Consider the following 57,671-nt stretch of genomic DNA (forward strand, 5'->3'; position numbering starts at 1 on the left):
GGCATCCACGATGTCTACTGGAGTAGACATCGTATCGCCCGAATCGACTTGAACTTGCAGATCGTGACGGCAGGTAAGAAGATCTAAAACCGTCCACCATGTCTCCGAACATGTGTCCACCATGTCTCCGGTACATACACTCCCAGGGGGAGAGGGAGCTGACCGAAGTGTCTGGCGTTGTGCATCGACCTGAAAAAAACAGTCGATTATGGATTCAAAGCAGCACGTTCAAGTCGGCGTATTTCCTAAACATCCCCCATTCGGTCCCCTCTCCCTCTGGGAGAGGGTTAGGGTGAGGGGCTTTTCTGGCGGCCAAACAAAAACCCGCACAAGGCGGGTTTTGTTGATCGTTCCCACGCTCCGCGTGGGAATGCAGCCTGGGACGCTCCGCGTTCCTGATCTCAGTCAGCCAGACGCCAGGTAGTCCCACCCTTGCCGTCTTCCAGCACAACACCCATCGCCGTCAGCTGATCACGAATCCGATCCGACTCAGCCCAATCCTTCCCGGCCCGCGCCGCCAGACGCGCCGCAATCAGTGCATCAACCTCTGCCGCATCGACACGCCCTTCAGCGCCCGCCTGCAGGAAGTCATCCGCCTCCAACTGCAACACACCCAACACGCTCGCCAGCTCTTTCAGACGCGCCGCCAGACCTGCCGCTGCATCAAGATCGCTCTCACGCAGACGGTTGATCTCACGCACCATCTCAAACAGCACGGCGCAGGCTTCCGGCGTGCCGAAGTCGTCGTTCATCACCGTGGTGAAACGCTCGACGAAGGCTTCGCCGCCCGCCGGCGCCACAGTCGGCAGGCCTTTCAACGCGTGGTAGAAACGCTCGAGGGCGCCTTTGGCGTCCTTGAGGTTGTCTTCCGAATAGTTGATCGCGCTACGGTAGTGGCTCGACACCAGCAGGTAACGCACGACTTCCGGGTGATACTTTTCCAGCACGTCGCGAATGGTGAAGAAGTTGTTCAAGGACTTGGACATCTTCTCGCCATTGATGCGAATCATGCCGCAATGCATCCACGCGTTGGCGTAGGTCTTGCCGGTGGCCGCTTCGCTCTGGGCGATTTCGTTTTCGTGGTGCGGGAACTCGAGGTCGCTGCCGCCGCCATGAATGTCGAACGTCTCGCCGAGGCAGCAGGTGGACATCACCGAGCACTCGATGTGCCAGCCCGGACGCCCGGCGCCCCACGGCGATTCCCAGCTTGGCTCGCCCGGCTTGGCGGCTTTCCACAGCACGAAATCCAGCGGGTCCTGTTTCGACTCGTCGACTTCGATGCGCGCGCCGATGCGCAGGTCTTCGATTTTCTTGCGCGACAGCTTGCCGTAGCCCATGAACTTGGCGACGCGGTAGTACACGTCACCGTTGCCCGGGGCGTAGGCGTAACCCTTGTCGATCAAGGTCTGGATCATCGCGTGCATGCCCGGAATGTGATCCGTGGCGCGCGGTTCCATGTCCGGCTTCTTGATGTTCAGGCGCGCTTCGTCTTCGTGCATCGCCGCGATCATGCGCTCGGTCAACGCTTCGAACGATTCACCGTTCTCGTTGGCCCGGTTGATGATCTTGTCGTCGATGTCGGTGATGTTGCGCACGTAGGTCAGGTCGTAACCGCTGAACCGCAACCAGCGGGTCACCAGGTCGAACGCGACCATGCTGCGGCCGTGGCCAAGGTGGCAGTAGTCGTACACGGTCATCCCGCAGACGTACATGCGCACCTTGTTGCCATCCAGCGGCTTGAAGACTTCTTTGCTCTTGGTGAGCGTGTTGTAGATCGTTAGCACGTTATTTCCCTTGACGCTGAATCACTGGCCCCACGAATCACGCAGGGTCACGGTACGGTTGAATACCGGCTGACCTGGTTTCGAGTCCTTCAAATCCGCAACGAAGTAACCTTCGCGCTCGAACTGGAAACGGTCTTCCGGCTGTGCATTGCCAAGCGATGGCTCAGCACGACAACCGGTGAGTACCTGCAGCGAATCAGGGTTGATGTTGTCGAGGAAACTCGCGCTGTCTTCAGCCTTCTCAGGGTTGGCCGAACGGAACAGACGATCGTACAGACGCACTTCGCACTCGACGCTGGCCGCGGCCGGCACCCAGTGGATCACGCCTTTGACCTTGCGGCCTTCAGGGTTCTTGCCGAGGGTTTCCGGGTCGTACGAGCAACGCAGTTCGACGATGTTGCCATCGGCGTCCTTGATCGCTTCGTCGGCACGGATCACGTAGCTGCCGCGCAGACGCACTTCACCGGCCGGTTCCAGGCGCTTGTAGCCCTTCGGCGGCTCTTCCATGAAGTCGTCACGGTCGATGTAGATTTCCCGGGCGAATGGCAGCGCGCGTACGCCCATGTCTTCTTTCGGGTGGCGCGGCAGTTCGAGGTTCTCGACCTGGCCTTCCGGGTAATTGGTGATGACGACTTTCAGCGGACGCAGTACGCACATGGCGCGTGGCGCGGTCTGGTCGAGGTCGTCACGGATGCTGAATTCGAGCATGCCGAAGTCGACCACGCCGTCGGAACGGTTGGTGCCGATCATTTCGCAGAAGTTGCGGATCGATTTCGGCGTGTAGCCACGGCGGCGGAAGCCCGACAGCGTGGACATGCGCGGATCGTCCCAGCCATTGACGTGCTTTTCATCGACCAGTTGCTTGAGCTTGCGCTTGCTGGTGATGGTGTAGTTGAGGTTCAGACGGCTGAACTCGTACTGACGCGGGTGCGCCGGCACTGGCAGTGCGTCGAGGAACCACTCGTACAGCGGACGATGGCTTTCGAATTCCAGGGTGCAGATCGAGTGGGTGATGCCTTCGATGGCGTCCGACTGACCGTGGGTGAAGTCGTAGTTCGGGTAGATGCACCACTTGTCGCCAGTCTGGTGGTGATGCGCGTGACGGATGCGATACATGATCGGGTCGCGCAGGTTCATGTTCGGCGAGGCCATGTCGATCTTCGCGCGCAGCACGCGGGCGCCGTCCGGGAACTCACCGGCACGCATACGCGCAAACCAGTCGAGGTTCTCTTCTACCGAACGGTCGCGGAACGGGCTGTTCTTGCCCGGCTCGGTCAGGCTGCCACGGTATTCCTTGGCCTGCTCAGGGGTCAGGTCGTCGACGTAAGCCTTGCCGGCCTTGATCAGCTCGACGGCCCAATCGTGCAACTGGTCAAAATACTGCGAGGCGTAGCGCACTTCACCGGACCACTCGAAGCCCAGCCATTTGACGTCGCTTTCGATCGCGTCGATGTATTCCTGGTCTTCCTTGGCCGGGTTGGTGTCGTCGAAACGCAGGTGCGTGACGCCGCCGAACTCCTGGGCCAGGCCGAAGTTCACGCAGATCGACTTGGCGTGGCCGATGTGCAGGTAGCCGTTGGGCTCCGGCGGGAAACGGGTGACGATCTGGGTGTGCTTGCCCGAGTCCAGGTCTGCCTGGATGATCGGCCGCAGGAAATTGACCGGCACGGCAGGGCCGGACTTGGCATTCGAGGTAGGGTCGACAGTGGGCTTGCTCATAGGATCCTTGACTTACATGTGCGCGGCCGCAGAGGGGGCCAGACAAAACAAAGCCGCTATCATAGCCGATGCTGTCAAGGGGCTGACAGAGCACGGCCTATAAAGGAGCGCATTTAATCGCAGGGATTTGGAAAAACAGCCTCGAAATTCGCGCCTGTCACGCTAAACTGCGCACCTTGGCCCACGGGCTGAACCGGTAACGGGGCGAAATGTCCCATTACCCACGAATTCCTTATAAAACGCTTCATTGAAAAAGAGCACCGATCATGACTCAAGTCAAACTGACCACCAACTTCGGCGACATCGTCATCGAACTGGACGCGGAAAAAGCGCCAATCACCGTTGCCAACTTTCTCGAATATGTTAAAGCCGGTCACTACGAGAACGTGGTTTTCCACCGTGTGATCAAGGGTTTCATGATCCAGGGCGGTGGTTTCCAGCCTGGCATGCAGGAAAAGAAAGACAAGCGTCCAAGCATCCAGAACGAAGCCGACAACGGCCTGAAGAACGAGAAGTACACCCTGGCCATGGCTCGCACCATGGACCCGCATTCGGCATCGGCGCAATTCTTCATCAACGCCACCAACAACAGTTTCCTCAACCACACCGCCAAAACCGCTCAGGGCTGGGGTTATGCAGTGTTCGGTAAAGTCGTTGCAGGCACTGACGTTGTCGACAAGATCGAAGGCGTGGCGACTACCTCCAAGGCCGGCCATCAGGACGTACCAGCAGACGACGTGATCATCGAGAAAGCCGAGATCATCGAAGCGTGATATTGCTGATTTCAGACTTGCATCTGGAAGAGGAGCGCCCGGACATTACCCGGGCGTTTCTGGATTTACTCGCCGGACGCGCCCGCTCGGCGAGTGCGCTGTACATCCTCGGCGACTTCTTCGAGGCGTGGATTGGCGACGACGCCATGACGCCCTTCCAGCGTTCCATCTGCCAGGCCCTGCGCGAACTGAGCGACAGCGGCACGGCAATTTTTCTGATGCACGGCAATCGCGACTTCATGCTCGGCAAGGCCTTCTGCAAGCAGGCCGGCTGTACGTTGTTGAAGGACCCGAGTGTCGTGCAGTTTTACGGCGAGCCGGTGCTGTTGATGCACGGCGATAGCCTCTGCACCCGCGACGTCGGCTACATGAAGCTGCGGCGTTATCTGCGTAATCCGATCACGCTGTTCATCCTGCGTAACCTGCCCTTGAGCAGCCGCCATAAACTGGCGCGCAAGCTGCGCAGTGAAAGCCGTGCACAGACGCGGATGAAGGCCAATGACATTGTCGATGTCACGCCTGAAGAGATTCCGCGGATCATGCAGGCGTTTGGCGTGAAAACCTTGATTCATGGCCACACCCACCGCCCGGCGATTCACAAGTTGCAGCTTGGTGAACAAGCGGCGAAGCGGATTGTGTTGGGGGATTGGGATCGTCAGGGGTGGGCGTTGCAGGTGGATGAAAGCGGTTACGCCTTGGCGCCGTTCGACTTCGCCCCGCCGCTGGCTTTGCCGCACGGCTGAAGATCGCTTCCCCCTCACCCCAGCCCTCTCCCCCAGGGGGCGAGGGGGAAAGGGAGCCGACCGAGTGCAGCTCAAAACCCGCGCTCGACTCCCGATCTCAAATCACGCTTTCCCCAAACCGGAGTTCAAATCGGTGACTCAGGTCGGCGTACCTCGAAAGCACACCACGGTCAGTCCCCTCTCCCCCCGGGAGAGGGTTAGGGTGAGGGGCTTTTGACCTTAGTGCCCTGAAGCCGCAGGCCCCGCCTTCGCAGCAAACGGCGGCTTCGCCAGCCACACAATCAGAATCAACCCCATAAACCCCCAGCCCAGCAGCGTGAAGTAATCCACGGTGGAGAGCATGTACGCCTGGCTCGTCAAAATCTGATCCATCTGCGCATAAGCCGACTGGCTCGCCCCGCCCAAATGATTCAAGGTCTCGCGAGTCGCCGGTTCGAAAGTGCTGATGCTCTCACTCATATACGCATGATGCTGATCCGCGCGGCGAATCCAGATCCACGTGGTCAGCGACGCCGCAAAGCTACCGCCCAACGTCCGCAGAAAAGTCGCAAGACCAGCACCATCGGCAATCTGGCTCGGCGGCAGGTCCGACATCAGAATGCTCAAGGTCGGCATAAAGAACAGCGCCACACCAATGCCCATGAACAACTGCACCAGCGCAATGTGCTGGAAATCCACTTCATTGGTAAATCCGGCGCGCATAAAGCAACTCAAGCCAATCGCCAGAAACGCCAGTCCGGCCAGCAAACGCAGGTCGAACTTGTTAGCGTACTTGCCGACAAATGGCGACAGCAGCACCGGCAGAATGCCGATCGGCGCTACGGCCAGACCGGCCCAGGTCGCGGTGTAGCCCATTTGTGTCTGCAACCACTGCGGCAGGATCAGGTTGATGCCGAAGAACCCGGCGTAACCGAGCACCAACACTAGCGTGCCGATGCGGAAGTTGCGGTAGGCGAACAGCCGCAGGTTGACCACCGGATGCTGGTCGGTCATTTCCCAGATAACGAACACCGCCAGCGCGATCACCGAAATCGCCGCGCCGATGATGATGAAGTTCGACTCGAACCAATCCAGGTCATTGCCCTTGTCGAGGATCACCTGCAACGCGCCAACACCAATGATCAGCGTGATCAGGCCGACGTAATCCATCGGCTGACGGCTGGTTTCCACCGGACGTTTGGCCAGTTGCGAGCGCACTACCATCACCGCAAAGATGCCGATCGGCACGTTGATGAAGAAGATCCACGGCCAGCTGTAACTGTCGGTAATCCAGCCACCGAGGATCGGCCCGGCAATTGGCGCAACCACCGTGACCATCGCCAGTAACGCCAGGGCCATGCCTCGCTTCGCGGGCGGATAGACCGCGATCAGCAGGGTTTGCGTCATCGGGTACAGCGGCCCGGCGACCAGACCTTGCAGCACGCGGAAGCCGATCAGTTCCGGCATCGATGTTGAGATACCGCAGAGAAACGAGGCCAGCACAAACAGAATGGTGGCCCAGAGAAACAGCTTCACCTCGCCGAAACGGCGGCTGAGCCAACCGGTCAGCGGCAGCGCAATCGCGTTGCTCACGGCGAACGAGGTGATCACCCAAGTGCCCTGCTCCGAACTCACCCCGAGGTTGCCGGATATGGTCGGCAGCGCCACGTTGGCGATGGTGGTGTCGAGCACTTGCATGAACGTCGCCAGCGACAGACCGATGGTGCTGAGCAACAGGCTGGGCGGCGTGAAAGAGGCGTTATTGCTCATTGTGAATCCTATGAAACCTGATTAGCGCCGGGCTCTCTGTAGGAGTGAGCCTGCTCGCGAAGGCGGCCTTTCAGACAAATAAATGCTGAATGACCCACCGCTTTCGCGAGCAGGCTCGCTCCCACAAGGAAAAGATTCAGCGTTGCGCGGTTTTGCTGACCGCGGCGCTGTTGTCGTGGATCAGTTGCGCAATCATCGCGTCGGCTTCGGCCAGCTGGCGATCGTAGACGTTGGTGCTGAACGAAGCCTTTTGTGGAGGCTGCTGTGCCAATACCGGGCCGCTCTGGTCGTGCAGGTTCACTTCAACATTGGTCGACAGGCCAACGCGCAGCGGATGCTTGGCCAGTTCTTCAGCGTTGATGTGAATCCGCACCGGCACACGCTGAACGATCTTGATCCAGTTACCGGTAGCGTTCTGCGCCGGCAGCAGAGCAAACGCGCTACCGGTACCGGCGCCAAGGCTGTCGACGGTGCCGCTGTATTTCACGTCGCTGCCGTAGATATCGGATTCGATGTCGACCGGCTGGCCGATGCGCATGTCACGCAGTTGGGTTTCTTTGAAGTTGGCGTCAATCCACAGCTGATCCAGCGGAATCACCGCCATCAACGCCGTGCCCGGCTGCACACGCTGACCGAGTTGCACGGTGCGCTTGGCGACGTAACCGGTGACCGGCGCGATCAACGTGCTGCGGGCATTGGTCAGGTAGGCCTGACGCAGATCGGCAGCGGCCGACATCACGTCCGGATGCGACGACACCACGGTGTCATCAACCAGCGCGCTGGTGGTTTTCAATTGCTGTTTGGCGTTGGCCAGGGCGTTTTGCGCCGAGGTCAGGTCGTCGCGAGCGTGGGACAGTTCTTCCTGGGAAATCGCCCCGCCCTGCGCGAGGTTCTTCCGGCGGTTGTAGTTGTCCTGGGCTTTCTGCACTTCGGCCTGTTGCGCGTTGACCTGGGCTTTCATGCCATCAACGTTGCTATACAGACCGCGCACCTGACGCACGGTGCGCGCCAGTTTCGCCTGGGCACTTTGCAGGCCGACTTCAGCGTCGTTCGGGTCGAAGTTGATCAACACCTGACCTTCGTGAACCAGATCACCGTCATCCGCGCCAATGCTGACCACGGTGCCGGTCACCAGCGGCGTGATTTCGACAACGTTGCCGTTGACGTAGGCGTCGTCAGTGCTTTCGTTAAAGCGCCCGATGAATTCGTGATACGCCCAGACGCCGGCGCAGGCGAGCGCGACGACAACGGCCAGCACCAGCAGCATAACTTTGCGTTTGCGCGGGTTGCCGGTGTCCGGGGTGTTGCCTTGAGCTTGGGTGTTTTCGGCAGTGGCCATGACAAGTACCTTGAATTAGTTGTGCGGCGTGGCTGGGCTGGCGTTAGCTGCGGTCAGGGTGTCACCCTGGAAGCCGCCGCCCAGCGCTTGCATCAGTTGAATCGACAGGTCGATCTGCTCGGCATTGAGGTTGGCCAGTTGACGCTGGGCCTGCAGCAATTGCTGCTCGATGCTGAGCACGTCCAGGTAGTTGCCGATGCCGGAACCGTAACGCTGGACGACGGTGTTGTAAGAATCCTGAGCAATGTCGGTGGCGTGTTGCTGCGCACCGATCTGCCGGCCGATGTCACGCAACTGGTTGATCGTGTCGCTGACATCGCCCAGTGCTTTCACCAGACTTTTGTTGTACTGCGCCACCGCCAGGTCGTAATCGGCGTCGCGCGCATCGAGGTTGGCGCGCAGGCGTCCGCCGTCGAAGATCGGCACCGAAATGGTCGGGGCAATGTTGAAGAAGCGACTGGCCGAACCGAACATCGCATCACCCAAAAGGGATTCGGCGCCGGCCGAGGCCGTGAGGTTCAAGTTGGGATAGAAGCGGGTTTTCGCCGAGTCGATGTCTTTGCTCGCCGCTTCAACGCGCCAGCGCGCAGCGACCAGATCCGGGCGCCGACCAAGTAGCTCAGCCGGCAACACCGACGGTACGGCGACAGCGCTGGCTTGCAGGACTTTCGGTCGGGCAATTTCGTTGCCGCGATCCGGGCCTTTGCCGAGCAGTACGGCCAAGGCGATCTTGGCGCTGTTCAAGCGTTTTTCTGCGTCGATCAGGCTGGCTTCGGAACTGGCTTCCACACTCTGGGTTTGCTGGAACTGGTACTGGCTGTCGATCCCGGAACTCAGGCGACGCTGGCTCAGGTCGAGCATCTGCTTGGTGCGTTTGAGGTCTTCGTTGGCCAGGTCATAAACGATGTGTGCCTGACCGAGATCGCTGTAAGCGCGAGCGACGTCGGCGGCGAGGGTCAGTTGTGCAGCCTGACGATCGACCTCAGCGGCGCGAGCCTGGCCCAGTGCGGCTTCCCACGCATCACGCTGGCCGCCCCAGAGGTCGAAGTTGTAATTGAAACCGGCGCTGACGTTACGCACGGTGGCGTAGGCATCGCCCTGCCCTCGCGGGTCCTGATCCTTGGCCAGACGCGAACGGCTGATGCCGGCGCTGGCGTCGAGGGTCGGATAGCGTTCGGCGTCGGCGGCATACGCGGCGGCGCTGGCCTGATGGGCGCGCGCTGCGGCGATTTGCATGTCCGGGCTGTCGTGCAGGGCTTCGCGGATCAAGCCGTCGAGTTGCGGATCGCCGAGGCTGGTCCACCAGTCGCTTTTCGGCCACGCGGCCGGCGACAGGGTCACGCCGTTGAGAGATTGGCCGACTTTCAGGTTCTTCGCATCGAGGCTCGCGCCCGAAGTGTCGAGGCCGCTGTAGTTGGCGCAACCGGCGAGGATCATCGCCGACAGCACCAGCGTCAGGCTGCTGCGCAAGGTTTTACCGCTCATTGTGTTCACCTAACCGCTGGATGGTGATCGGGTCACCGGCTGCCAGCAGAATTTTCTTGAGGATGTATTCCAGGGTCTTCAACTCGTCCGGAGTGACGGCGCCGGCCAGTTCATTCATCGCGTCGGCGCCGATGTGCGGCAGGCGATCGGCCAGTTGCTGGCCTTGTTCGGTCAGCTTGAGCTGCACCTGGCGGCGATCGCCTTCGCTGCGCTGGCGAGCCAGAAAGCCTTTCTGCTCCAGACGATCGAGCATGCGTGTCATCGAACCGCTGTCGAGCGACAGATGCCGGCACAGCTCGGCCGGGGTATCGACGCCGAACTGGGCCATGATGATCAACACCTTGAACTGCGCGGCAGTGATGCCGTGGGGTTCCATGTGGGTGTCAATGATCCGGTCCTTGAGCAGCGCAGCACGGCCAAGCAACAGGCCGAGATGGCAATGTTTGAATTCGTCCGGGGTGAAATGCTTCATTTGCTCACCTAATAACTGCCTAGGCAGTGAATGTATGTCGAGATGTTACTGCCTAGGCAGCGAATGTCAACGCAATAGTTAGGTTGCTTTGCAATTAGTTGACCAGTGGAGTTGGTTTTTGTGTTGCACAGGCGGACGCCATCGCGAGCAGGCTCACTTCTACAAGGGAACGCATTTCAAATGTAGGAGTGAGCCTGCTCGCGATTGGAGCGACTCGGTGTGAAGTCGGTCAGGATTCGTCAGTTGGATGCACAGGTGGCGGCTGCACAGGATGTACCTCGCGCCCCCGCAACGCAGCGCCCACATACCCAAACGCACGCTTGCTCACCGCATAAATGCTGTGCCAGCCCGGCGGTGCGGGCTCGATGGCAGCATGCAACGCTCGCGCATAGTCGAGCACCAGTCCGGGCGTCCACGCCATCGCCTCTGCCCGTTTGCGCACTTGCGCGGCAACCCAGAACTCGGGGCTGAAAATGACCCGAGCGAAATCCAGCATGCTTGAATGGCCCCGGTTCATCGCTCCCTCAAGGGCCGCTTCGAGGCTATGAGCGACGGCGCTGGAACAATTGCGACTGGTCAGGTTGTACGTGCTGTTCTGCCGATACGCAGTCCAGAACGCATGCAAACGCCGGGCGTCGTAGTGGGCAAAACTGACCTGCACCGAAGACGGACACCAGTCAGCCACCTCCCCCGCATAATCCGGCAAAAACCTGCCGGCAACATCGTTGTTCGGCGTCGCCCGCAGCAGTCGCACAAAATCCCCCGCCGAACGATCGATGTCGTCCTGCGGGTAATGGCTGATGTAAATGTCCGGGCCACATTCCAGCGCCGCATGACCGGCGGAGATCACGCCGTTGATATCGACCGCCGCGATGTAGCGGTTGAGCAGGCGGTTGCGCACTAAGGTGTCGTCGACGGTGCCACTGGGGGTCCAGACGTGAATCACCATCGCGTTGCTGCTGGTCGGCGCACTCACTGCAGCAGGACTCGTCAGCGGCAGCTGGTTTTTGAAGCGCACGGCTTGCCGCAACAAGGCGCAACCGGTCAGGAAAAGGCTCATGCCAATGCAAAACGGCACCGTGCCCTTATACAGCGTCGGATACGGCTCGAGGATAAACACGCCAAAGCCGATTTCGAACAACCCCGCCAGCAACGACACCTGCCAACCGACAAAGCGCACCACCAGCGCCGCCGCCAACCGAAAGCCGCCATCGAGCAGAAAAGCCCCACCAAACAGCACCGCCAGAATCAGCCCGGCGGCATGTTGCCGGTCGACGATCAGCAGTCCCAGCAAGAGAAACGCCAGACCTCGCGCTTTGCGCAGGGCCGCAGCGGTCCCGGCTTGCGGTGCCGGCACCAGCAGCAGGATCAGCGCTTCGAGCAACAACAGATAGCCGAAGAGATGCAGCGGGAAATACAAAACGCCGTCCAGCGCATCAATGAAAATGCCCACACCGGCCGCGCCCCAGACAATGCCCGTCAGCGCCAGCGCAGACCAGCGCTTGCGGACAAAGTCGTGACCGAGCAAGACCATACTCAAGCGGACCATATGACCTCTCTGGTGAACCGGGGGCCGCACAACCTGCACGGTTTTCAGGCTGTGGTGAGTCTAATACATCGCCGCGTTTGCGCAGGCGCGGGAACGTGTTCTAAGAATCGCCTGATGTCCATCGGCAAACGGCGTGTTTAACGTACGCCGCTCTTTGGCCGACACGTATAGCCCTTTTCATGAAGCGAATAACTCTGCAGCGCCCCCTGCTCACCCTTGTCGCGGCGACGTTGCTGACCTGCGCGGCGGACGCGATGGCGGCGAATTGTAGCTTCAACGGTTCCCCTTCCACGCAAACGCTCAGTTACGGCGGCAGCCTGGCCAATGGCGGCCTGACCATCCCCGCCGACACACCGGATGGCACGGTGGTTTATCAGGAAACCGCGCAGCAATCGAGCTCGCACAGTTGGTCGTGCAATGCGAGCTCGTTCTACGGAATAGCGGTCAATCCCGCGTTTGGCACCCCGACCGGTACCGTAAGGACCTTCCCCCTTGGCAAGACCGGGCTGTCGTTCCGTATCTGGATGGGTATGCTGGATCGCTATGAGCCCTCGCTCTTTTCGGTCGCCCCAAAAGGCTACGGCGTGATGTCAGGCTCGATCCGCCTGGAAATCGTCAAGTCAGGCCCATTGGCGGCGCAGATCACGATACCGGCCGGCAACCTGGCCAGCCTGAAAGCCGGCGAGCTGATTCTGAATAACTTCAATTTGACCAATGCGCTGGTGTTGAATGCGGCCTCCTGCCAGACCCCTTCCGTCCCGGTCGCCATGGGCGATGACTATCAACTCCAGGAGTTTAGCGACGCGGGCGCCAGACCCCGCACCGTGCGCTTTGATATCGCCTTGAACCAGTGCCAGACCGGCATCAAGAAAGTCACCTATTCGCTCAAAGCCACCACGCCCGTCATCGACGCGACCAAGGGCATCGTCGCGCTCAACAGCACCTCCACCGCCAGCGGCATCGGCCTGCAATTGATGAACGACGTCGGGCAGCCGATCGCCTTCGATACCACCTACCCGTTCAACGCCTTTACCACCACCGGCACCGATTTCAAGATCCCGTTAACCGCCGCGTACTACCGTCTGCCCACGGGCGAACTCAAGGCTGGCAGCGCCAACACCGAAGTCACCTTCGTCGTGAACTACTTGTAGCACTCTAAGGATCGTCTGATTTCCCCCGCTCCCGGCCCTCCCTAGAGTGCCGGGATGAGATTGAAGAACTACCTCCATCAGATCAGCCCGCTCCTGTCCTCGCCCGATGCGGCGCGGCGTCTGCTGCGCATTTTTGCCCTGGTGCTGCTGGTGGGCATTCTCGGCGGCGTCTACAGCTTTCTGCTGTTTACCTTCAACAATGAGATTTCCCAACGGCGCAGCTACATGAGCAGCGCCATCGCCGAAGCGCATACCTTTTTCACCACCCGCGAAGCACTGCTGGAAAGCCTGAGCCTGTCGGCCACACGCAAGGCGAAAATAAACGTGCCGGTGTCCGAAGAAGAAATCCGTCTGCTGCTGGGGCAAACGCCGGGCAAGCAATGGAGCATCTGGCTGACCCAGCGCATGCGCGATTACCTGAAAGCCAAGCAGCTCAATCTGCTGTATGTCAGCAACGGTGGTCATGTATTGCGTCTATACAACGCGACACCACTGGTCGCCGGTTTGCCACAGGCCACGCTGGATCAGCTGGAAGCGCTCAAGCTCACGGCGACCTTGTCGGAACTGTGGCTGACCCATGCCGCAGACGGCCACTCGCGGCTGTACATCTTCATCCGCCTGGATGAACGCGACGTCCACTCCGGCTGGCTCGGTCTGGAAATGGACGACCGTGAAGTCTCCAATGCCCTTAGCGACCACAGTGCCGGCGAGTTCACCATGTTCAACTCCCAAGGCAAACCGCTGTTCAGCAACAGCCACAAACCACCGCCAGAACAGCACCTGCCGTTGCTGCGACAACAGGATTTCTTCGGCTTCGTCGGCAATGGCTGGTTGCCCGAGCAATTGGTGTTGCGCAAGCAACTGAAATCGTCGGATTGGCAGCTCACCTACTCCATTGACTTGCTGGCGGTGCTGCGCGCGTTGTGGCCGCAAATGCTCGGCGCGCTGCTGTTCTGCGTGTTGAGTATCAGCCTGGTGTGCCTGTTGGTCCGCCGTCTGGAGCATCGTTTCATCACCCCGGCGATCCAGCGCATTCAGGCGCTGGTGGAGAGCGAACTGTTCAGCCGCGACGTGATTCAGACCGCCCCCGTGGCGCTGTGCGTGTTGCGCCGCAGTGACGGTCAAGTGGTGCTGGATAACACCCTCGCGCGGCAATGGCTGGGCCAGTGCAGCGAGCAACTGGGGGCTGGCTGGATCCGCGATGCGTTTGACGACAACACGCCCTGCCTGACTGACTACTTCGAGACCGCCGACGGTCGTCACCTGTACCTGAGCTGCTCACCCACCCGCTACAAAGGTGAAGACGTCTTGCTCTGTGCCTTCAGTGACATCAGCGCTCGGCGACAAATCGAAGCAGCACTGGAACAGGCACGCCAATCGGCCGATGCCGCCAACGAAGCCAAGACTTTGTTTCTGGCGACCATGAGCCACGAAATACGCACCCCGCTCTACGGCGTGCTGGGCACCCTGGAGTTGCTCGCGCGCACGCAACTGGACACTCAGCAGAAAAGTTACCTGCGCGCGATCGAAGGATCATCAGCTACGTTGCTGCAGTTGATTTGCGACGTGCTCGATGTATCGAAGATCGAGGCCGGACAACTGGCGCTGGAGCTGAGCGAGTTTTCCGTCCCGGGACTGGTGCACGAAGTGGTGCAAGGCTATGCCGCCGCCGCGCAAAGCAAAGGCCTGCAACTCTATGCCTGCCTCGATCCGCAACTGCCCGATTGCCTGCTGGGTGATGTCAGCCGCGTACGGCAGATCCTCAACAATCTGCTGAGCAACGCGGTCAAGTTCACCGATTCCGGGCGGGTGGTATTGCGGGTCAAACTGCTCGCCCGCGAAGGCGAACGCGTGTGCCTGCAATGGCAGGTTTCCGACACCGGCAAAGGCATCGCCCATGACGATCAGGCGTTTATTTTCGAGCCGTTCTACCAGACCGCCGGCAACACCAACGTGGTCGCCGGCACCGGCCTCGGCCTGCCCATTTGCCTGCGGCTGACGCACTTGATGAATGGCACCCTGCGCATGGTCAGCGAGCCGGGCCTGGGCAGCAGTTTTTCCCTCAGCGTGCCGCTGGAGCAACGTTCCTGCGACGCACCAACCGCCGCTTTGCCGCCATTGGCAGCGGACATCGTTTATGTGGTCTCACCGATCCGCGAACTGGCCGACAGCATCAGCGGCTGGCTGCGGCGTTGGGGCGCCCGCGCGCATATCGGCGCACCGGATGGCATCGAGCCGGATGCGACGGCGGTGCTGCTGGAACTCTATCCCGCAGCCTTCGGACAGCGCCCGAACCTCGTATGGCATGGGCCGCGCGTACTGGCCAGCGGTGACGGCGCCCATGAGCCGCAGTTCAGCGGCGACGGCTGGCAGGTCAATCTGAATGATCTGCTGGCGATTCAACGCGCCGTTCGCCAGGCCCAGAGCGGCCAGATCGTTCAACGCCCGCAAGACACTGAATCCCATGCCCTGCGCCCGTTACGCCTGCACATCCTGGTGGCCGAGGACAACATCATCAATCAACTGATCCTGCGCGATCAGCTCGAAGAACTGGGCTGCACCGTAGCGCTGGCCAGCGATGGCGAAGAGGCCTTGTCGCTCTGGCCCGACGCTGCGTTCGACATCGTCCTGACCGACGTCAACATGCCCCGCCTCAACGGCTACGAACTGGCCAAAGCCCTACGGCGCCTCGGTTGCAGCATCCCGATCATCGGCGCGACCGCCAACGCCCTGCGCGGTGAGGACGCGCTGTGCCTGGCTGCCGGCATGAATCACTGCCTGGTCAAACCTTTTACGCTACGAGCCTTGTTCGCTGTCCTGGCTCCCTACGAACGAGTCGCCCATGAAGCCCTGTAGCATTCTGATTGTCGAAGATCACCCCTTCCAGCACCTGTACTTGCAGAACCTGTTCAGCGAGTTGGGCGACTTCGATCTGGCGTGCGCCAAGGACGGCGAAGAAGCGCTGGACTGCCTGAAACAACGCGACTTCGATCTGGTGCTCACCGACCTGCTGATGCCGGGCATGGACGGCGTGCAATTCATTCAGGGCCTCGCCGCGCAACGTTCGCGCCCGGCACTGGCGATCATGAGCGCCGCCTCACGACGGATGCTGATGGGCGCGAGCCTGGTGGCGAGCAACCTGCAAGTGAAAGTCATCGGGCTGATTTCGAAACCGGTGAATGCCGCCGCCCTGCGCTGCCTGATCGATCAATTGCAGGCGCTGCGCCAGAGCGTCCCGGCGGCGATCCATCCCGGCATCGATCGCCAGAGTATTTGCAACGCCCTCGACAACGGTGAACTGCAAGCCTGGTTTCAACCGAAGAAGGCTTTGAACAATGGCCGGATCGTCGCCGCCGAAGCGCTGGTACGCTGGAATCATCCTGAACATGGCACGCTGCTGCCCGGGGTATTTTTGCCGGCGTTGATTGCGTTCGGTCTCGAAGAGCCGTTGCTCTGGTGCGTGCTGAAACAAGCGATTGCCGCCCAAGCCATCTGGCGCGAACAGGGCTATGACATTCCGGTTTCGATCAACCTGCCGACGCACCTGCTCAACAGCCACGACCTGCCCGACCGCATACTCGCTTTCGTGCTTGCCCATCAAGGCTTGCCCGCGCGGATCTGTTTCGAATTGATGGAGTGCTCGGTACCCGACGACATCAGCAATTTCTACGCCGGCGCCTGCCGCTTGCGGATCAAGGGTTTCGGTCTGTCGCAGGACGATTTCGGCAAGGGCTACAGCTCGTACATGAACCTGGTATCGGCGCCGTTCACCGAACTGAAAATCGACCGTGCTCTGGTACAAGGCTGCAATGCCAACGCCGAACTCGCGCAAGCCCTGACCAGCATTGTCAGCCTCGGTCGCCAATTGGGCCTGACGGTGGTGGCCGAAGGTGTAGAAACCGCACAAGAACTTGCTCTGTTGCGTAAAATCGACTGCACTCAGGTTCAGGGTTTCCTGATCTCCCACGCCGTTTCAGCCGATCAGTTCCAGCACTTGCTGACCCACGACGGGCCGGCGAACGCCTGTTGAGCGGCACGTGGCTATTGTTGAACGTCGCTCGCTACCGAGGTCACTGTGTCCCAAGGCTGCCCCATCACCGCTGGTCAGGCGCTGTAATGCCGCATACCAATGCATTTCTGGACAAACTCGCCAGCAGTTCGCTGCGTTTGAACAAAAGTCTGCTGCTGCTCGGCGCACTTGTGTTGCTGCTGTTGGGCATCAGCTATCTGGGGGTGCAGCGCATGCTCGAAGAGCAGCGCGACACCCTGCAGTTTCACTTCGCCCGATTGATGGAGAACATCCACGAGCAGGAAGTGTTTCTGCGCGATATCTCCCAGGCCAGTGCCAAGGGTCAATATTTCCCTTTGGTGGTGTTGCCCACCTATTCGCAAAAGCTGCTGCCCGAAGAAGGCCCGAATATCTATGAAGGTCGCGGCTTGCCGTTTTCACTGCCGTTCAGCGTAAAGATCGATCCGAACAGAATCGCCGCCGACCAATACCCCAAGGTTTTCGCGCTGGGCAGTTATCTGGCCGCCTACTACAGCGCGTTCTGGGCGGCCTCGCACTATCAGTCGCCGCAAGTGATCCTGCTCAATGGCCCCGACAATTTCGACGTGGCCGTGCCCTCCGCCGGGCGCTTGCGCGGTGCCGGCCCGATGCAGATCGGCGCGTTTGCCCAAGTCATGAGCCAGGTGAACCAGCATGCACGCGAGCAGCCGTCATCAGTCGCTGATCATCAAGTGCATTGGGTACCCTACCCGTCCACTCAGGACAGCGAGGCAACACCGACGCTGCTGGCCTACGTCAGGATCAATCTGCTCCAACCCACGCTGGCGATCGAGGGCGCCGATTCCTGGGTTGTGCTCGGCACGTTGCTGAAACTTTCCCAGGTCAACAACATCGAGCGATTGATGGAGTGGTCGATTTACGATGACTTCACCTTGATCACCCCGGTCGGCGTGGTCTTGACCGGCGCACACAGGCCCGACCAGGTACTGGATGAGGGGATCAATTTCAGCCGCGACGGTCTGGTGTTCAAGCTCAGCAGCCCCGGCGCACAGCACTGGACCGCGATCTACGTTATCAGCCTGCGCAGTTTTCTCAGCTATGCGCTGTGGCCATTGCTGTGCCTCGTAGCGGTGGTGCTGGCGTTGCTCGGTTGCGGTCGGGTCATCAATCGCTGGTACACCGCGCGCGTGATCATCCCCGCGCAAAGTGCGCACGCGAGCATCGCCGAAAGCGAGGCGTTCAGCCGTGCGGTGATCGACACCGCACCGACCGGCCTCTGTGTGATTCGCCGCAGCGATCACCACGTGCTCCTGGAAAACCAGCGCGCCCAGCAATGGCACGACAGCAGCCGTTTGATGAGCCTGCTCAAGTCACACAGCGAGTCCGGCCATGCCGATCTCGAGATCGACGGGCGTCATCTGCATCTGGCTTTCGTCTCGACACGCTATCAAGGCCAGGATGCCTGGTTGTGTGCGTTGCATGACGTGACCCGGCATATCGAAGACGCCGCCGCCCTGGAAGAAGCCCGTCATGCCGCCGACTCGGCCAACCAGGCCAAGAGCCGCTTCCTCGCCACCATGAGCCATGAAATTCGTACCCCGCTCTACGGCGTGCTGGGCACCCTCGAATTGCTCGGGCTGACTCCGCTCGCCCCGCGCCAGCAGGATTATCTGGACACCATCCAGCGTTCCTCCGCCAGCCTGTTCAAGCTGATCAGCGATGTGCTCGATGTGTCGAAGATCGAGGCCGGGCAAATGACCCTTGAGCTTCAGGACTTCTGCCCGCTGGAGCTGACTGAAGATGTCGTGCGTACTTACAGCGCATTTGCCCGCGCTAAAGGCCTGCAACTGTATGCCTGCATCGATTCGGGCTTGCCGGATCAACTGCGCGGTGATCCGTTGCGCATCCGCCAGATCCTCAACAACCTGCTGAGCAACGCGATCAAGTTCACCGACAACGGTCGCGTGGTGCTGCGCGTGCGCGTGGTGCAAAACATTGCTGGCAGCGCCGAAGTGCAATGGCAGGTCAGCGACTCGGGGGTGGGGATTTCCCCGGCGCAGCAACAGCAATTGTTCGACCCGTTCTATCAGGTCAACGACGCCGACAGTCAGGCCGGCGCGGGTCTGGGCCTGGCCATCTGCAAATGGCTGTGCGAGTTGATGCTAGGGAAGTTGAGCGTGGTCAGCGAACCGGGACTGGGCAGCAGTTTTACCCTGCAACTCACGCTGGAGAACAAGCCGGGCGCATTGGCCGACTGCCCCGCTTTCGTGGCCGGAAGCCCCGCCGTTTATGTACGTGCACCGATCAGCGAACTGGCGCTGCACCTGATGGCCTGGCTCAACCGTTTTGGTCTGGATTGCCGCTTGGTGACGACCGAGATGCCACCACTCTCGGCGCTACTGGTGGACCTCACGCCTCTCGACAACGCTCCGCACTGGAGCGGGCCACGGATCGTCGCCATTGCGGGCGGCCCCAATCCGGCGCAGCCAAGCGGTGCAGACTGGGCGGTCGACGCCGACGATGTGCGCGCGATTGCCTGGGCTATTTATCTGGCACAACACGGCGCCAATGCGCAGCGCCCAGGCGCATTGCAGGCAAAGACCCGCCCACTGAATCTGCAGGTGCTGGTGGCCGAAGACAACTTGATCAACGCGGCGATCATCAAGGAGCAACTGGAGGCTCTGGGCTGCTCGGTGGTCGTCGCCGCGAATGGCGAACAAGCCTTGGCGCAGTGGGCGCCCGGCCGCTTCGATCTGCTGCTGACCGACGTCAACATGCCGGTCATGAACGGCTACCGACTGGCCGAAGCGGTGCGCCAACAGGACGCAACGCTGCCGATCATCGGCGTCACCGCCAACGCCCTGCGCGAAGAAGGCGAACGCTGCGCCGCCGTCGGCATGAACGCGTGGATGGTCAAGCCGCTGAACCTTGCCACCCTGCGTACGCAACTTGAGCAACATTGCAAAATCGCTGTGGCCCCCGTTATCGATACCCCGCCGTCGCTATCTGCAAAAATGCGCGAGTTGTTTGTCACCACCCTGCGCCAGGATATTCAGACCACCCTGGCGGCACTGGATGCGGCCGACGCCAACAGCGTGGCGCAGCAACTGCACGGCATGGCGGGGGCGCTAGGGGCAGTGCAGATCAACGCCTTGGCCAGCGCGTTTGTCGAGCTGGAATGTCGCTTGACCGGCATGGCCGTGACGCCCGCTCTGGCCGTGGCGGTGCGACAAAATCTGACGCGGCTGCAAGATCTGCTCGACTCCCTCGAATAACTTCACTCTGGATAAATCACTCATGGAAACCTTCAACGTTGTCATTGCCGATGATCATCCCATCGTGCTGCTGGGGGTGCGGGAACTGGTCGAGCGTGACCAACGCTTTCGCGTGGTGGGCGAAGCCGTAGGCTCCAATGAACTGATCAATCTGCTCGAAACCCGGCCCGTGGACTTGTTGATCACCGATTTCAACATGCCCGCCGATTCGCCTTACGGGGACGGCCTGAAACTGATGGAATACCTGACACGACACTTTCCCAGGGTTCGGGTATTGGTGCTGACCATGATCTCCAACCCCCTGATCCTGACGCGCCTGCAGGAACTTGGCGTGCTGGCGGTCATTCAGAAAAACCAGCTGCACGACGAAATTGAGACTGCCCTCAAAGCGATTGCCAAGGGCAGCCCGGTGCGCTGGCAGGTACCTGCGCCGACATCCGTAGTGAACGACGGCGCCGATCTGGATGAACGTTTTACCCGGCTATCGCCCAAGGAACATGAAATCCTGCGTTTGTTCGTACAGGGCCAAGGCGTCAACGACATTGCCCGTTACTTGAACAGAAGTGCCAAGACTATTAGCACGCAGAAAATCTCGGCGATGCGCAAACTTGAAGTCGGCAGCGATCAGGAGTTATTGACTTACTGCATAGAACGCAACTTGTTCAATTAATAGTACGGGATACCTTTCTGCAACTTCCGCACATCTAGGAATCGTCTGATGTTCGCTCGGTAATTGGCGTTTTATTGTGTTGCTTTAACCCCACCAATGGAAAAAGCAACATGAAAAAGTTGTCCCAAACACTTCTCGCCCTTTCGATGTTCGCTGCCGCAGGTAACGCCCTGGCCGCTGACCCGGTCGTGCCAACCAAAGCCGGCAGCGGCACCATCAACTTCACCGGCACCATCAACAATGACGCCTGCTCCGTTGAAGGCGCGGGCAGCAATAAAACCATTTCGGTCGCCATGGGCGAAGTGTCGATCAAGGACATGGGCACAGCCACTGCACCCAAAGGCAATGGCACGTTGAGCGCCGAGAACTTCGACATGAAGATCAACTGCAACGCCGGCACCAAAGTTGCGATGATCTTCGAACCGACCAAAGGTGCGGGTTCGGGCATCGTTGCCGGGACCAAAGTGCTGAAGCTGATTGACGGCCTGGGCGCGGCCAAGAACGTCGGTATTGCCTTGCTCGATTCCAACGGTGCGCTGATCGATCTGAGTTCGCCCGCTGCGGCGAAGATCGAAAACACCCTGCAGGACAGCAACACCACGCTGAAATTCTCGGCCGCCTACGTCACCACTGCTGACGTCGCAACCGTGGTTGCCGGTCGCGGCGACGCTACCCTGCCGTTCACCCTGCAATACGAATAACCCGCGCAACTATTCGAGCCCAGTGCGGGGCCGCCCGGCCCCGCGCTTTCAATCACTTGCGCGGTAACCATCATGTTTTATCGTCACTCATTGTCCTTTTGCGCGGGCCTGCTGGGCCTGTTCGTGGTCAATCAGGCCACCGCCGGCATTTCCTTGAGCAGCACCCGCCTGGTCTTCGACGGCCAGCACAAGGAAGCCGGCATCACCGTGCGTAACAGCGGTGCAGATGTTCTGGTCCAGTCGTGGATCGACACCGATGCCAGCGAAACCACCTCCGTGCCGTTTGCGGTCACACCGCCACTGGTGCGCGTCAGCGGCGACGAACAGCAAATACTGCGGGTCATCTACGAAGGCACCGGCATGCCGACCGACCGCGAATCGGTGGTCTGGCTCAACGTGCAGGAAATCCCCCAGAACGCGAAGACCCAGAACACTCTGCAACTCGCCGTGCGCCAGCGCATCAAGGTGTTCTTCCGCCCGGCCGGTCTGAAAAACAACGCCTATCTGGCACCGGGCGAATTGACCTGGCGCCTGGCCGAGCGCGCCGGCAAAAGCGTGCTGGTGGTGAACAACCCCGGCCTGTATCACGTGTCGATTGCCGATATCACTCTGCAATCCGGCGCACTCAGCGAGCACCCGTTTGATTCGATGATGATCGCGCCCGGGGAACGCAAAGAGTTCGCCCTCAAACAACTTCATTCAACTAATGCGGCAAATTTGTTGTTCAGCAGCATTAACGACTATGGCGCCCAAGATCGTTATACCGCGCAACTTTCCAACAGCGCTGACACCAGCGCCAGTCCAAAGAAAGAAACGCCATAACTCGCGAATCGCTCTGATCGCACACTTTCACTGTATTTCTCTTCGCTCCGTTAGTTCGTATCGGAGGTGATATAGGGTTCCTGCATGTTTTTACTCAAACGCGACGGTTTGACGTCGTTGTTGATCGCCTCGGCTATCAGCTCGGCGTGCCAGGCTGACGGCGAAGAACAGTTCAACACGTCGTTTCTGCAAGGTGCCGCGTCGACTGTCGATGTGCAATCGCTGCTCGCCAGCAACAGCGTACTGCCCGGCAACTACCGGGTTGACCTCTACAGCAACGACACGCTGGTCGGTCGTCGCGACATCGACTTCCGTCGCCACCCCGGCAACGGCAAGATCCAGGCCTGCCTGACCCTGGAAATGGTCCAGCAATTGGGCGTCGACATCGCCAAGTTGCATGCCAGCGGCAAACTCAACGCTGACGACCCGAACGCCTGCCTCGACCTGCCGGCATTGATCGAACATGCCAGCGTGCGTTACGACGTGCCGCGCCTGCGCCTGCTGGTCAGCGTGCCGCAAAGCGCCATGGAACGTGGCCGGCGTGGTTACGTTGACCCGGCCCTGTGGGACGAAGGCGTGCCTGCGGCGTTTATCAACTATCAACTGAGCAGCAACCGTAACAGCACGCAGACCGCCAACACGCTTTCCAATAACGTCGGCTTGCGCAACGGCATCAACCTCGGTGGCTGGCGCTTGCGCAACGAGTCCAACTTCAACAGCAGCACGGGCCAGCCGAGCACCTTCAAAAGCAACCGCAGCTATCTGCAACATGACCTGACCGCGTTGAAAGGCCAGTTCAGTGCCGGGGATATTTTCTCCGACGCCGACCTGTTTGACAGCGTGCGCTATCGCGGCTTGAAACTGGCCTCCGATGACGGCATGCGCGCCGACAGCGAGCGCGGTTATGCACCGGTCATTCGCGGGATTGCCCAGTCCAGCGCCACGGTGGAAATTCGTCAGAACAACTACATCCTCTACACCACCAACGTGCCGCCGGGCCCCTTCGAGATCAGCGATATCTATCCCAGCGGTTCCAACGGCGATCTGGAGATCACGATTATCGAGGCCGACGGTCAGCGCCGGGTGACGGTGCAGGCGTTTTCCAGCCTGCCGATCATGGTGCGCCAGGGGCAGTTGAAGTACAGCGTCTCGGCCGGCCGCTACAACAGCAACAGCGACGATCAACAGTCGCCGCAGTTCGTCAGCAGCACGCTGGCCTATGGCATCAGCAGCAACTTGTCCGGCATCGTCGGCGTGCAGGCGACCGAGGATTTCCAGGCGTTGTCCGTGGGCGCCGGGCGCAATACGCCGATCGGCGCCGTGTCACTGGACGTGACCCATTCCGCCAGTCGCACCTTTGGCCAAGTGGTCAAAGGCAACAGTTTGCGCGCGCTGTACGCCAAGACATTTACCGGCACCGACACCAGCTTCACCCTCGCCGCCTATCGCTATTCGACCGAGGGCTATCGCACCCTCACCGACCACGTCGAGGAGTTGAGCCACGAGGGCGAAAAACGCACGGGCAACTCGAAAACCCGCACCGACCTGACCATCAACCAGAGTCTGGGGACTAACCAGCAATATGGCAGCGTTTACCTCAACGCCAGTGACCAGCGCTATTGGGGACGCGGCGGATCGCAAAGCCTGTCGGCGGGTTACAGCAATTATTGGGGCGATGTCAGCTACAACCTCGGCGCGACCTACACCAAGGATGTCGGCAACTATGGGCCGGCGAACAATGACACTTTGGTCAACCTGTCGCTGTCGTTCCCGCTGGGTTCGAAACCTCGCGCGCCGCGAGCGTTTGTTTCCGCCAGCACACAGAAAGCCACCGACAGTACTCAGGTCGGGATCAACGGCTACCTGACGGAAGACAGCGACACCTATTACTCGGTGCAAGGTGGCAACAGCAGCACCGGGGGCAGCAGCGGTTCTGCCAACCTCAGCACCCGCACCTCGGTGATGGACATCAGTGCCGGTTACAGCCAGGGCCGCGGCTACAACTCGCAGAACCTTAATCTGGCCGGCTCGATCGTCGGCCACGGCGGCGGGATCAACCTCGGGCAAACCGTGGGTGAGACGTTTGCGTTGGCGCAGGTCGAAGGCGTTTCCGGGGTGAAAATCGGCAGTTTCTCCGGAGCGAAAACCGGGCGTAACGGCTATGCCGTGGTGCCCAACGCGCAACCCTATCGGGTCAACTGGATCAACCTCGACACCCGCGATCTGGGCGGCGATATTGAAATCGATAACGCAACCCGGCAAGTGGTGCCGCGCCGCGGTGCAGTGGTGCTCGCGCGCTATGCGAGCAAGACCGGACGCCGCGTGCAATTTGCCTTGTTCGATGCGCAGCACCGGCCGATTCCCTTCGGCGCGTCGCTTGAAGATGCCGCCGGCAAGCAACTGGCGATCTCCGACCCGAGCGGCAAGGCACTGGCGCTGGTCGCGGACGACGCCGGCACCCTGACCATCAATTGGCAAGGCCAGCGCTGCGAGGCGTCGTATGCACTGCCCGAGCGGGACAAGGCGTTGAACTACGAGCGGGCCTCCCTGGTGTGCCGCGCGCCAGTGGCTGACTGAGAAGACGCCATCGCTGGCAAGCCAGCTCCCACAAAGTCCTTGGCGCACACAACAATCATGTACGCCACAGAAGCTTGTGGGAGCTGGCTTGCCAGCGATTGAAGCGACTCGGTTCAGGAGAAAGCGCGATCTAGAAATCGCGCTTGTAGAAAATATCCAGCGAACTGGCCACGCCACTGGCCGCCTCGACATAGACCTTCTTGCTCAGCTTGTAGCGCAGCGCAATGGTGCTGGCCGGTTCAAACACGCCAACGCCATAACGCAAACTGAGCTTCTCGGTAATATTGCCGCTGGCCACCACACTGGTGGCATCGCCGCTGCCTGCCGTGTCGAGCTGGAAGTCCTGAATACCCAGATCCTTGGCCAGGCTGCTGGTGACCCCGGAGCTGCCCATCAGACCCAGACCCAATGCCGCTTGCGCGAGCATGTTGTTGTCTTCGCCGTTGGTGCTCAGCGGACGACCGAGGACCAGATAGGACAACGCCTGCTCCTGGCTCATCGCCGGCTCGGAGAAGATCTGTGTGGTCGGCTGCTCGGCGCTGCCACTGAGGCGAATACCGGCGATCACGTCGTCGGTCTGGCGGATCGCTTCGATGTCCAGATACGGCTGATCGAGGGGGCCGGCGAACAACAGACGCGCACGGCGCACTTGCAGGCGCTGGCCGTAGGCACTGTAGCGGCCGTCGTTGAGCCACAGTTCGCCACGGGTGTCCATGTTGTCGCCGATGTGCACATGGCCTTTCACGTTGGCGGTCAGGCCGAAACCGGCGAAAGCCAGTTTGTCTTCGCCGACCACCACGTCGATGTCCATTTTCATCGCCATCGGCGGTTTGCCCTCTTCGGTCTGCGCGCCGACGATGATCGTGTCATCGGAGACTTTCACCGTTGATGGCGGCAATTCGCGCACGGTGATTTCGCCTTTGGGCACCTGCACTTTGCCAGCGATTTTCAGCTCGTCGCCGGCCATGGAAATCTTCAGGTCCGGCGCCACTTCGAGCTTGGCATAGGGCTCGACGGTGACCGGCAATTGCGTGCCTTTGAGCGCCAGATCGACCATCAGTGCCTGACCCCAGGCGATGTTACCGTTCAAGCTGCCCTGCCCGCTCTTGCCACTTTTCCAGCCGCCGTCGAGGCGTACCGATTCGCCGGCAATCAGCGCGGTGAGTTGCAGGTTCTGCAGTTCCATCGGCAACTCGGCGCCGGACACTTCACCGTCGCTGAGTTGCACGGTGCCGTTGACCAGCGGCGCGAGCAATCCACCGGAAATCGTGCCGCTGCCATTCAGGCGCCCGGTGAGTTTTTCAACCATCGGCACAAACGGCCGTGCCACCGACAAGTCCAGCCCGGAGAGACGGAACGAGCCGCTCAGCGGTTTGTTTTTCGGCAGTGGATTGAGCTGTGCCTGCACCATCAACTCGCCGAGTTTGCCGCCGACGAAATTCAGCTCGGTGTCGACGCGTTTTGGCGTGAGTTTGCTGGTGAGTTTCAGGGTCTGGTACGGGAAGTCCAGCCACTGTTCCTTTTCCTTCATGCGCAAGGTGCCGCCACTGGCGTCGATGCTGACCACGCCGTTCGGGCCGCTGGCCGGCAGATCCAGTTGCAGATCGGCATTGAGCTTACCCTTCCAGGCGAAATCTTTTGGCAGCCATTGCGCGAGGCTTTCGATCGGGAACTGCTTGAGGTGGTAGCGCAGTTTCGGCTCCGGCATCAGGCGCTGATCTTCACCGCACAGGCTGGCGTCGCCGGACATCCAGCAATGAGCGCCAAAGTTGATTTTGCCGTCTGCCAGACGTTCGAGCTTGGCCGGGCTTTGCAGTTTCCAATCCTGGCCACCCGCCTGAATATCGCCACTGGCCAGACGACCACGCCAGTTGCCCTTGTCCAGATTGCCATCCAGACCGAGGGCTAGTTTCAGCTTCGGCCCGATCAGGTCGAGGTTGAGTTTCTGGTTCTTGATGTCGCCTTGGGCGCTGGCGGTCAACACACCCAGATTGGTGTCGCCGGCCTGAATGCCGCTGCCCTTCAGATCGATCTTTGCCCGCTGCGCACTGTCGAGGGTGGCGTCGAGGTTGAGGCTTTGCAGGCGATTGTCCTGGAAGGCCAGTTGCGAACCTTGCAGGTCGAGTTTGCCCTGCGGTGCTTTCAACGTGCCGGCGACATTGACCTGCCCGTTGACCTGCCCGCGCAGTTGCGGCCAGAGCTGAGCCAGACGCGACAGCTTGATATCAATCTGCCCGGTGAGTTTCTGTTGCAGACTGCCCTTGCCGCTGATGCTGTTGTCGCCGAGACGGATTTGCAGGGCATTCAGATTCCACTGTTCGCCAGCGCCATCAGCCTTGGCCTGGAGGATCGCCGGTTGACCGCGCAATTTGCCTTTCAAGTCGAGGTCGGCGGTGAGGCTCAGCCGTTCGTTCTTCATTTCGCCTTGGCTTTTCAGCGGTCCAGCTAACGTGCCCGGCAATTCGGCGACCCAGTACGCCGGGTTGAGCGCCGACAGTTCCAGCGCGGTGTCCCAGGCGATACCGTCGGCGAACTGCACATTCACATGGCCTTCAGCCTTGCCCTGCCCGGCTTCCATTTTCAGTTGCGGCAAGGCGATCTGTTTCAGGCTGCCGCTGAACGGACTGCTCAGGGTAAACGCGCCGGCCGGACCATCCAGAGCGGCGGCGAAGTTGCCGAGGTATTGACCATCGGTGTAGGAGACTTCGCCCGTGAAGGTGCGCAAAGCGACCTCAGGTTCGTCGATTTCGTTGTAGAGCCGATGCCACGGAAAGTCCTGCCAGTTGATGTTGGCTTGGGCGCTGAGGCCTTTACTCCAGTCGACGCTACCGGTGAGTTTCAGGCTTTGTTTGTCGTTGGCTGTCAGATCAAGGCCGGCGATCTGCGCGCCGCTGGCGTCGACTTTGCCTTTGAGCAGCAGCGCCACTGGGCCTTTGTCGGCGGGCAGCGTGGCGTTGCCGTTGAGCTGGTAACCGTTTTTCAGGTCGCCTTCACCCGTCAACAGCAATTGATTGAGTTGCAGGGTGTCGGGCAGGTCGGCGCTCGGTTTGAACGCCTCGCTAGTGATGCGCACCTTGGCTGGCAGGTTTTCCGCCAGCGGTTGCAATTCACCACTCAACTGGCCGTCGAGGTAACCCCGGCTGTCGGCGTGCAGGTTGAGGGTTTTCAACAGGTCGCCGTCGATCTTCAACGCCAGCGCCCACAGCCCCGTGCCCGGCGACGGCAATGTCAGGTCACCGGCGATGTTCAGCGGCCAGTTGCCGGTCGGCGTGAGTGTGCCGGACAGGTTGAGGCTGAGCTCGTCGCGCTGCAATTTCACGCTGTCGATCTGCATGCCCTGGGCGGTCCAGTGCGCCGCCAGTTGCAAACCCTTGAGCTGCTCGCTGCCGTTGAATAACAGGCTGCCAACCTGCACGTCGCCCAGTTCGATGGCCACCGGCAATTGCAGATCCGGCAGTTTGATCGGGCCGCTTTCGGTAGTTTCTTCGCTCGGTGGAAATTGCAGAATGACCTGATCAGCCTTGAGCTGTTCGATGCACAGAGTCATGCGCGTCAGGCACAGCGGCGACCAGGCGAAGATTGCCTGGTTCAGTTCGACGCGACTGCTGTCCTGCTGCCACAACAGATGATCGGCACTCCATTGCCCGCCAAGGCGCCCCTGGAAATTCTCGACGCTGAGCCCCGGCACAAGGCCCAGTACCCAACGGCTGCCAGCCGCCGTGCCGAGTACGGCGGTGACGCTCAATACAATCAACAACACCAGCGCCAGCAGCGTCAGCGCCGTAATTTTCAAACCACGCTTCACAGCTCAGGCCCCATGGAAAAGTGCAGCCGGATGCCGCCATCGTCGTCGAGTGCGTGGGCCAGGTCGAGGCGGATCGGCCCCACCGGCGAGACCCAGCGCACACCAATGCCGACCCCGGTCTTGAGGTTCGGCAGTTCGAGTTTGTTGAAGGAGTTGCCCTGGTCGACGAAGGTCGCCACGCGCCATTTTTCGGCGATCGAGTATTGATACTCGACGCTGCCAGCGACCATGTAACGGCCGCCGATTCGGTCGCCATCGGAGTTTTTCGGCGACAGACTCTGATAGTCGTAACCGCGCACGCTCTGATCGCCACCGGCGAAGAACCGCAGCGACGGCGGAATCGAGTTGTAGCCATTGGTGGCGCTACCGCCGACCTGCACGCGACCGAGCAAGCGATGTTTGTCGAACACCGTGGTCAGGCCTTTGACCAGCGCGGTGCCATACAGAAGGTTGTTGTCCGAGCCGAGGCCTTCCTTCGCCACTTTGCTTTCGAAGCTCAGGCGATAGCCGTTGTGCGGGTCGATGCGGTTGTCGCTTTTCAGATACGAGTAACTGATGCCGGGCATCAGCAAGGTGCTCAGGCCGGAGTCATCGCCGAGTTCATATTCTTCACGCTGCCATTTCAGCGAAATCACCCGCTGCCAGCCGCTCGGCAATTTGCTGTGCCATTCCGGGCCGAAGGTCAGCAGTTTGCTGAGCGTGTCGGAACCGTCGATGTCTTCGAACTGATAACCGCCGGCCCAACGCAGTTTGTCGGTCAGCGGCGGGTCAAGCGGGATGTCGTAGAACAGCCCGACGTTTTGCCGTGGCGCCGAGAGTTCGGCTTCCCAACCGTAGCTGTCGCCTTGCGGGTTGACCCAATGGCGCGTCCAGTTGGCTTTGATGCGCGGGCCGACGTCGGTCGAATAACCGAGGCCCAGGCCCATGGTGCGCGGCTTGCGCGTGTCGAGTTTGACGTCCACCGGGATCACGTCATTTTTCGCGGTCGTCGGTGCGGCATCGACGCGCACGCCTTCGAAATAGCCGCTCGATTGCAGGTCGCGATTGAGTTCGGCGATCAGCTCGGAGTCGTACGGCTCGCCCTCCTTGAACGGCACCATGCGTTGCAGCAGGTCTTCATCGAACGGCGTATCACCTTCGAATTTGACTTTGCCCAGCGCATAACGCGGGCCGCTGTCGTAGATCAGTTCGATGTCGGCCACCCCGGCGCGCGGGTCGACCATAAGTTTTTGACTGGTGAAATGGCCACTGAAAAAACCGAAGCGCGAGGCCTGATTCTGAATAAGTCTTTTGGCGTCTTCATAACGCCCATGGTTGAGCACCGCACCGGACTTGAGCGCGTCGCTTTTCGGTACACGAAAGGATTTGAGGGAGGCAGCCGGGCCGTCGACACGAATGGTGACGTTGCGCAGGTGAATAGGCTCGCCGGGATCGATGTTCAACACCAGGCGCGGCTTGTCGCCGCCCTTGACGTCACTTTCAATCTGCGGCTGGTAGTAGCCCAACGCCTGAGCCGCTTTGCGCGCCTGCTCTTCGGCACCGCGACTGAAGCGCTGCAGGGCTTCTTCGTCACGATCGCCGAGGCTGCCGATATAGCCTTCTATATTGGCCTTGAGTTCATCGTTGGACGGTTTGATCCGCACATCCAATTCACTTTGCGCCAGCGCCGTGCAGCTGGTTAACAGCAGGAGCACGCCACTGGTAAATCTTCCTGGAAACTTCATAGGCGCGGATGCTATCACGGGCTTGGGAGCGTGATAGAACAGGAAATTTCCCAAGAAGTTCGATTGTCATGCTGTTGCAGTTTGTAACACCTGCGGATTGGCGTGGAAAAATACGTGTTCGCGCACCGGGCCGACGGCAACTTCGCCGATCTCTTCGTAACCCTGCCTTTTATAGAATTCCAGATAGCGCGGGTTGCCAGTGTCGAGCACCACGCCTTGCGAGGTTTCGTCGACGGCGCACCAGTTGTGTACGGCGGTCAGCAATTGTTCGCCGAAGTGTTTGCCCTGGAACTGCGGGTGAATGCCCAACAAGGGAAGCATGTGCACGGAATCGCTGGGCACACACGCGGCGACGGCGTCGTGGTATTCCAGATAGCGTCGGGTGCAACGAAAACCGGTGCTGAGCACCATGCGCAGGCGCCACGCCCAACTCTCGGTGATGCCCAAACGCCGTTGCGGTGGCGCGATCAGGGCGATGCCGATCAGGCGGTCGTTGACCAACAGGCCGATGGCGGGCAGGTCCTGCAGAAAGTGTTGCTTGACCAGTTCACGCACCGTCGCCCGCACCCGTTGCTCGTAGCCGGGGCGCTCGGCTTCGAACAGGTAGCCGAAGGTCGGTTCGTGGCGATAGGCCTGATAAAGCAGCGAGCGGGCTTCGCGGGAATAACCGCGGTCGAGCATATGTATGTCGGCGATGGCGGTCTGGGTTTCAGGCATGACGGTGAATCTCCCCGGGGCGCGTGCAAATGGCGGCGCTCTTGTTGGTACGAACCTTTTACGGGTGGCGTGGTTCCCCACAGGTATAGACCAACTCGGGATCTTCATCGACCGGTGGGGCCTCATCGCTGGCAAGCCAGCTCCCACAGGTTTCTCTGGTGTACATGAATGTTATGAACGACGCCGACATTGTGGGAGCTGGCTTGCCAGCGATGGGGCCCTCCGGGACAACACATGTCCCACAGGCCAAAATGATTTCTCCCACACTGGCCCATCTCCCCCATGTCAGCTAGCATCGCCCTTTTGCCAGGACTGCCGACCATGAAGATCGTTTCCTTCAACATCAACGGACTGCGTGCCCGTCCGCATCAGCTGGCAGCGCTGATCGAAAAACACCAGCCGGACGTGATCGGCCTGCAGGAAACCAAGGTCCACGACGACCAGTTCCCGCTCGAAGAAGTCCGCGCCCTCGGCTACCACGTGTATTTCCACGGCCAGAAAGGCCATTACGGCGTGGCCATGCTCTCGCGCAAGGAGCCGATCGCCATCCACAAAGGTTTCGCCACCGACGAAGAAGACGCTCAGCGTCGCTTTATCTGGGGCACGTTCGCCGACGCCAATGGCGTACCGGTGACCATCATGAACGGCTATTTCCCTCAGGGTGAAAGCCGCGACCATCCGACCAAATTCCCCGCCAAGCAGCGTTTCTACAGCGATCTGCAAGCGCTGCTGGAAAGCCAGTTCCACAACGAGCAGCCGCTGGTGGTGATGGGCGATGTGAATATTTCCCCGGAAGACTGCGACATCGGCATCGGCCCGGACAACATGAAGCGCTGGCTGAAAACCGGTAAATGCAGCTTCCTGCCGGAAGAGCGCGAGTGGATGGCACGCCTGAAGAACTGGGGTCTGACCGACAGCTATCGCCACTTGAACCCGGACGTGACCGACATGTTCAGCTGGTTCGACTACCGCAGCCGTGGATTTGAGGATGAGCCGAAGCGCGGGCTGCGCATCGATGTGATTCTGGCGTCCCATGGCTTGTTGCCGCGGGTGAAGGCTGCGGGCGTGGACTACGAACTGCGCGGGATGGAAAAACCCTCCGATCATGCGCCGATCTGGCTTGAACTCAGCTGATATCAGCCAAGATCAAAAGATCGCAGCCTTCGGCAGCTCCTACATTTGGAATGCGTTCCCCTGTAGGAGCTGCCGAAGGCTGCGATCTTTTGATCTGTCATCTTTTGGTCATGCGCCTGACTTAATCTCCCCGGCAATCCCCTTGGCTTGATTCGGTGCCGGCATGACCCTGCGTGTTCTGTGCGTGTTTCTCTTGAGTGCGTGGCTGACGGTTTCTGCCGCCGCCCTGCCCCTTCCTGAAAACGGCCCCGCGCTGCGCATTCAAGGTTCCAACACCATCGGCGCCGAACTCGGCCCCGCACTCGTTGAGGGCCTGCTGCAAGAGCAAGGCCTGCTGAAAATCCACCGAGAAACCCCGGACACCGCCAACGAACTGCGCATCGTCGGCCAGACCAGCGAAGGTAAACGCGTGGTCGTTGAAGTCGCCGCCCACGGTTCCAGCACCGGTTTCACCGCGTTGAAAAATGCCAGCGCCGACCTCGCCGCGTCTTCCCGCGAGATCAAGGACAGTGAGTTACAGACCCTGCAATCACTGGGCGACCTGAAAAGCCCCGCCGCTGAACAAGTCATCGCCATCGACGGCCTGGCGATCATCCTTCATCCCGACAATCCCCTCCAACAACTGGACACTGAGCAACTGGCGCGGATCTTCGCCGGCGATGTGAAAACCTGGGAAGACCTCGGCGGGCGTGGTGGTGCGATTCATTTATATGCGCGCGATGATCAGTCCGGCACTTACGACACGTTTAAGGAACTGGTCCTGAGTCGTCGTGGGAAAAGTCTGAGCAACGCGGCGAAAAGGTTTGAGTCCAGCGAACAGTTGTCCGACGCGGTGAGTAGCGATCCGCAAGGCATCGGTTTCATCGGTTTGCCCTACGTGCGTCAGGCCAAAGCCGTGGCCATTGCTGATGGCGCATCGCAGTCGATGCTGCCGCTCAACAGCCTGATCGCTACAGAAGACTATCCACTGTCGCGGCGGTTGTTCTTCTATCTGCCACCCGACAGCAACAATCCGTGGGCAAAAGCCTTGGTGACGTTTGCGCAGAGCCGTCAGGGCCAGGTGATTGTCGCGGCAAACGGTTTTATCAGTCAGACCGTGCATGCGATGAGCGTCGCGCCGAATGCACTGATGCCCGAGGGTTATCAATCCCTCAGCCGTCACGCCCAGCGTCTGACAGTGAATTTCCGTTTTGAAGAAGGCAGCGCGAGTCTGGATAACAAGGCGCGGCAGGATCTGGCGCGGGTGATCGACTATATAAAACGTCATGACAAGACCGAGCGCGCGGTGACATTGGTTGGTTTTGGTGATGCCAAGGATGACCCGGCACGGGCAGATCTGCTGTCGAAGCTGCGGGCGATGGCGGTGCGGCGGGAATTGGTGAAGAACGGCGTGGTGTTGCGTGAGGTTCGTGGCTTTGGTGCGTTGATGCCGGTGGCGGCGAACAATGCGGATGAGGGGAGGATCAAGAATCGGCGGGTTGAGGTTTGGGTGTATTGATATCACCAGATCGTTCCCACGCTCCGCGTGGTAACGCCACCATGGACGCTCCGCGTCCACTGTGACGCAGAGCGTCACGGGATGCATTCCCACGCAGAGCGTGGGAATGATCAGGTGGATCAGCGTTCGCTACGCAACATTTCCTTCGGCACATACTTGCCGATCTCGAACTTGCCGATCGCCGCGCGGTGCACTTCGTCCGGGCCGTCGGCCAGGCGCAGGGTGCGTTGCATGGCGTACATGTAGGCCAGCGGGAAATCGTTCGACACCCCGGCCCCCCCATGCATCTGAATCGCTCGGTCGATCACCCGCAGTGCGACGTTCGGCGCAACGACTTTGATCTGCGCGATCTCGCTTTTCGCCACTTTGTTACCGACGGTGTCCATCATGTACGCCGCCTTCAGCGTCAGCAGACGTGCCATGTCGATTTCCATTCGCGAGTCGGCGATCTTGTCGACGTTACCGCCCAGACGCGCCAGCGGTTTGCCGAATGCAGTGCGGCTTACCGCACGTTTGCACATCAATTCCAGAGCCCGTTCAGCCATGCCGATCGAGCGCATGCAGTGGTGAATCCGGCCTGGGCCAAGGCGACCTTGCGCAATTTCAAAGCCGCGACCTTCACCGAGCAAAACGTTTTCGAACGGCACACGCACGTTGTCGAACAGCACTTCGGCGTGGCCGTGCGGAGCGTCGTCGTAGCCAAACACCGGCAACGGACGGACGATTTTCACCCCGGGAGTGTCGACCGGTACAAGGATCATCGAGTGCTGGGCGTGGCGCGGCGCATCGGGATTGCTCAGGCCCATGAAGATCAGGATCTTGCAGCGCGGGTCGCAGGCGCCGGAGGTCCACCATTTTTTGCCGTTGATCACCCACTCGTCACCATCACGCACGGCGCGGGCAGCCATGTTGGTCGCGTCCGAAGAGGCAACGTCCGGTTCGGTCATGGCGAATGCCGAGCGGATTTCACCGCGCAACAGCGGTTCGAGCCAGCGCTGTTTCTGTTCTTCGTTGGCGTAGCGCACCAGCACTTCCATGTTGCCGGTGTCCGGTGCCGAGCAGTTGAACGGTTCCGGCCCGAGCAGCGAACGGCCCATGATTTCCGCCAATGGTGCGTATTCGAGGTTGGTCAGGCCGGCACCGAGTTCCGACTCAGGCAGAAACAAATTCCACAGACCCTCGGCCTTGGCCTTGGCTTTGAGCTCTTCCATGATCGCCGTCGGCTGCCAGCGATCGCCTTCGGCAACCTGGCGTTCGAACACCGCCTCGGCCGGGTAAACGTAAGTGTCCATGAACGCGGTCACGCGCTCACGCAGTTCTTGCACCTTGGGCGAATAAGCGAAATCCATGATCAATTACCTTCTTGGGCAGAGGTTGTTTAAGTCATGCAATCGATGCTAGAACAGCGCTGATAATTTACCTAGCCTATTCTCGGCGTGTATAAACATTCATCACCGATATATGATCGGCTGATTACCAGCCCCTAAATCACCGCCCTTAATAACAAGAGAAGCCGCGTTATGAATCTGAGTAAGGTCGACCTCAACCTTTTCATCGTCTTCGACGCGATCTATACCGAAGCCAACCTGACCCGCGCCGGGCAGATTGTCGGTATCACCCAGCCGGCGGTGTCCAACGCCTTGGCGCGGTTGCGCGAAACCTTTAATGATCCACTGTTCGTGCGCACGGCTCAGGGCATGGTGCCGACGCCGATGGCGCAGAACATCATCGGCCCGGTGCGCAACGCTTTGTCGCTGCTGCGTGTGTCGGTTCAGGAAAGCCGCATTTTCAACCCGGCGCAGGCGGTCAAGACCTACCGCATCAGCATGACCGACCTCACCGAAGCGGTAATTCTGCCGCCGCTGTTCCAGCGCCTGCGCCGTCTGGCGCCGACCGTGATTATCGAAAGCTTTCTGTCCAAGCGCCGCGAGACCACCAAGGAACTGGCCGCCGGGCGTCTGGATTTCGCCGTGGATGCGCCGCTCAACACCGACCCGCAGGTGCGCCACGTCAAGCTGATGGAAGACCGTTACGTCTGTGCGATGCGCAAGGGGCATCCGATGGCAGGCAAGGAAAAGCTCTCGCTGGATGATTACCTGTCGCTGACCCATATCCATATTTCCAGCCGTCGCAGTGGTCTGGGTTATGTCGATCTGGCGCTGGGCAAAATGGGCATTCAGCGCAAAATTGCCCTGCGCTCGCAGCACTATCTGATGGCGTCGCAAGTGATGCAGCAGACCGACATGGTCATGACGGTGCCGGAGCGCTTTGCCCGTCGGCATGAGCTGCAGGCGTTTAATCTGCCGGTGAATGATGTGCCGCCAGTGGAGACGCATTTGTATTGGCATGAAAGCACTGACCAGGATCCGGCGAATCGCTGGATGCGCGAGCAGATGATCGAGTTGTGCCAGCAGGTGACGGCGCAGGAGAAGAAGCTGGATAAGGTGTAGGGCTTTTTACCGCGGCGCTGCCATCGCGAGCAGGCTCACTCCTACAATTGGTTGCATTTCTTCAGATGAAACACGGTCAACTGTAGGAGTGAGCCTGCTCGCGATGAGGCCAGCATGAACACCACAGATCATCCTTCTTGACGTAAACGTCAACCTGCCATTAGCTTAGCGCCAAGACCTTTTTTCGAGCGCTTCCATGAGCAGCCAGACTTACAGCATCTCCGACCTCGCCCGCGAGCTGGACATCACCACCCGGGCGATCCGCTTTTACGAAGAGCAAGGCCTGCTCAGCCCTGAGCGCCGTGGCCAGGAACGTATCTATTCGCCACGCGACAAGGTCAGCCTGAAGCTGATCCTGCGCGGCAAGCGCATCGGTTTCTCGCTGGCCGAATGCCGTGAACTGATAGAGCTTTACGACCCTTCCAGCGGTAACACCAAACAACTCAACAGCATGCTGGCGAAAATCAGCGAGCGCCGGGAACAATTGGAGCAGCAGTTGCTCGACATTGAGCAAATGAAGCTGGAGCTCGATACCGCCGAAGAGCGCTGCGTGCAGGCACTGGAGCAGACGCTGAAGAGCCAGCAGGCCATTCAGTAACAACCCCATTCCCTGTGGGAGCGAGCCTGCTCGCGAATGCAATTTGTCATTCGACATCTATGGTGATTGACCCGGCGCATTCGCGAGCAGGCTCGCTCCCACAGGGGGATATCCGCAGACTTCAGATAACTACAACAGGTCAACCGTCATGTCCCTCCCCTCCCAAGTACGCCTGATCGAAGTCGGCCCGCGCGATGGCCTACAGAATGAAGCCCAACCGATCAGCGTGGCCGACAAGGTACAACTAGTCGATGCACTCAGCGCTGCCGGCCTTGGCTATATAGAAGTCGGAAGTTTCGTTTCACCGAAATGGGTCCCGCAGATGGCGGGTTCGGCCGAAGTGTTTGCACAGATCCAGCGCAAGCCGGGCGTGACCTACGGCGCACTGGCGCCGAACCTGCGTGGCTTCGAAGATGCCATCGCCGCAGGGGTCAAGGAAGTCGCCGTGTTCGCGGCCGCGTCTGAGGCGTTCTCGCAGCGCAACATCAACTGCTCGATCAGCGAAAGCCTGGCGCGCTTCGCACCGATCATGGAAGCGGCGCAACAGCACGGCGTTACCGTGCGCGGTTACGTGTCCTGCGTGCTCGGTTGCCCGTACGAAGGCACGGTCGCGCCGGAACAAGTGGCGGTGGTCGCGCGCGAGCTGTATGCGATGGGCTGCTACGAAGTTTCGCTGGGCGACACCATTGGCACCGGCACCGCTGGCGCGACTCGCCGTCTGTTCGAAGTGGTTTCAGCGCAAGTGCCACGAGAAAAACTGGCCGGGCATTTCCACGACACCTACGGCCAGGCCATGGCCAATATCTATGCCAGCCTGCTCGAGGGCATCTCGGTGTTCGACAGCTCTATCGCGGGCCTCGGCGGCTGCCCGTACGCCAAAGGCGCGAGCGGTAACGTTGCTACCGAAGACGTGGTGTACCTGCTCAACGGCTTGGGTATCGAGACCGGTATCGACCTGGACGCCTTGATTGCTGCGGGTCAGCAGATCAGCGCGGTGCTCGGCCGCCCGAGCGGTTCGCGCGTGGCCAAGGCTCGTAGCGCGCAGTGAGGGGGGAAGGTGTTACCGCTGTGTCCGGAATGTGGGTTCAAGCGAGTAACACGGAAACAAATTGTCTGGTTTCGTCGGAGTGAAAAATCTCTGAAATTTTCAAACTATTGATTTATAAGGATTTTTAAAAGTTGGCACGGCTTCTGCTATCTCTATGGCATAACAAGAATAAAAAGCAGCAAACCAATAAAAATAAGACGTACCGACTCTGACATAACAAAAACAACACGGCAGAGACGCAGCTAACAGATTTTTTTGGAGAAGGTGTGCTTTTCAGGGTGCTCTCAGGAGTGACCCGCAACCGGGCAGAGAACAATAAAACTACCTTCAGGTAGCTCCCGAATCGGTTGGATCGCTTAGCGAGAAAGTAGATCAGCGCTCAAAAAAATACGTTTGCTCTTGACCCCGGATGGGGGTCGCCAAAAACAGCGGTAAAGGGCCACGGTTGCCAAAAACAACAACAGACCGACCCTCAATAATAAAAAAGAGCACGCGACGACAAAATTAAAGGGGAGCTTCGGCTCCCCTTTGTGCTTTCTATAATTCCTCAATCCCCCAAATCCCTGTGGGAGCTGGCTTGCCAGCGATTGCGGTAGATCATTCAACATTGATGCTGGCTGATCCGACGCCATCGCTGGCAAGCCAGCTCCCACAGTGTTTGTGTTCACCGCTCGATTGTTTTCAGTTCTTCGATACTGATCTCACGCATCCTGAATTTCTGGATCTTGCCCGTCACCGTCATCGGAAACTCTTCAACGAACTTGAAATGCCGTGGCGTCTTGAAATGCGCGATACGCTCCTTGCACCAGGTTTGCAGCTCCAGCTCCGAGGCGCTGTGGCCGGGGTGGAATTTGATCCAGGCAACAATCTCCTCACCGTAACGCGAGCACGGAATGCCGATCACCTGCACATCCGCCACGGCCGGATGGGTGAAGAAAAACTCCTCAAGCTCACGCGGGTAAATATTCTCGCCGCCACGAATGATCATGTCCTTGTTGCGCCCGGCAATGTTGACGTAGCCCTCCTCGTTCATGCTCGCCAGGTCGCCGGTGTGCATCCAGCCCGCGTCATCGATGGCTTCGGCGGTGGCTTGCGGATTGTTCCAGTAACCGAGCATCACGCTGTAGCCACGGGTGCACAGTTCGCCGATGGTGCCGCGCGTCACGAGGTTGCCGGCTTCGTCGATGATCTTGCTCTCCAGCTGTGGCTGGGTGCGGCCGACGGTGGTCACGCGCAATTCCAGCTCATCGGTCGGGCCGGTTTGCAGCGACACCGGGCTGGTTTCGGTCATGCCGTAAGCGATCTGCACTTCGCTCATGTGCATCTCGCTGATCACCCGACGCATCACTTCGATCGGGCACGTCGCGCCCGCCATGATTCCGGTGCGCAGGCTCGACAGATCGAATTCGCCACGTTGCGGCTGGTCGAGCATGGCGATGAACATGGTCGGTACGCCATAAAGACCGGTGGCTTTTTCTTCGGCGACGGTTTGCAGGGTCAGCAACGGATCGAAGGCATCGCTGGGGTAAATCATCGTGCTGCTGTGGGTGATGCAGCCAAGATTGCCCATGACCATGCCGAAGCAGTGGTAGAGCGGCACCGGGATCACCAGACGATCGCGCGGGGTCAGGCCGATGCTTTCACCGACCATGTAGCCGTTATTGAGGATGTTGTAGTGGCTGAGGGTTGCGCCTTTGGGGAAACCGGTAGTGCCGGAGGTGTACTGGATGTTCACCGGTTGATCAAAGTGCAGGCTGTCGCTGCGTTCGCGCAGTTGATCGGGAGAGATGCTGGTGGCCAGATCGGCCAGTTGCGACCACGGCAGAAAACCTGACGGTGGTTGCGCGTCAAGGCTGATTACCCCACGCAGTGCGGGGAGGCGTTCGCTGCGCAATTGGCCGATGGGTTGCTCGGCCAGTTCCGGCACCACCCCTTGCAACATGGCGTGGTAGTTTGAGGACTTGAACGCCCCCGCGCAGACCAGCCATTGGCAGCCGGATTGCTTGAGCACGTATTCGAGTTCGGAGCTGCGATAGGCCGGGTTGATGTTGACCAGGATCACGCCGATTTTTGCCGTAGCAACTTGGGTGACGCACCACTGCGCGCAGTTCGGCGCCCAGATACCGAGGCGATCGCCGGCCTGCAAACCCAGGGCGAGCAGCGCTCTGGCGTGCAGGTCCACCGCATCGGCCAGTTGTCGCCAGGAGTAACGCAGCTGCTGATGGCGCACGACGAGCGCTTCGCCGTCAGGGTATTGCGCGGCGGTGTGATCGAACTTCTGCCCGATGGTCATCGCCAGCAAGGCTTTGTCCTGAGATCCACGGGTATAGCTGCGCTGCGGGTTTGCACTGGGTTGATCCATGACGACCCCTATTGTCTTTATTTATGGGTTGCCGACGGTCACTTGTAGGAGTGAGCCTGCTCGCGATCTCGATCCTACTGTCAACATTTACGTCGACTGACACGACGCCATCGCGAGCAGGCTCACTCCTACAAAAACCAATCAGCTTTCAATCTTGAACTGCCCTTACTCTCGCTCAAGTTGACGTTAACGTAAAGGGTGATTGACAGCCATCCATCGCAGGCTTACGTTAACGTAAAGGTGAGAGCTGAGTGACCGCCCTCCCCACCCTACAAAAAAGCCAAAAGGTGACCCATGAGCTATCCATCCCTGAACTTCGCCCTCGGTGAAACCATCGACATGTTGCGCGATCAGGTTCAGTCCTTTGTCGCCAAGGAGATCGCTCCGCGCGCCGCGCAGATCGACAGCGACAACCTGTTCCCCGCCGACATGTGGCGCAAATTCGGTGACATGGGCCTGCTCGGCATCACCGTGCCGGAAGAGTACGGCGGCGCGGGTCTGGGTTACCTGGCGCATGTGGTGGCGATGGAAGAAATCAGCCGTGGTTCGGCCTCTGTAGCGCTGTCCTACGGTGCGCACTCCAACCTTTGCGTCAACCAGATCAACCGCAACGGCAACCACGAACAAAAAACCCAATACCTGCCGAAGCTGATCAGCGGCGAGCACGTTGGCGCACTGGCGATGAGCGAACCGAACGCCGGTTCCGATGTGGTTTCGATGAAACTGCGCGCCGACAAACGCGGCGACCGCTTCGTCCTCAACGGCAGCAAAACCTGGATCACCAACGGCCCTGACGCCAACACCTACGTGATCTACGCCAAGACCGATCTGGAAAAAGGCCCACACGGCATCACCGCGTTCATCGTCGAACGCGACTGGAAAGGCTTCAGCCGCAGCAATAAATTCGACAAGCTCGGCATGCGCGGCTCCAACACCTGCGAGCTGTTTTTCGATGACGTCGAAGTGCCGGAAGAAAACATCCTCGGCGTGCTCAACGGCGGCGTCAAAGTGTTGATGAGCGGCCTCGATTACGAACGCGTCGTGCTCTCCGGCGGCCCGACCGGGATCATGCAGTCGTGCATGGACCTGATCGTTCCATACATCCACGACCGCAAACAGTTCGGCCAGAGCATCGGCGAGTTCCAGCTGATCCAGGGCAAAGTGGCCGACATGTACACCCAGCTCAACGCCAGTCGCGCCTACCTCTACGCCGTGGCCCAGGCCTGCGAGCGCGGCGAAACCACCCGCAAGGATGCCGCCGGGGTGATCCTCTACACCGCCGAGCGCGCCACGCAAATGGCCCTCGACGCGATCCAGATTCTCGGCGGTAACGGTTACATCAACGAATTCCCGGCGGGCCGCTTGCTGCGTGACGCCAAGCTGTACGAAATCGGCGCCGGCACCAGTGAGATCCGTCGCATGCTGATCGGCCGCGAACTGTTCAACGAAACCCGCTAACGGAGCTGACCATGGCTACCCTGCACACTCAGCTCAACCCCCGCTCGCCGGAGTTCGCCGCCAACAGCGCGGCGATGCTCAAACAGGTCGACGCCCTGCACACCCTGCTCGCCCAAGTGGCGCAGGGCGGCGGCGCGAAAGCCCAGGAACGCCACACCTCACGCGGCAAACTGTTGCCTCGTGAACGCATCAACCGCTTGCTTGATCCGGGTTCGCCATTTCTGGAGATCAGCCAACTGGCCGCCCACGCTGTGTATGGCGAAGACGTGCCGGCCGCTGGTGTGATTGCCGGGATCGGCCGGGTTGAAGGCGTCGAATGCATGATCGTCGCCAACGATGCGACGGTGAAGGGCGGTTCGTACTACCCGCTGACCGTGAAAAAACATCTACGCGCACAAACCATCGCGCAACAGAATCGTCTGCCGTGTATCTATCTGGTCGATTCGGGCGGCGCCAATCTGCCGCGTCAGGACGAAGTGTTTCCGGATCGTGAGCACTTCGGGCGGATCTTCTTCAACCAGGCCAACATGAGCGCGATGGGCATTCCGCAGATCGCCGTGGTCATGGGCTCGTGCACTGCCGGCGGCGCGTATGTACCGGCAATGGCGGACGAAGCGATCATGGTGCGCAATCAGGCGACGATTTTCCTCGCCGGCCCGCCACTGGTGAAGGCCGCGACCGGTGAAGTGGTCAGCGCCGAAGACTTGGGCGGTGCCGATGTGCACTGCAAGATTTCCGGGGTCGCCGACCATTACGCCGAGAGCGACGAACACGCCCTCGCCCTCGCCCGCCGCAGCGTTGCCAACCTTAACTGGCGCAAACTCGGTGACGTGCAGCAACGCGCGCCGATTGCGCCGCTGTACGCCAGCGATGAGTTGTACGGCGTGGTCTCGGCTGACGCCAAGCAGCCGTTCGACGTGCGCGAAGTGATTGCGCGACTGGTCGACGGTTCGGTGTTCGATGAATTCAAGGCTTTGTTCGGCACCACGCTGGTGTGTGGCTTTGCGCATCTGCACGGCTACCCGATCGCGATTCTGGCGAACAACGGCATCCTTTTCGCCGAGGCCGCGCAGAAAGGCGCGCACTTCATCGAACTGGCCTGCCAACGCGGCATTCCGCTGCTGTTTTTGCAGAACATCACCGGTTTCATGGTCGGTCAGAAATACGAGGCCGGCGGCATCGCCAAACATGGCGCGAAACTGGTAACGGCCGTGGCTTGCGCGAAAGTGCCGAAATTCACCGTGATCATCGGCGGCAGCTTCGGCGCCGGTAACTACGGCATGTGCGGGCGCGCTTACGATCCGCGCTTCCTGTGGATGTGGCCGAACGCGCGGATCGGCGTGATGGGCGCCGAGCAGGCGGCGGGCGTGTTGGTGCAGGTCAAGCGTGAACAGGCTGAACGCAGTGGCCAGGCCTTCAGTGCCGAGCAGGAAGCCGAGATCAAGCAACCGATCCTCGACCAGTATGAAGAGCAGGGTCACCCCTACTATTCCAGCGCACGGCTGTGGGACGACGGCGTCATCGACCCGGCGCAGACCCGCGATGTGCTGGTCCTGGCCTTGTCCGCGTCGCTGAACGCGCCTATCGAACCGAGCCGCTTCGGCGTGTTCCGGATGTGATTTTTTGTGGGAGCGAGCCTGCTCGCGAATACGGTTTGTCAGGTAGCGGAAATGTCGACTGATACAACGCGTTCGCGAGCAAGCTCGCTCCCACAGGAACCGTGGAGACGGATGAATATGAGTGACTTCAACACCCTCGAACTGCACAGCGACCCACGTGGCTTCGCGACGCTGTGGCTCAATCGCGCGGAAAAGAACAACGCCTTCAACGCCGAGATGATCCGCGAGCTGATCCTCGCGCTGGACAAAGTCGCCAGCGACGCCAGCCTGCGTTTCCTGCTGGTGCGTGGTCGTGGCAAGCACTTCAGTGCCGGCGCTGATCTGGCGTGGATGCAGCAATCGGCCGAGCTCGATTACCACACCAATCTCGACGACGCTCGCGAATTGGCGGAGCTGATGTACAACCTCGCCAAGCTGAAGATCCCCACAGTGGCCGTGGTGCAAGGCGCGGCGTTCGGTGGCGCGCTGGGGCTGATCAGTTGCTGTGACATGGCGATTGGCGCCGATGACGCGCAGTTCTGCCTGTCGGAAGTGCGCATCGGTCTGGCGCCGGCGGTGATCAGTCCGTTCGTGGTGCAGGCCATCGGCGAACGCGCTGCGCGTCGATATGCCCTGACCGCCGAGCGTTTCGGCGGACAACGTGCACGGGAAATCGGTTTGTTGTCCGAGAGCTATCCTGCTGCCGAACTTGATCAGCAAGTCGAACAGTGGATCAACAATTTACTGCTCAACAGCCCCGCCGCCATGCGCGCCAGCAAGGATCTGTTGCGTGAAGTCGGTAACGGCGCGCTGACCCCGGCGCTGCGCCGCTACACCGAAAATGCCATCGCCCGTATCCGCGTCAGCCCTGAAGGTCAGGAAGGCTTGCGCGCCTTTCTGCAAAAACGTCCGCCGAGCTGGCAAGCCGCAACCACCACCAAGGAGCCGCGTTGATGAGCGTACCTGTTCTCACCACCCTGCTGGTGGCCAACCGTGGCGAAATCGCCTGCCGCGTGATGCGCACTGCCAAAGCCTTGGGCCTGACCACGGTTGCCGTGCACAGCGCCACCGACCGTGAGGCGAGGCACAGCCGGGAAGCGGATATTCGCGTGGACCTGGGCGGCAGCAAAGCCGCCGACAGTTATCTGCAGATCGACAAGCTGATCGCAGCGGCCAAGGCCAGTGGCGCGCAGGCGATTCATCCGGGTTACGGGTTTCTCTCGGAAAACGCCGGGTTCGCTCGTGCCATCGAAGCGGCCGGGCTGATTTTCCTCGGCCCGCCCGCCTCGGCCATCGATGCCATGGGCAGCAAATCCGCCGCCAAAGCACTGATGGAAACCGCCGGTGTGCCACTGGTGCCGGGTTATCACGGCGAAGCGCAGGATCTCGACACCTTCCGCGATGCCTGCGAACGCATCGGTTATCCAGTGCTGCTCAAAGCCACGGCCGGCGGTGGTGGCAAAGGCATGAAAGTGGTCGAGGACGTCAGCCAGTTGGCCGAAGCCCTCGCCTCGGCTCAGCGTGAAGCGCAGTCGTCGTTCGGCGATTCGCGCATGCTGGTGGAGAAATACCTGCTCAAGCCACGTCATGTGGAAATCCAGGTGTTCGCCGATCAGCATGGCAACTGCCTGTACCTCAATGAACGGGATTGCTCGATTCAACGCCGCCATCAGAAAGTCGTCGAAGAAGCGCCGGCACCCGGTCTGTCCACGCAACTGCGGCGGGCGATGGGTGAAGCAGCGGTGCGTTCGGCACAGGCGATCGGTTACGTCGGCGCCGGTACGGTGGAGTTCCTGCTGGATGCGCGCGGTGAATTCTTCTTTATGGAGATGAACACGCGGTTGCAGGTCGAGCACCCGGTGACGGAAGCGATTACCGGTCTTGATCTGGTCGCCTGGCAAATCCGCGTTGCCCGTGGTGAAGCACTGCCGATCACTCAGGAACAAGTGCCGTTGAACGGCCATGCGATTGAAGTTCGCTTGTACGCCGAGGATCCTGCAAATGACTTCCTGCCGGCGACCGGACGTCTGGCGTTGTATCGCGAATCGGCCGAAGGGCCAGGGCGCCGGGTGGATAGCGGGGTTGAAGAAGGCGATGAAATTTCGCCGTTCTACGACCCGATGCTCGGCAAGCTGATTGCCTGGGGCGAGGATCGCGAACAGGCTCGGTTGCGCTTGTTGAGCATGCTCGACGAGTTTGCGATTGGCGGTTTGAAAACCAACATCAACTTCTTGCGGCGGATCATTGCGCACCCGGCGTTCGCGGCGGCGGAACTGGATACCGGGTTTATTCCGCGTTATCAGGAGCAATTGCTGCCTGCACCGGGCACGCTGAGCGATGCGTTCTGGGCGGCGGCGGCTCAAGCGGTGGCGCAGAGCCTGCCACAACTCGCACGCCAGGATGACCCTGCTTCGCCTTGGTCACTCAATAGCGGTTTGCGTGCGGGGCTGCCGCCGGAAATCACCCTGCATTTGAGTTGCGAGGGGCAGGATCGCGCCTTGACGCTGAATGCTGCCGACCACGCCAGACTGTCCGGCGAAGCACTTATCGTCGAGCACGAGGGCGTTCGTCGTACGTTGCGTGCGATTCGCCAGGACGATGCGTTGTACCTGCAATGGGAAGGCGAGTTGCGCCGTATCGAGACGTACGATCCGATCAGCGCCGTCGAAGCCCGCCACAGCCATCAGGGCGGCCTGACCGCGCCGATGAACGGCAGCATTGTCCGTGTGCTGGTCGAGGCCGGGCAATCGGTTGAGGCCGGTGCGCAACTGGTGGTGCTGGAAGCGATGAAGATGGAACACAGCATCCGTGCGCCGCATGCCGGGGTGATCAAAGCGCTGTATTGCCAGGAAGGTGAAATGGTTGGCGAAGGCAGCGCTTTGGTTGAGCTGGAAGAAGTATGAACGGGAGGATCGATCCTGCGCCTGGCGAGGATCGATCTGACTAGTAACGCGCCGTTGCCTGCACCACAACACCGATGATTCGACACTCATCGGTCAGCAGGGCTTTCGGCCACGTCGGATTGAGCGGCACCAGGTAACGCTGGCCGCCCTCTTCGTCGAGTTTGCGAAAAATCGCCTCCGTACTGTCGGGCCACTGGGCGATCACCAGTTTACCGGGCAGCGCTTCGGCGGCCGGGTCGACCAGAATCAGCATGCCTTCGGCAATGCTCTGGCCACTCGGTGCGGTCATTGAATCTCCCGTCACCGTCAACCAGAACGCCGGGCCGCGCGCGTGGTAATCCGTCAGCTCGAAGCGCTGTTTGCCGGACGCCTTGCCGTAGGACGCCGGATCGCTTTCACGCACTTCGCACGTCGTCTGCCAATCGCTGACCGGGTAACGGAAGTACGGGTTGTACTTCTGCGCCAGCGGCATCTCGTCTTCGGACGTGGGTTGCGGTTCACGGATCACCAGCACCACTTCGAGGAAATCCATGCCCAGCGCTTGCAGCACCCGGTTCATTTCAGTGATACCGGGTTCGCGACGCTTGTTCAGCCAATGGCCGATCCCGCCCTGGGACATGCCGACGCGCTCTCCGAGCTCTGTTTGAGTGATTTTGAGTTCACTCATCTTGGCCTTGACCAACTCAATCCATTTATCCATGTGCAGCACCTTACGTGGACGCCTTCGGCCAGCAAAACACATATTGTAGTATTTAAATTCTCGTCACAACTACACAGAGTACTATTCTGAAGGCACGGATTTTCAATCGACCAAGGAGTGCCCCCTCATCATGAATATCAGCAGCAAAGACTTGCCCGATCTGCAAATGGACACCACCTTCACCTCGCCCCAAGGCAATGCGGCGGCGCAACGAGCGCTGGACTATTACTTGAAACCAGCTGTGTCAGAACCTGAGGTCGACGAGCGTTTTTTCGATGTCAGGCGCCATCTCAGTGGCGAGGAAGCCCTGGTGCATGCCTCGGACCTGTTGCGCTGCGCGGCAGCCACGGCGTTCAAGGCAGCCGAAAACCTGCAAGGCGCGAGTCGCGATCTGGCATTTTCAGTGGTGCATATGGTGGATATGGCGCGGGCGATGGTCGACCATTCACTCGATGGCGATGAAGCCTGAGAAACGGAAGTGCAGGCGGACGGGAAAGAATTTTCCAATCGCGCAGGTAAAAACATTTGACTTGCAAATGATAATGATTATTATTGCAAGCAGCTGGTCGCGAGATCAGTCGATGGACCAGAGACCTTAGGTCGGTCTTCTGGACTATCTCCTCATCAGGCTAATCACGGTTTTTGACCCGGCTTTTTGCCGGGTCTTTTTTTTGCCCGTTTTTCAGGCTTATGGCTTCAGGCTAATGAAGTCTTTAGGTGCTGCAAATTCGATGGCGCGGATAATATCAAAAGAATATTGGTTGGCAAGCGAAGCCCGGCCACATTGGGGCAAACTAATGCCAATTAGCACTTGAGAATCAATCGCACAGTCTCTAAGCTGCTTGCGCGTCATGGAGGACGCCCCCCGCCACACACCGCAATTCCCCTCGGTTTCAGCCCTGCCTGCGTGTACAGTAACGGCCATAAAAATCATATTCAGGAATCGATTATGACCGTGGCCAAATCTTCGTTCGACATCAGTGCCAACTTCGACAGCGGCAACATCCAAGTCATCGACATCAGCAATCCGCTCAATCCGGTTCTGGCCATTCGTCCGGATACTCGCAGCGCGCATTTCCAGTGGTTTCACTTCAAGGCCAGCGGCCTGCATGTCGGTCAGGAACACTGGTTCCGCCTGAACAACGCCAGCCAATCCACGTACAGCAAGGGCTGGCCCGGTTATCAAGCCGTAGCGTCCTACGATCACGTCAACTGGTTCCGCGTGCCGACTATTTACGAGGGCGACTGCCTGCGCTTTTGCCTCGAGGCCACGCAGACCCACGCTTGGTTCGCCTACTTCGAACCCTATAGCCGTGGCCGTCACGACTGGCTGATCGAGCAGGCGCTGAGCAAGGCCGGCACCGAATTACTGGCGACCGGTAAAAGTGTCGAAGGTCGCGACATTCAATTGCTGCGCAAAGGCACTGGCGCCGAAGGCCAGCGCAAAATCTGGATCATCGCTCAGCAACATCCCGGCGAGCACATGGCCGAATGGTTCATGGAAGGCGTGATCGAGCGCCTGGAAAGGCACGATGATCCGGTGCTGAACAAGCTGCTCGCCAGTGCCGATCTGTACCTGGTACCGAACATGAATCCGGACGGCGCGTTCCATGGTCATCTGCGCACCAACGCCATGGGCCAGGATTTGAACCGGGCCTGGCAGAACGCCAGCCAGGAGATCAGTCCCGAGGTGCTCTTCGTCCAGCAGCAAATGGAAAAGTACGGCGTCGATCTGTTCCTGGATGCCCATGGCGATGAAACCATTCCTCACGTATTCACCGCCGGCTGCGAAGGCAATCCGGGCTACACGCCGCGTATCGAGAAGCTCGAAGAGCATTTCCGCAATCACCTGAAACACACCACCAAAGATTTCCAGACCAAGTACGGCTACACCCGCGACGAACCGGGTCAGGCCAACATGACCCTGGCGTGCAACAGCGTCGGCCAGAAATACGACTGCCTGTCGCTGACGCTGGAAATGCCGTTCAAGGATCACGACGACCATCCCGACAAGGTCACCGGCTGGTCGGGTAAACGCTCCAAACAGTTGGGTAAAGACGTGCTGACGACCATCGCTGACATGGTTGATACCTTGCGCTGATCCCCTCCTCCGTTCTGTAAAAGATCGCAGCTTGTCTGCGATCTTTTGCTTTTCGCCATTCACCATCTCGCGCAAACAGGTTGCAAAATAAAACCCGAATCAATACCGTACTAAAGGTTTTATTTTGAAACCTAAAAGGATGCGGGAAATGAAACCTCTCAAGAGCGATGCCGTTTTGCTTTTCTCCGTGGCCTGCGGTCTGGCCGTGGGCAATGTGTATTACGCCCAGCCATTGCTGGACGCGATGGCCGAGGCGTTTGCGATGTCGCCGGCAACCATCGGCATCGTCATCACCCTGACGCAAATCGGCTACGGCATCGGACTGGTGCTATTAGTCCCTCTCGGTGATCTGCTCAATCGGCGCCGATTGATCGTTACTCAAACCCTGCTGTCGGCAGCGGCGCTGTTGATGATCGCGCTGGCGCCCGACAGTACGTGGCTGCTGCTTGGCATGACCTTGACAGGGCTGCTCGCGGTAGTGACGCAGGTCTTGGTAGCTTATGCCGCGACGCTGGCAATCCCGGCACAACGCGGGCGCGTGGTCGGGGTGGTCACCAGCGGCATCGTCGTCGGCATCTTGCTGGCACGCACGGTTGCCGGCGGTATGGCCGATTTGGCTGGGTGGCGAGCGATTTACTTGCTGTCAGCCGGGCTGACACTGTTGATGGCGTTGCTGCTGTTGCGTGTTCTGCCGAAGGATGAGGTCTCGCAACCGACTACGACTTACGCCGCCCTGATCGCCTCAGTATTCAGCCTGTTCAAAGAAGAACCGGTACTGCGCCAACGCGCGATCCTCGCATTGCTGACTTTCGCCAGTGCGATGGTGCTGTGGACGCCGATGGTGCTGCCACTAGCCGCGCCGCCACTGTCCCTGTCGCACAGTGAAATCGGGCTGTTCGGACTCGCCGGTGCTGCGGGTGCACTGGCAGCCGCACGGGCCGGGCATCTGGCTGATCGCGGACTCGGACAATGGGTCAGCGGTCTTTCGCTGTTGCTGATGCTCGCCTCATGGTTGCCGATCGCCCTGACTCAATCCTCGCTGTGGGCATTGCTGCTCGGCGTAATCACCCTGGACTTGGGTCTGCAAGCCGTGCACGTCACCAGCCAGAGCATGATCTACAGCGTGCGCCCCGAAGCGCAAAGCCGTCTCACTGCCGGTTACATGCTGTTCTACTCGATCGGCAGCGCGCTCGGTTCCATCGGCTCGACCGCGATGTACGCGTGGGCCGGCTGGATCGGCGTGTGCCTGCTCGGCGCCGGCATCAACGCCGTGGCGCTGGCGTACTGGTGGCTGACCCTGAAACGTGGCGCATCGCTACGATGCGCCACACAAACGGGTTAGCTGCGATCGCGACCACGCAACATGCTGTCGAGCACCTCGTCGCGGCGGACCCAGCCATGAAACAGCGCCGCCGCCAGGTGCAGCAGCACCGTCAGGAACAGCAGATAGGCCAGATACCCGTGAGCCTTGCGCAGAAACGCGAACAACTGCGCGTCGGCCGGAACGATCGCTGGCAACTGCAACGTTGTGCTGAGCATCACCGGTTCACCAGAAGCGCTGATCATCGCCCAACCGAGCAACGGCAACACCAGCATCAACGCGTAAAGCAGCAGATGGGACGCCTTGGCCGCCAGTACTTGCCAGCCCGGCAGATCGGCGGGCAACGGTGGCTGGCGCGTGGTGAGCCGTACCAGCAAACGCACGATCACCAGCGCCAGAATCGCAATGCCCAACGGTTTGTGCAGATGGATCAGCCATTCATGCCGCTCGGACACCGAGGTGACCATGCCGGCGCCGATAAACAGCATGGCGATGATCATCAGCGCCATCAGCCAGTGCAGCAGCCGCGCCAACAGGGCGAAATGCGTCGGTTGAGTGCTCATGGACGAGCCTCCTGTTTGGCGGCGGGCAACTGACTGACTTCGCTGGTGCGACGCAGATAGGAATTGGCGTAACCGGCGGAACGCGCCGCGAGCAACGGGTCGTCGGAACCTTGAATCCCGGCCGGCAGCACCAGCGGGTCATAGTTGATGTCCCGGCATTCGCCGCTCAATTGCGGCTGGGTCTTTTCCAGCACCAGCGTACCGGCGTTCAACACTTTGCGCCCCTCGGGCCAGGTCTTGCTGGCGTCGTTCACCGGATCCTCGGGATTGGCCAGAGTGATATTCAACTGAAAACGCAGCGGTGCAGACGACAACCGTTGCACCAGATCTTTCTCGAGAAAATCGCCGCCCTCAGGCGCACTGGCGCCCGCAGCATCGCGCGCCAACGGTGTCATGCTCCAGCGCACGGCCTGTTTTTTACCGCTGGCGTCGACCAGATAAAACGCGTTGACGCTGTTATAGGTTTCGGTGGCATAACTGGCCGACGGTTTGGCCGTCTTCACCCAGGTCAAAAACGGCACGGTTTCCGGGTGCGCGGCGAAGAACGCCGGAACCTTCGCCGGATCAGGTTTACCGGTGGCCGGATCTGGCGATTGCGCCTGTTGCAATTGATAAAACGCCTCAGGCGTACCGACCGGGAACACCGGCATGCTGTTCATCCCGGTGCGCCACTGCTGCCCGTTAGCCTGGGTGAACCGCAACGCCAGACTGCGAATCGGCACGCTGCTGTCCGGTGCATAGGGATTGCCCGCCGGCAGCGCAAAACGCCCGACCACTGGAGTCTGCGGCTCGTTGAACACCTGCGCGGTGGAGAATACCCGTGCCTCACCACTGCTTTCGAAATGCCCGATCACGCACACGCCTTTGGCGTGATTACGACGAAACCCAGGATGCACGCCATTGTTCTTCTCCAGCACATCGACCAGCGCCTTTGGCGTCAGGCGTTGTGGGTCGAAGTTACCGTGAACGTAGGCAAACGCCCCAGCCACCGCGGCGACTACCACGGCAATGCCGCCCAGACGCAATATCAGGCTCGCGGGACTCAGTGGCGGGCGCTGCGGCCCGCCGGGCGGTGAAGCGTTGGGTGAGGTGCGATCAACCATGAAGGACTCCAGGGCCAATGGCCACAAGTAGGAAGAATCAGCAAGACGCGCCTCGTCCGGGTTTATTCCACACAACGGTATTTATTTTTCCGAACGTGGAATAACCTCCAACGGCGGGCGTCTCCCTAGTCCACAGCGTAGTGACTAGCAGAATTTCATGAGCGAATTCGACGAACAGTTGAGAGAAATCATTCCCAGATTGCGCCGCTTTGCCGTGTCGTTGACGCGCAACAGCAGTAGTGCTGACGATCTGGTGCAGGCCTGTCTGGAGCGTGCCCTGTCGAGTTGGGGCGACAAACGCGCCGACGGCGACTTGCGTGCCTGGCTGTTCGCGATCCTCTATCGGCAGTTTCTCGACGCCCACCGGCGCTCCCGGCGTTATGCGCGAATGCTCGAATTCTTCACCGGTCGCGACGATGCCGAACCGTCGGTGGAGCGTACCGTTATTGCTCAGTCGACCCTGCAAGCCTTCGACCGACTGCCCAGCGAACAGCGCGCGCTGTTGCTCATGGTTTCAGTGGAAGGCCTTTCCTATAAAGAGGTCGCCGAGATTCTCGGCGCCCCGATCGGCACCGTGATGTCGCGCCTGTCCCGCGCCCGCCAGGCCCTGCGCCAACTCAGCGACGGCGAAATCAGCAGCCCTTCTTTGCGGATACTCAAATGATCAGCCTGCCTCCCAACGAGCGTGACCTGCACGCCTATGTCGACCACCAACTCAGCGACACCGACCGGCGTGTGCTGGAAACCTGGCTGGCCAGTCACCCGGACGAAGCGGCGCAGGTTCGCGCCTGGCAACAGGATGCCCAGCAACTACGCGCGGCACTCAGCGGCGCGTTGCAGCAACCGGCTAACCCGGCGCTTGACCCGGCGATGATTCGCCAGCGCCGTCAGCGCCAGTCGCGTCGTCATCTGGCCAGTGCTGCGGTGTTGCTGATCGCGGTCAGCCTCGGCGGATTCAGTGGCTGGCAGGCGCGGGAAATGACCCTCGTGCGCCCGGCCATGTTGCCGATGACCGACGCCTTGCAGGCCTATCGCTTGATTGCCCAGCAAGGCATGTTGCCCGCCGATTACCAGGTCGAGAGTGCCGACGACATGCAGCGCTGGCTCGACCGCTATTTCACCCGGGCCAGTCGCTTGCCCGACCTGAAGGCGGCCGGGTTTGAACCGGTCAGCGGACGCTTGCTCAGCACTGATGAAGGTCCGGCGGCGATGGTGGTGTATGAGGATGGCAGCGGCCACAAAGTGAGTTTCTACGTGCGCCCGCCGGGGCCGAAGAACACCTTTTTGCCCCGTGGCAGCCGCAGTGATGGCGACTTGCAGGCCGAGTACTGGTCGGGCGGCGGGTACAACTACGCGATGGTCAGCCCGGTCGATACACCGGCGGCGCAACAGCTCAAGCAATCACTGCAATTCTGAAAACACCGCTGTTCTATGTAGGAGCTGCGGCACGCTGCGATCTTTTGACCTTGTTCTTAAGGGCAAGATCAAAAGATCGCAGCCTCGTTTCACTCGACAGCTCCTACAAAGGATCGTGTCAGCTCAGAAACCTACGTCCAAAACCACATTATCCAGATAAGTGCCCGCCGGCGGCGTGGTCTGGTCGGTGTAGATCTTCGCGTTGTAGTTGAAGATCTGGCTGCCCGTGCCCAAGCCGTTACCCGGATTGACCTCGGCATCGGTACTCGCCCGCCGCGCCGCGCCGACGCTGCCCCAGCGCGTGGTGCCGGCACTTTTGAAAATGTCGTAGGCCAGATAATTGCTCCCGGAAATCATCCGTCGCCGGCCGCCGACACTCACCGCGTTCTGCCCGTCGCTCAGCCCCACGGTATAGGCACTGCCCTTGGTGCAGGCCAGATTGATGGTTTGCCCGGTCACCGGGGTGAACGCGCTGATCACCGGAGCGCTGCCGAACGCAATGTTCGGCGCAGTAATCGTGCAGTCGTTGGACACCGTCATATTCACCGTCAACGAGGTCGTGCCACTGGCGATGTCGCGCCCAAGACAGATAGAACCAATACCAATCCCCGAGCAGTAATTCCAGTTCCAGAAAATACTCAGGGTCTCGGTGTACACCCCGGCGGCGACGTTGCTGCCAATGGTTGTGCCGAGATACAGCGGCACGGTTTTCGGCGTTGTACCGTTGAGCAGGCCCAAGGCATCGATGATGCCGTTGCGCGCAAAGTCGTAGGCCGTGCCACGAGTCAGCGGGTAGCTGGTGCTGTTGTTGGCGTAGACCGTGTAGTTGATGACATCGCCGGTCGGCCCGACCAGACCACTTTGAGTCGAAGAAACGGTGCCCCAGAAGTGGTCGTTGCTGGTCAGCAGGGACAGCAGCGAACCGGTACAGCTCAAACCTGCATTCAGTGTTGAACTGGGTTGTGAAGTGGTGCGCACGGCGATCGAACTGAGCGTACCGAACGCTGCCGGTGTGGTGCTGACCACCGAGCACGCGGCCTGCGCCGCGCCCGGCAGCATCAGCGCCAGCAACAAAAGCAAGCGTGCGTAGATCATTGGCACACCAACGGGCCAATCAGCGGCACCTGGTCCTGATTCATATCGACGCTGAACTGCGCCTGACAGGTCTTGCCGTCGGCCAGCGTGACCTGCAGCGAGTTCTGCGCCTGCAGGTTTTCCAGATAGACCAGCCCGTCCCAACCGACCACCGTCCGTGTGCCGCTCTGCTCATGCAACACACCCGCGCCCAGCGGCAGTTCGCGCTGTTGCGCGTCGACCAGCACGATGCTCGCGGCAATCACTCGGGCCAGCGGAAACTCCAGCAGATAACCGCTGCCGCGCCTTACAGCGATGCGTTGTTCGACATTGGGACTGCGCACATTGGCCGGCAGATTCAGTGGGTCGATTTCGTACTTGCCCCGGTAATAGGCGCTGCTCCACGGCACCAGCAGATGACCGTTCTTGTCGGTCTGACCAACCTGCTGGTTTTCGTAGCGCACCGGAATGTCGGCGAAACCATCGGTGCTGACCACTACAAACGCGTCGTCGATGCGGTTGGCGGCGAACACCTGACGGTCCATCCACACCAACGAACCACTGGCATCGGCCCAACGGGTTTCAGCCTCGGAAGTGCCGTAGACACCAGCCTGCAACTGCACCGATTGCAGCCGCCAGGTGACGTCGGCCTGGCGATAATCGGCGCCATCACCCTTGGCGTAGCCGAGGTTGAAACCCACGCCGCCCTCAGTCGGCACCGCACGACTGTAGTTGACCCGTTGCTGGCTCTGCCCGGTTTTACTGCGATCGCTGCTGATCGCCAGGCTGCCACGCAGATCGAACGGAATCACCAGTTGCGCCTGCACTGCCCAGTTGCTGTCGCCGATTTCGCGGTTGGCCGACAGGTAAAAACTGCTGTTGCGCCACAGCGGTTTGCTCCAGCTGAGGTTGAGCAGCCGCGTGCGCGAGTCGTCCGCCGCACGAACATCGAAATAACCGGCCCCGAGGCTGCCCCAACGCTCAAGGTTAAGGCTTAAGGTCGCCTGTTCGCTGCGTCGACTCAGGCTGATGTAGGAGCTGTCGACCACGGTCAGGTCGGCATATTGATCGTGACGTTGCAGGCGCTGGTAGGAAAAGCTGAAGCGCTGATTGCTGTACTGGTAGCCCAGGCTCAATTGCTGACCGCCCTCGCCGTCGAAGCGGCTTTGACTCAGGGCACTATTGAGTACACCGAAATTACCCAGCCGCAGGTTGCCGCCGAGGCCGCCCAGTGTCAGCGAATCGGCCGCTTCGGCATGGCTTTCCAGGGTAAAACTGTCGCTGACGCCGTAACGCAGGCTGCCGGAGGTGACACCCGAGCCGTAACTGAAGTCCTTCAAGCCGTAGTCGCGGCGCAACGTACCGGCCGCCACGGAAAAATCGCTTAAGCCTTTTTGCAACAACGTGCTGGTGACATAGAACGGCACCGTGGTCGACACCTGCCGACCCAGTGCATCGGTGGTCACCACCACCGCTTCGCCAGCGCCGTTGATGAATGGAATATTGGTCAGCGTATAAGGCCCAGGTTGCAAATCTGCGCTGCTCGACTTGTAGCCATTGATGAACAGGTCCACCGAGGACGGCACTGCTGCTTCACCGGCAAATTGCGGCAATGGATAAGTCACCAGATCCGGGCGTACGGCAAAGTCCCGCGAGAACTGCACGCCGCCCAGACGCACCGAACTGCTCCACGGCAACGCACCGCTAATCACGTCACCGGCCTCGTAGGTGAGCATTCGCTCGTCATCGGAGTAACGCCACGTGGTGTCGTAACGCAGGTAACCGTTGTCCAGCGTGTTGAGCGAGTCACCAGACAACGTACGCCGGTATTGCCCGGTGTTGGACAGCGTGCCCCAGCTGTCGAACAGCCGCACTTCGTTCCACGCCGCCAGGTAAGTGCCGGCATCGTCGGTGTCGTTGAGGTACAGATCGTAGTTGAACAGTGCGCCGAAACTGCTCAGCGCCGGGGTGCGCGGGTAAGCCTGGCGATTGCCGATGAACTGTTCCGGCAACCAGTCCGGCGGCACGTCCAGCAGCAGGCGCTGACCGACACTGTCGTAATCGCTGTGCAGCCCCGCCAGGCTGTCGAGATCGACCTCGGCGCCAAGGCTGTCGGGCAGTTTCATGCCGGTCTCACGCAACGCCTTCACTGGCACGAACAGGCGCCCGTCGCGCTGCTGCACCGCCACCACGCGACCGGTATTCATCTGGTTGACCACCAGTTCCAGAAACAACTGTGCATCACTCACGGCCTCCATGCCGCTCGGTGGCGGCGGCAGATCGCCGGCCCCGGATGGTTGAACAAACATCAGGCAACACGCGCCAGTGATGAGCCACAACGGACGCTGAATACGACGAACCCGTCCTGGGCTCATACCCGTTTTACGTCCGTCAATGGACTGAATCCTCCCTGATACCGCTTTAGCCGACGTCAGATAACTGCGCTACGACTCACTCACTTGGCAGGTGTAATGCTCTGCACCTGCGGCGCGCCGTTCACCCGCACCTGCAACGCCGAATCACCGGCCAACGGCCCCGGTGCCGGCCACCGCATTACCGCCCCCGGCAGCACATACCCCAGCAGCCCTTCGGCAAGCGGTCTGCTCTGCCCCGCCTGTTTGATTGCCACGTCAGTCAGTCGCGCATGCACCGCGCCCTGATTACGCACTTCCACATAGGGCCGGCCGTCCACGGCCACCGTGCGCCAGCTCAATTGCGGCAGGCCGACACCCTTGGGATCACGCGCGCGGCTGCTGTCTTCCTTGCTCCACAGCCCGGCGCCATAGGCAAACAGCGGCACCGAATAACGCATCTGGAAGCGGATCGCTGCGGCGGTTTTGCCTCCGTCAGCGGTCGCGGGTTGTGCGGAAGGAATTTCGTCAATGATGATCCGATAGGCCAGTTCCTGCCCCGGTGGCACTTGCTTGGTTCGGGTCAGACGCACCAATTGTTTCTGTCCCGGCTCGATTTTCGCCACCGGCGGGCTGCCGATCACGTCGCGCTGGTTCTGGTATTGCTCGGCGAAACCACTCTGGCTCCAGCCAAACACGCGGATCTGCAGATTGGCGGTTTCACTGCCGCGATTCTCCAGCCACAGCGCACTGGCCTGCTGATCAGCCTCCAGCACCGGATCGATCGGCCAGATCAGCACCGAACTCGCCGCGTGTGCCTGACTTGCCCCAAGCATGACCAGCGTCCACATCGCACAGCGCACGAACGAATGCCGTGACGTAACTGACCCCATAAACCTGCTCCTTGTCGGCCATTCAACTTCGCCTTA

The 57,671-nt window shown here is 60.2% G+C and carries 44 protein-coding genes (1 of these 44 running past the window's edge); 24 read left to right on the forward strand and 20 right to left on the reverse strand.

Annotation, left to right across the window (positions count from 1 at the left end; all coding sequences use genetic code 11):
- Positions 1 to 401 precede the first annotated feature (401 nt).
- Entirely contained in the window at positions 402 to 1,784 is a 1,383-nt protein-coding gene (gene cysS, locus CKW26_RS26530) for a cysteine--tRNA ligase (RefSeq protein ID WP_016986558.1), read from the reverse strand.
- A gap of 21 nt (positions 1,785 to 1,805) precedes the next feature.
- Complete coding sequence (locus tag CKW26_RS26535; protein WP_016986557.1) at positions 1,806 to 3,503, reverse strand: glutamine--tRNA ligase/YqeY domain fusion protein; 1,698 nt, start codon at positions 3,501 to 3,503, stop codon at positions 1,806 to 1,808.
- A 266-nt stretch (positions 3,504 to 3,769) separates the two neighbouring features.
- On the opposite strand from CKW26_RS26535, the gene CKW26_RS26540 reads away from it, so the two are divergent.
- Together CKW26_RS26540 and lpxH are read left to right on the forward strand one after the other, a co-directional pair.
- Complete coding sequence (locus tag CKW26_RS26540; protein ID WP_095050763.1) at positions 3,770 to 4,276, forward strand: peptidylprolyl isomerase; 507 nt, start codon at positions 3,770 to 3,772, stop codon at positions 4,274 to 4,276.
- Positions 4,273 to 5,019, forward strand: coding sequence for a UDP-2,3-diacylglucosamine diphosphatase (lpxH, locus tag CKW26_RS26545; protein WP_095050764.1), 747 nt, complete (start codon positions 4,273 to 4,275; stop codon positions 5,017 to 5,019). The genes CKW26_RS26540 and lpxH overlap by 4 nt, the downstream gene beginning before the upstream one ends.
- Before the next feature lie 219 nt (positions 5,020 to 5,238).
- Here the strand turns inward: lpxH and CKW26_RS26550 are convergent, their stop codons facing one another.
- The 5 genes from CKW26_RS26550 to CKW26_RS26570 form a co-directional block, all read right to left on the reverse strand.
- Positions 5,239 to 6,768 carry a DHA2 family efflux MFS transporter permease subunit gene (locus CKW26_RS26550; protein WP_095050765.1) on the reverse strand — a complete coding sequence of 510 codons (1,530 nt, stop codon included), beginning with the start codon at positions 6,766 to 6,768 and terminating at the stop codon, positions 5,239 to 5,241.
- A gap of 136 nt (positions 6,769 to 6,904) precedes the next feature.
- Positions 6,905 to 8,107 (reverse strand): efflux RND transporter periplasmic adaptor subunit, encoded by a 1,203-nt coding sequence (locus CKW26_RS26555; RefSeq protein WP_008082123.1) that lies wholly within the window; start codon positions 8,105 to 8,107, stop codon positions 6,905 to 6,907.
- A gap of 15 nt (positions 8,108 to 8,122) precedes the next feature.
- Positions 8,123 to 9,592: an efflux transporter outer membrane subunit gene (locus CKW26_RS26560; protein ID WP_095050766.1), complete on the reverse strand. Its 1,470-nt coding sequence runs from the start codon at positions 9,590 to 9,592 to the stop codon at positions 8,123 to 8,125.
- Positions 9,582 to 10,064: a MarR family winged helix-turn-helix transcriptional regulator gene (locus CKW26_RS26565; protein ID WP_077573642.1), complete on the reverse strand. Its 483-nt coding sequence runs from the start codon at positions 10,062 to 10,064 to the stop codon at positions 9,582 to 9,584. The genes CKW26_RS26560 and CKW26_RS26565 overlap by 11 nt, the downstream gene beginning before the upstream one ends.
- Before the next feature lie 229 nt (positions 10,065 to 10,293).
- A complete protein-coding gene (locus CKW26_RS26570; protein WP_095050767.1) occupies positions 10,294 to 11,613 on the reverse strand; it encodes a hypothetical protein in 1,320 nt (439 codons plus the stop codon).
- Positions 11,614 to 11,792: 179 nt separating this feature from the next.
- On the opposite strand from CKW26_RS26570, the gene CKW26_RS26575 reads away from it, so the two are divergent.
- The 8 genes from CKW26_RS26575 to CKW26_RS26610 all read left to right on the forward strand — a co-directional run bounded on the left by CKW26_RS26575 (position 11,793) and on the right by CKW26_RS26610 (position 24,818).
- Positions 11,793 to 12,764, forward strand: a complete 972-nt coding sequence (locus tag CKW26_RS26575; RefSeq protein WP_095050768.1) for a fimbrial protein — start codon at positions 11,793 to 11,795, stop codon at positions 12,762 to 12,764.
- A 54-nt stretch (positions 12,765 to 12,818) separates the two neighbouring features.
- Entirely contained in the window at positions 12,819 to 15,620 is a 2,802-nt protein-coding gene (locus tag CKW26_RS26580) for an ATP-binding protein (protein WP_095050769.1), read from the forward strand.
- On the forward strand, positions 15,607 to 16,794 hold the full coding sequence (locus CKW26_RS26585; RefSeq protein WP_095050770.1) for an EAL domain-containing protein: 1,188 nt from the start codon (positions 15,607 to 15,609) through the stop codon (positions 16,792 to 16,794). Before CKW26_RS26580 ends, CKW26_RS26585 begins: the two co-directional genes overlap by 14 nt.
- Before the next feature lie 86 nt (positions 16,795 to 16,880).
- Complete coding sequence (locus CKW26_RS26590; protein WP_095050771.1) at positions 16,881 to 20,048, forward strand: hybrid sensor histidine kinase/response regulator; 3,168 nt, start codon at positions 16,881 to 16,883, stop codon at positions 20,046 to 20,048.
- A gap of 22 nt (positions 20,049 to 20,070) precedes the next feature.
- Positions 20,071 to 20,718, forward strand: coding sequence for a response regulator (locus CKW26_RS26595; RefSeq protein ID WP_095050772.1), 648 nt, complete (start codon positions 20,071 to 20,073; stop codon positions 20,716 to 20,718).
- 110 nt (positions 20,719 to 20,828) lie between these two features.
- On the forward strand, positions 20,829 to 21,419 hold the full coding sequence (locus CKW26_RS26600) for a fimbrial protein (RefSeq protein ID WP_095050773.1): 591 nt from the start codon (positions 20,829 to 20,831) through the stop codon (positions 21,417 to 21,419).
- Between the two features lie 72 nt (positions 21,420 to 21,491).
- A complete protein-coding gene (locus CKW26_RS26605; RefSeq protein ID WP_095050774.1) occupies positions 21,492 to 22,241 on the forward strand; it encodes a molecular chaperone in 750 nt (249 codons plus the stop codon).
- An 84-nt stretch (positions 22,242 to 22,325) separates the two neighbouring features.
- Positions 22,326 to 24,818, forward strand: coding sequence for a fimbria/pilus outer membrane usher protein (locus CKW26_RS26610; protein WP_095050775.1), 2,493 nt, complete (start codon positions 22,326 to 22,328; stop codon positions 24,816 to 24,818).
- Positions 24,819 to 24,948: 130 nt separating this feature from the next.
- Here CKW26_RS26610 and CKW26_RS26615 read toward each other — a convergent pair whose 3' ends face one another.
- From CKW26_RS26615 to CKW26_RS26625, 3 genes are all read right to left on the reverse strand, one after another.
- Positions 24,949 to 28,623 (reverse strand): translocation/assembly module TamB domain-containing protein, encoded by a 3,675-nt coding sequence (locus CKW26_RS26615; RefSeq protein ID WP_095050776.1) that lies wholly within the window; start codon positions 28,621 to 28,623, stop codon positions 24,949 to 24,951.
- Positions 28,620 to 30,347 carry an autotransporter assembly complex family protein gene (locus CKW26_RS26620; protein ID WP_095050777.1) on the reverse strand — a complete coding sequence of 576 codons (1,728 nt, stop codon included), beginning with the start codon at positions 30,345 to 30,347 and terminating at the stop codon, positions 28,620 to 28,622. The genes CKW26_RS26615 and CKW26_RS26620 overlap by 4 nt, the downstream gene beginning before the upstream one ends.
- 66 nt (positions 30,348 to 30,413) lie before the next feature.
- A complete protein-coding gene (locus tag CKW26_RS26625) occupies positions 30,414 to 31,064 on the reverse strand; it encodes an N-acetyltransferase (RefSeq protein WP_007912451.1) in 651 nt (216 codons plus the stop codon).
- A gap of 321 nt (positions 31,065 to 31,385) precedes the next feature.
- Here CKW26_RS26625 and xthA point away from each other — a divergent pair, with 321 nt between their 5' ends.
- Complete coding sequence (gene xthA, locus CKW26_RS26635; protein ID WP_064389273.1) at positions 31,386 to 32,198, forward strand: exodeoxyribonuclease III; 813 nt, start codon at positions 31,386 to 31,388, stop codon at positions 32,196 to 32,198.
- Between the two features lie 163 nt (positions 32,199 to 32,361).
- On the forward strand, positions 32,362 to 33,696 hold the full coding sequence (locus CKW26_RS26640) for a substrate-binding domain-containing protein (protein WP_095050779.1): 1,335 nt from the start codon (positions 32,362 to 32,364) through the stop codon (positions 33,694 to 33,696).
- A gap of 119 nt (positions 33,697 to 33,815) precedes the next feature.
- Here CKW26_RS26640 and CKW26_RS26650 read toward each other — a convergent pair whose 3' ends face one another.
- Positions 33,816 to 35,045, reverse strand: a complete 1,230-nt coding sequence (locus tag CKW26_RS26650; protein ID WP_095050781.1) for an acyl-CoA dehydrogenase — start codon at positions 35,043 to 35,045, stop codon at positions 33,816 to 33,818.
- Between the two features lie 171 nt (positions 35,046 to 35,216).
- Here CKW26_RS26650 and CKW26_RS26655 point away from each other — a divergent pair, with 171 nt between their 5' ends.
- The 3 genes from CKW26_RS26655 to CKW26_RS26665 all read left to right on the forward strand — a co-directional run bounded on the left by CKW26_RS26655 (position 35,217) and on the right by CKW26_RS26665 (position 37,792).
- Positions 35,217 to 36,146 (forward strand): LysR family transcriptional regulator, encoded by a 930-nt coding sequence (locus CKW26_RS26655; protein WP_016986544.1) that lies wholly within the window; start codon positions 35,217 to 35,219, stop codon positions 36,144 to 36,146.
- A 196-nt stretch (positions 36,147 to 36,342) separates the two neighbouring features.
- Positions 36,343 to 36,744 carry a MerR family DNA-binding transcriptional regulator gene (locus CKW26_RS26660; RefSeq protein WP_038362702.1) on the forward strand — a complete coding sequence of 134 codons (402 nt, stop codon included), beginning with the start codon at positions 36,343 to 36,345 and terminating at the stop codon, positions 36,742 to 36,744.
- A gap of 148 nt (positions 36,745 to 36,892) precedes the next feature.
- Positions 36,893 to 37,792 (forward strand): hydroxymethylglutaryl-CoA lyase, encoded by a 900-nt coding sequence (locus tag CKW26_RS26665; protein WP_095050782.1) that lies wholly within the window; start codon positions 36,893 to 36,895, stop codon positions 37,790 to 37,792.
- Between the two features lie 664 nt (positions 37,793 to 38,456).
- Here the strand turns inward: CKW26_RS26665 and CKW26_RS26670 are convergent.
- Positions 38,457 to 40,154: an AMP-binding protein gene (locus tag CKW26_RS26670; RefSeq protein WP_095050783.1), complete on the reverse strand. Its 1,698-nt coding sequence runs from the start codon at positions 40,152 to 40,154 to the stop codon at positions 38,457 to 38,459.
- Positions 40,155 to 40,448: 294 nt separating this feature from the next.
- Between CKW26_RS26670 and CKW26_RS26675 the strand changes: the two genes are divergently transcribed.
- The 4 genes from CKW26_RS26675 to CKW26_RS26690 all read left to right on the forward strand — a co-directional run bounded on the left by CKW26_RS26675 (position 40,449) and on the right by CKW26_RS26690 (position 46,113).
- Complete coding sequence (locus CKW26_RS26675) at positions 40,449 to 41,612, forward strand: isovaleryl-CoA dehydrogenase (RefSeq protein ID WP_095050784.1); 1,164 nt, start codon at positions 40,449 to 40,451, stop codon at positions 41,610 to 41,612.
- 11 nt (positions 41,613 to 41,623) lie between these two features.
- A complete protein-coding gene (locus CKW26_RS26680; protein ID WP_095050785.1) occupies positions 41,624 to 43,231 on the forward strand; it encodes a carboxyl transferase domain-containing protein in 1,608 nt (535 codons plus the stop codon).
- 117 nt (positions 43,232 to 43,348) lie between these two features.
- A complete protein-coding gene (locus CKW26_RS26685) occupies positions 43,349 to 44,164 on the forward strand; it encodes a gamma-carboxygeranoyl-CoA hydratase (RefSeq protein WP_093434145.1) in 816 nt (271 codons plus the stop codon).
- Positions 44,164 to 46,113, forward strand: a complete 1,950-nt coding sequence (locus tag CKW26_RS26690) for an acetyl/propionyl/methylcrotonyl-CoA carboxylase subunit alpha (RefSeq protein WP_095050786.1) — start codon at positions 44,164 to 44,166, stop codon at positions 46,111 to 46,113. Before CKW26_RS26685 ends, CKW26_RS26690 begins: the two co-directional genes overlap by 1 nt.
- Positions 46,114 to 46,153: 40 nt before the next feature.
- On the opposite strand, the gene CKW26_RS26695 is transcribed toward CKW26_RS26690, so the two are convergent.
- A complete protein-coding gene (locus tag CKW26_RS26695) occupies positions 46,154 to 46,813 on the reverse strand; it encodes a LexA family transcriptional regulator (RefSeq protein WP_095050787.1) in 660 nt (219 codons plus the stop codon).
- A 130-nt stretch (positions 46,814 to 46,943) separates the two neighbouring features.
- Here CKW26_RS26695 and CKW26_RS26700 point away from each other — a divergent pair, with 130 nt between their 5' ends.
- The gene (locus CKW26_RS26700) at positions 46,944 to 47,282 is read left to right on the forward strand and encodes a DUF6124 family protein (protein WP_093434137.1); all 339 of its coding nucleotides are present in this window, start codon (positions 46,944 to 46,946) and stop codon (positions 47,280 to 47,282) included.
- Positions 47,283 to 47,501: 219 nt separating this feature from the next.
- Here the strand turns inward: CKW26_RS26700 and CKW26_RS30005 are convergent, their stop codons facing one another.
- Positions 47,502 to 47,666 carry a hypothetical protein gene (locus tag CKW26_RS30005; RefSeq protein WP_156685516.1) on the reverse strand — a complete coding sequence of 55 codons (165 nt, stop codon included), beginning with the start codon at positions 47,664 to 47,666 and terminating at the stop codon, positions 47,502 to 47,504.
- 96 nt (positions 47,667 to 47,762) lie between these two features.
- Here CKW26_RS30005 and CKW26_RS26710 point away from each other — a divergent pair, with 96 nt between their 5' ends.
- Both CKW26_RS26710 and CKW26_RS26715 read left to right on the forward strand, forming a co-directional pair.
- On the forward strand, positions 47,763 to 48,914 hold the full coding sequence (locus CKW26_RS26710; protein ID WP_095050788.1) for a M14-type cytosolic carboxypeptidase: 1,152 nt from the start codon (positions 47,763 to 47,765) through the stop codon (positions 48,912 to 48,914).
- Positions 48,915 to 49,062: 148 nt separating this feature from the next.
- Positions 49,063 to 50,256: an MFS transporter gene (locus tag CKW26_RS26715; protein ID WP_095050789.1), complete on the forward strand. Its 1,194-nt coding sequence runs from the start codon at positions 49,063 to 49,065 to the stop codon at positions 50,254 to 50,256.
- Here the strand turns inward: CKW26_RS26715 and CKW26_RS26720 are convergent.
- Together CKW26_RS26720 and CKW26_RS26725 are read right to left on the reverse strand one after the other, a co-directional pair.
- Positions 50,253 to 50,798, reverse strand: a complete 546-nt coding sequence (locus CKW26_RS26720; RefSeq protein ID WP_093434126.1) for a cytochrome b — start codon at positions 50,796 to 50,798, stop codon at positions 50,253 to 50,255. The genes CKW26_RS26715 and CKW26_RS26720 overlap by 4 nt on opposite strands.
- Positions 50,795 to 51,901 (reverse strand): catalase family peroxidase, encoded by a 1,107-nt coding sequence (locus tag CKW26_RS26725; RefSeq protein WP_095050790.1) that lies wholly within the window; start codon positions 51,899 to 51,901, stop codon positions 50,795 to 50,797. Before CKW26_RS26725 ends, CKW26_RS26720 begins: the two co-directional genes overlap by 4 nt.
- A gap of 157 nt (positions 51,902 to 52,058) precedes the next feature.
- On the opposite strand from CKW26_RS26725, the gene CKW26_RS26730 reads away from it, so the two are divergent.
- Both CKW26_RS26730 and CKW26_RS26735 read left to right on the forward strand, forming a co-directional pair.
- Complete coding sequence (locus CKW26_RS26730; protein ID WP_007917263.1) at positions 52,059 to 52,565, forward strand: sigma-70 family RNA polymerase sigma factor; 507 nt, start codon at positions 52,059 to 52,061, stop codon at positions 52,563 to 52,565.
- A complete protein-coding gene (locus tag CKW26_RS26735) occupies positions 52,562 to 53,317 on the forward strand; it encodes an anti-sigma factor (RefSeq protein ID WP_095050791.1) in 756 nt (251 codons plus the stop codon). The genes CKW26_RS26730 and CKW26_RS26735 overlap by 4 nt, the downstream gene beginning before the upstream one ends.
- Before the next feature lie 123 nt (positions 53,318 to 53,440).
- On the opposite strand, the gene CKW26_RS26740 is transcribed toward CKW26_RS26735, so the two are convergent.
- The 4 genes from CKW26_RS26740 to CKW26_RS26755 all read right to left on the reverse strand — a co-directional run.
- Positions 53,441 to 54,412, reverse strand: coding sequence for a spore coat U domain-containing protein (locus CKW26_RS26740; RefSeq protein ID WP_095050792.1), 972 nt, complete (start codon positions 54,410 to 54,412; stop codon positions 53,441 to 53,443).
- A complete protein-coding gene (locus CKW26_RS26745) occupies positions 54,409 to 56,766 on the reverse strand; it encodes a fimbria/pilus outer membrane usher protein (protein ID WP_095050793.1) in 2,358 nt (785 codons plus the stop codon). The genes CKW26_RS26740 and CKW26_RS26745 overlap by 4 nt, the downstream gene beginning before the upstream one ends.
- A gap of 80 nt (positions 56,767 to 56,846) precedes the next feature.
- Positions 56,847 to 57,635: a molecular chaperone gene (locus CKW26_RS26750; RefSeq protein ID WP_095050794.1), complete on the reverse strand. Its 789-nt coding sequence runs from the start codon at positions 57,633 to 57,635 to the stop codon at positions 56,847 to 56,849.
- Positions 57,636 to 57,668: 33 nt separating this feature from the next.
- Positions 57,669 to 57,671 carry the 3' portion of a spore coat U domain-containing protein gene (locus CKW26_RS26755; protein WP_095050795.1) on the reverse strand. The gene runs 498 nt beyond the window's last position, so 3 of the gene's 501 nt are visible here — the last part of the coding sequence; the start codon falls outside the window, past its right edge; it ends in the stop codon at positions 57,669 to 57,671.

The organism is Pseudomonas sp. Irchel s3h9 (assembly GCF_900187475.1).
Classification (GTDB): Bacteria; Pseudomonadota; Gammaproteobacteria; order Pseudomonadales; family Pseudomonadaceae; genus Aquipseudomonas; species Aquipseudomonas neuropathica.

What these genes read in the sequence shown, in the direction of transcription:
- CKW26_RS26535 (WP_016986557.1), bottom strand. Translation starts at nt 3,503, where the DNA reads ATGAGCAAGCCCACTGTCGACCCTACCTCGAATGCCAAGTCCGGCCCT.
- CKW26_RS26540 (WP_095050763.1), top strand. Translation starts at nt 3,770, where the DNA reads ATGACTCAAGTCAAACTGACCACCAACTTCGGCGACATCGTCATCGAA.
- CKW26_RS26550 (WP_095050765.1), bottom strand. Translation starts at nt 6,768, where the DNA reads ATGAGCAATAACGCCTCTTTCACGCCGCCCAGCCTGTTGCTCAGCACC.
- CKW26_RS26555 (WP_008082123.1), bottom strand. Translation starts at nt 8,107, where the DNA reads ATGGCCACTGCCGAAAACACCCAAGCTCAAGGCAACACCCCGGACACC.
- CKW26_RS26560 (WP_095050766.1), bottom strand. Translation starts at nt 9,592, where the DNA reads ATGAGCGGTAAAACCTTGCGCAGCAGCCTGACGCTGGTGCTGTCGGCG.
- CKW26_RS26565 (WP_077573642.1), bottom strand. Translation starts at nt 10,064, where the DNA reads ATGAAGCATTTCACCCCGGACGAATTCAAACATTGCCATCTCGGCCTG.
- CKW26_RS26570 (WP_095050767.1), bottom strand. Translation starts at nt 11,613, where the DNA reads ATGGTCCGCTTGAGTATGGTCTTGCTCGGTCACGACTTTGTCCGCAAG.
- CKW26_RS26575 (WP_095050768.1), top strand. Translation starts at nt 11,793, where the DNA reads ATGAAGCGAATAACTCTGCAGCGCCCCCTGCTCACCCTTGTCGCGGCG.
- CKW26_RS26580 (WP_095050769.1), top strand. Translation starts at nt 12,819, where the DNA reads ATGAGATTGAAGAACTACCTCCATCAGATCAGCCCGCTCCTGTCCTCG.
- CKW26_RS26585 (WP_095050770.1), top strand. Translation starts at nt 15,607, where the DNA reads ATGAAGCCCTGTAGCATTCTGATTGTCGAAGATCACCCCTTCCAGCAC.
- CKW26_RS26590 (WP_095050771.1), top strand. Translation starts at nt 16,881, where the DNA reads ATGCCGCATACCAATGCATTTCTGGACAAACTCGCCAGCAGTTCGCTG.
- CKW26_RS26595 (WP_095050772.1), top strand. Translation starts at nt 20,071, where the DNA reads ATGGAAACCTTCAACGTTGTCATTGCCGATGATCATCCCATCGTGCTG.
- CKW26_RS26600 (WP_095050773.1), top strand. Translation starts at nt 20,829, where the DNA reads ATGAAAAAGTTGTCCCAAACACTTCTCGCCCTTTCGATGTTCGCTGCC.
- CKW26_RS26605 (WP_095050774.1), top strand. Translation starts at nt 21,492, where the DNA reads ATGTTTTATCGTCACTCATTGTCCTTTTGCGCGGGCCTGCTGGGCCTG.
- CKW26_RS26610 (WP_095050775.1), top strand. Translation starts at nt 22,326, where the DNA reads ATGTTTTTACTCAAACGCGACGGTTTGACGTCGTTGTTGATCGCCTCG.
- CKW26_RS26620 (WP_095050777.1), bottom strand. Translation starts at nt 30,347, where the DNA reads ATGAAGTTTCCAGGAAGATTTACCAGTGGCGTGCTCCTGCTGTTAACC.
- CKW26_RS26625 (WP_007912451.1), bottom strand. Translation starts at nt 31,064, where the DNA reads ATGCCTGAAACCCAGACCGCCATCGCCGACATACATATGCTCGACCGC.
- xthA (WP_064389273.1), top strand. Translation starts at nt 31,386, where the DNA reads ATGAAGATCGTTTCCTTCAACATCAACGGACTGCGTGCCCGTCCGCAT.
- CKW26_RS26640 (WP_095050779.1), top strand. Translation starts at nt 32,362, where the DNA reads ATGACCCTGCGTGTTCTGTGCGTGTTTCTCTTGAGTGCGTGGCTGACG.
- CKW26_RS26650 (WP_095050781.1), bottom strand. Translation starts at nt 35,045, where the DNA reads ATGGATTTCGCTTATTCGCCCAAGGTGCAAGAACTGCGTGAGCGCGTG.
- CKW26_RS26655 (WP_016986544.1), top strand. Translation starts at nt 35,217, where the DNA reads ATGAATCTGAGTAAGGTCGACCTCAACCTTTTCATCGTCTTCGACGCG.
- CKW26_RS26660 (WP_038362702.1), top strand. Translation starts at nt 36,343, where the DNA reads ATGAGCAGCCAGACTTACAGCATCTCCGACCTCGCCCGCGAGCTGGAC.
- CKW26_RS26665 (WP_095050782.1), top strand. Translation starts at nt 36,893, where the DNA reads ATGTCCCTCCCCTCCCAAGTACGCCTGATCGAAGTCGGCCCGCGCGAT.
- CKW26_RS26670 (WP_095050783.1), bottom strand. Translation starts at nt 40,154, where the DNA reads ATGGATCAACCCAGTGCAAACCCGCAGCGCAGCTATACCCGTGGATCT.
- CKW26_RS26675 (WP_095050784.1), top strand. Translation starts at nt 40,449, where the DNA reads ATGAGCTATCCATCCCTGAACTTCGCCCTCGGTGAAACCATCGACATG.
- CKW26_RS26680 (WP_095050785.1), top strand. Translation starts at nt 41,624, where the DNA reads ATGGCTACCCTGCACACTCAGCTCAACCCCCGCTCGCCGGAGTTCGCC.
- CKW26_RS26685 (WP_093434145.1), top strand. Translation starts at nt 43,349, where the DNA reads ATGAGTGACTTCAACACCCTCGAACTGCACAGCGACCCACGTGGCTTC.
- CKW26_RS26690 (WP_095050786.1), top strand. Translation starts at nt 44,164, where the DNA reads ATGAGCGTACCTGTTCTCACCACCCTGCTGGTGGCCAACCGTGGCGAA.
- CKW26_RS26695 (WP_095050787.1), bottom strand. Translation starts at nt 46,813, where the DNA reads ATGGATAAATGGATTGAGTTGGTCAAGGCCAAGATGAGTGAACTCAAA.
- CKW26_RS26700 (WP_093434137.1), top strand. Translation starts at nt 46,944, where the DNA reads ATGAATATCAGCAGCAAAGACTTGCCCGATCTGCAAATGGACACCACC.
- CKW26_RS30005 (WP_156685516.1), bottom strand. Translation starts at nt 47,666, where the DNA reads ATGACGCGCAAGCAGCTTAGAGACTGTGCGATTGATTCTCAAGTGCTA.
- CKW26_RS26710 (WP_095050788.1), top strand. Translation starts at nt 47,763, where the DNA reads ATGACCGTGGCCAAATCTTCGTTCGACATCAGTGCCAACTTCGACAGC.
- CKW26_RS26715 (WP_095050789.1), top strand. Translation starts at nt 49,063, where the DNA reads ATGAAACCTCTCAAGAGCGATGCCGTTTTGCTTTTCTCCGTGGCCTGC.
- CKW26_RS26720 (WP_093434126.1), bottom strand. Translation starts at nt 50,798, where the DNA reads ATGAGCACTCAACCGACGCATTTCGCCCTGTTGGCGCGGCTGCTGCAC.
- CKW26_RS26725 (WP_095050790.1), bottom strand. Translation starts at nt 51,901, where the DNA reads ATGGTTGATCGCACCTCACCCAACGCTTCACCGCCCGGCGGGCCGCAG.
- CKW26_RS26730 (WP_007917263.1), top strand. Translation starts at nt 52,059, where the DNA reads ATGAGCGAATTCGACGAACAGTTGAGAGAAATCATTCCCAGATTGCGC.
- CKW26_RS26735 (WP_095050791.1), top strand. Translation starts at nt 52,562, where the DNA reads ATGATCAGCCTGCCTCCCAACGAGCGTGACCTGCACGCCTATGTCGAC.
- CKW26_RS26740 (WP_095050792.1), bottom strand. Translation starts at nt 54,412, where the DNA reads ATGATCTACGCACGCTTGCTTTTGTTGCTGGCGCTGATGCTGCCGGGC.
- CKW26_RS26745 (WP_095050793.1), bottom strand. Translation starts at nt 56,766, where the DNA reads ATGAGCCCAGGACGGGTTCGTCGTATTCAGCGTCCGTTGTGGCTCATC.
- CKW26_RS26750 (WP_095050794.1), bottom strand. Translation starts at nt 57,635, where the DNA reads ATGGGGTCAGTTACGTCACGGCATTCGTTCGTGCGCTGTGCGATGTGG.